Source organism: Haloferax elongans ATCC BAA-1513 (assembly GCF_000336755.1).
Lineage (GTDB): Archaea > Halobacteriota > Halobacteria > Halobacteriales > Haloferacaceae > Haloferax > Haloferax elongans.
The window spans coordinates 1-55,909 of record NZ_AOLK01000008.1 but is presented as its reverse complement, the minus strand read 5'-3'; the positions used below and the strand labels follow the sequence as shown (position 1 = coordinate 55,909).

The following is a 55,909-nucleotide window of genomic DNA, read 5'->3' as shown; positions in this document are numbered from 1 at the left end:
CGGCACCGAAAAGACCTACGGCGACCCGGTCGAGGCCGCCCAGCGGTGGGTCGACGCTGGCGCGCGAACGCTTCACCTCGTCGACCTCGACGGTGCGTTCGAGGGCGAGCGCGCGAACGCCCCGGCGGTCGATGCAGTCCTCGACGCCGTGGACGTGCCGGTCCAACTCGGCGGCGGGATTCGAACTGCCGACGACGCCCGAGCGCTCTTCGACCGCGGCGTCGACCGCGTCATTCTCGGGACTGCGGCCGTCGAGAACCCGGACATCGTCGCCGAACTCGCCGAAGACTACCCCGACGGCGTGATGGTCAGCCTCGACGCCAAAGACGGCGAAGTCGTCGTCTCCGGGTGGACCGAAGGGACTGGCCTCGACCCCGCGGAAGCGGCCACACGGTACGAAGACCTCGGTGCCGCGGCTATCCTGTTCACCGACGTTGACGTCGAGGGGCAACTCGAAGGCGTCCACCTCGATACTACCGCCCGCGTCGTCGACGCGGTCGATATCCCGGTCGTCGCGTCCGGCGGGGTTGCGTCGCTGGACGACATTCGCGAACTTCGCGACGTGGGCGCGGCAGCGACTGTCGTCGGGACCGCGCTCTACGAAGGCCAGTTCACGCTCGAAGAAGCGATGGACGCCTAAGTTCGGGTGGGCGGCGCGGCGAGAGCGACTGAGTTTTTAGAGTCGGATGTGGCGCGTGACGACCGCGGCGAGGCTATCGACCGTCCCGTAGACGCCCACAGCCACGAAGAGAATCCCGATGAGAACGGTCTCTAGGCGGGACGTGTGGAGGAACGGCCCGCCGAGTGCGAGCATGCTGAGCGTCACGACGTCACGCTTCGGGTTCACAGTCGGTATTGGTGCCGCCATCCGTATTGAACCCACGCCCATATACTGCTGTGATTCATCGTTAGCTACTGTCGGCCCCAGCCCCCACCACTGTCGCACCCACGGCCAGCACGACGAGCGTGATGCCGAGTGCGACTGCGACGTCGGTTCCGACGGTGAGCAAGAGTCCTCCCACACAGATGGTGTACCCAGTCACCAGTGCCCCCTTTCGATGCATGAACCACAGTATCCGTCGGAGAGTATGAATTTCCGGCAGACAGGCGTCATACTGTCATTAAATGCTTGACACATTCATCGTTTAGTGGGTGCGGACGCTCGTGAACGCCGGTGCAGCACCTGCAACGACGCGAACCCATTTACGTTCCCCCACCCTCGAACGCGACATGAGCGACGCGGACAGAACTGCGGCCGTCTCCCGTGAAACCTCGGAGACGACTATCGACGTGACGCTGGCTATCGACGGCGATGGCGATGCAGCCGTCGATACCGGTATCGGCTTTTTCGACCACATGCTGGAAGCATTCGCCAAACACGGCCTGTTCGACCTGACGGTCCAGTGCGACGGCGACCTCCACATCGACGACCACCACACGGTCGAAGACGTGGCAATCGTCCTCGGCGAAGCGTTCGTCGAGGCGCTCGGCGACAAGCGCGGTATCGTCCGCTACGCCGACCGAAAGGTCCCACTCGACGAGGCCGTCGCCTCGGTCGTCGTGGACGTGTCCGGGCGACCCTACTTCGAGTTCTCGGGTGACTTCTCGCAACCGTACGTCGGCGAATTCACGAGCCACATGGCCGAACACTTCGCCATGTCGCTGGCGATGAACGCGGGTCTCACACTCCACGTCGGCGTCGAGGGCGACAACGCTCACCACGAGGTCGAAGCGATGTTCAAAGCACTGGCGCGCTCGCTCGACGATGCGACCCGCGTCGACCCCCGCCGGTCCGACACGCCGAGTACGAAAGGAAAACTGTAACGCCGCGTCAGGCTTTCCGAAGCATCCGACCGTCTTCTTCCAACAGTCCGCGTTTGATTGCGTAGTCGAAGATGTCCGCGACCTCCTCGTCGTCGAGGTCGTAAGCACCCGACGCGAGGGCTTCGACTTCCGTCCGTTCGACAGGGAACTCGCGGTTCTGCAGGATTCGGATGACCTTTCGGAAGTTCGGTGGCTCGGGGCCGATATCCTCGGCGTCAGTTTCGCCCGGGTCTTCGGCCAGCACGTCTTCGTCAGTCGAGTCAGCAGGGTCGGCCTCAGTTGTCTCGCCGTCAGTCGAGTCCTCGGTCTCTGTGGCCTCGTCTTCGTCTCCGTTCCCGTCCCCATCTCCGTTTCTGTCTCCGTCTTCGCTCGCGTCGACGGCATCGTAGTCGTCAGGTGTCGACGGCGATGGCTCGGGTTCCGCTCCGACTGCCTCGGTTGCACTGGCGTCGCCAACCGACCCCTCTGGCCCGGTGTCGGTGGTCACGTTGGCCCCAGTTTCGGCCGGTGCATCGTCGGCGACATCGACGCTGGCGTCGGCGTCGAGGCGGTCCAAGAGCGGTTTGACGGCGTCCGTGAGCGTCTCGCGGCAGCTCTCGCAGAGGACGATTCGCCGCTGGTCGTCGGCCGGTGTGAACGCTGGCGGCAGCATCTCGAATACGCCGACAGCGTCGGCACCGCAGAAGTCGCACGTGCGTAGTTCGTGCATGGTCGAGTCGTCTTCGTGCCGACGGTTAAAGCCTCGTCTGACGCCCGTGGCGACGCGTCTCGAAGCCACACACCAAACCGCAAGCCCCCGACGTATCACTTAATGTGGCCGCCTACAAACGCACCCGGTAACGAATGTTTGACGAGATTATGGAGAAGTTCGAAGGCAGTCCGAGCCAGCAGGCGGTCATTCGCCTGCTCTTGGAACGAGGCTTCTCTGTCAACGACGAAGGCCGTGTCGTCTCGGGCGGCATCGAGATTCCGAACACCGGAATCGCACGCGAGGCCGGTGTCGACCGTCGCGTCGTCGATTCGACCACTGATGCTATCCTCGCGGACGAAGAGTTGCGGCGTATCTTCCAGAACATCTCCGCGATTCCGAGTCTGATGGACCTCGCGCCCGTGCTCGACCTCTCCGTGCTGACAGTCGAAGTCGGCAACGCCGACGCACCCGGCATCGTCGCAACCATCACGTCGGAACTCGCCGACGCGGGCATCTCCATTCGGCAGACGATAAGCGAGGACCCGGAGTTCACCGACGACCCGAAACTCTACATCATCACCGACGAGGCGATTCCCGGCGACTTACTCAACGACCTCTCGAACCTCGATTTCGTCCGGCGAATCTCCATCGCATAGTTTCGACTGCGCCCAAACTGCACATTCGTACGGGAAGACCCGATTCTGGACAAAGTTCATGTGTCAAATCGTGCTATAATGGCACATGGGTGAGTTGCGCACTTGCCTGTGTTGTGGGGCACCGGTGTCGAAGACGCGCCACCTCTGTGGCGTCTGCGTTCAGAACGGCTGTACGTCCTACGCCAACGCCTGCGGCCAGTAGTCGGTGGTGGCGACCTGCTGGTCTCTCTTCTTGTGCGAATGCTTTTGAGTCCTGCACTGCCAACACCGAGTCATGACTGACGCCTATCGTACCGTCGGCGGCCGGGCCGAAGCGCGATTCGAGGTACAGGGCTCGGAGTTCATCGGGTACATCTCGCCCGCCGAGACGGTCGAAGAGGCGGAGGCGTTCATCGAAGAAATCAACGAGCGCCACCCGGATGCGACCCACAACGTCCCGGCGTACCGCGTTCCGGCAGGCGGCGCATCGTCGTCGGTTCCGGGTGGTGGGACCGTCATGCTTCGCGAGTACCAGAGCGACGACGGCGAACCGACCGGGTCGTCTGGCAAACCGGCGCTCAACGTCCTCGTCCAGCAAGAGGTTCGCAACGTCGTTGCGGTCGTCACGCGCTACTACGGCGGGACCAACCTCGGTGTCGGCGGCCTCGCCCGCGCCTACTCGCGGGCCGTCAAAGAGGCGCTCGACGAAGCCGGTATCGTCGAAGAGATTCCGCACGAGCGCTTCACCGCGACGGTCGATTACGACGACTCAGGGAGTGTCCGGGGCATCATCGAATCGTCGGGCGTCGAGTTCGACGCCGACTACGACCAGCGTGTCTCCTTTTCGGTTCGCGTCCCAGTCGACGAGGCGGACGGCCTCCGAGATAGACTCCGAAGTGCGACGAGTGGCCGGGTCGAACTCGAATGAAAAATAGGTGGCCGGGAGTTCCGGCCGTGAGAGAGTTAGTGACCCCCGAGAGGGTCGCCGAGCCGAGAGAGACTTAGTCGGTCGGTTCGGGCGTACCGGACGGCGTCGCCCGCTTTCCTTCGTCTGCCTCGCGGCGGTTCTTCAGTGCGAGTGCACCGAAGAGCAGGCCGCCAGCCGCGCGCATCGTGAGGTCGACGATGACCGTCTCGGGTGCTGCGCCGACGAGACCGAGCGCGCCACCGAGGTCAAACACGGCGTTCAGAAGCAGGCCGGGTGCCATGAGCAGGAACGCCGAGATGGCGTACAGGCCGCGCTCGACGCGCGTCACGCGGCTGTAGAGGTACCCAATGACAGTCACTCCCAGTCCGATGACGCCGATGAAGACGCCAAGGACGGGGATGACGATTTCGGGAACGAAGTACGAGAGCTCAGCGACGTCCGCCCCGGTGATAACCCGGGCAGCCTCCCCGCGACCGCGGAGGAGTAGGATGCCCGGCGTGAGTGCGAACGCGAACGGGACGATTGCCTTGTTGAGCGACAGCGAGAACGCTTTCGTCCCGGTTCGGAACGGATTCGACCGGGCGATACCACTCGCGGCGTACGCCGCTACCGCGACCGGCGGTGTGATGTCCGCAATCACCCCGAAGTAGAGGATGAACAGGTGGGCCGCGAGCAGCGGGATGTCTGAGGACTGCGCGATAGCCGGGCCGAGCAGTGAGACGAGGATAATGTACGTCACCGTCGTCGGCATCCCCATGCCGAGGATGATAGAGGCGATAGCGGTGAACAGGAGGAGCAGGACGATAGACCCGCCTGCGACCGCCTTGATGAGCGCCGTGAGGTTCGGTCCGAGTCCCGTCGCGCTGACGACGCCGGGGATGATACCCGCGGCGGCGACGGCGACGACGACTTCGGTCGAGGTTCGTGCGCCCGAGTCCATCGACTTGCCGATGAACGTCACGTAGCGGAACGCTTTGACGTCTGCAAGCGAGGGTCGGGAGACTGCCTCGGCGATTCGCTCGGATGCCTCGTCGGCTGCGTCGTCAAGCTGGAGCAGCGGTGTTTCGAGGTGCGGACGGAGGAGCATCGTCACGAGACTGACGAAGATGACGATGATTCCAAGGCTTCCTGCGGCCGAGAGCATCGCCTCGACGAAGCCGAGGGCCTCACCGCTTTCGCCCATGATGGCGCCGAAGATGCCGACGCCGGTCGTGAAGTACGCGCCGAACTGTGCGAGGAAGATGACTGCGATGCTTCCCACAAGCGGGACGCGGGTCCGCTCGTTGTACGCCGACACCACGGACAGAAGGGCCATGATGGCGATAAGCGTGAACCACGCCGAGCGAGCGACGGTCAGACGCTCGACGAGGAGGTAGTACATCAGGAGGATAAGCGGGATGAGGTAGAACCACCCGCGAGTGAGGTGCGTGCGGATATCGATGACGTCGGAGGGGTCGAGACCACCGATACCGGCCCGCGTCGCTTCGAGGTGGACCATCACCCAGACGCCGAAGAAGAACACGACCGCGGGGATGGCCGCCGCGATGATGATGTCGGCGAAGGGGACGCCGATGAATTCAATCATCAGGAAGGCGGCCGCGCCCATGACGGGCGGGAGAATCTGCCCCCCGGAGGACGCGGAGGCCTCGACAGCCCCAGCGAACTCAGAGCGGTACCCAGAGCGCTTCATCAGCGGGATGGTGAACGCACCGGTCGTCACCGTGTTCGCGATGGACGACCCGGAGATGGTTCCCATGAAGCCGGACGCGAGAATCGACGCTTTCGCCGGGCCACCCTTTCGGGTTCCCGTCGAGGCGTACGCGAGGTCGATGAACCACTGCCCTGCGCCGGACATCTCCAAGAACGCCCCGAACAGGATGAAGATGTAGATGAACTGCACCGACACCGTGACCGGAATGCCGAACACCCCGTTTTCGGTGTTGTACCAGAGGTTCTGGACGATGTTTGGCCACGTTCCCTTGGGAATCGAGAGAACGCCGATGAGTGGCATGTCCGGCGAGATGAGAAAGCCCCAGCGTGCGTAGACGATGAACGACGCAACGATGACCATCAGGTAGAACCCGAGGGAGCGCCGGGTTGCTTCGAGGACGAGCAGCACGCCCACGACACCGAGGAAGAACGGGTAGGAGACGTCCGCGAGCGGAATCCCGACCGCGCTAATCGCTTCAGCAAGGATTCCGAGCGGGCCGAGGTATTCGGCCACAGAGCGGCCAGCTTCCAGCCCAAAGATACGGAGTTGCTGAATCTCCTGCCACTCCATCACCATGTACGCCGCCGTCGCGGCAGCGAGGATGGCGAAGAAGATATCCAGTGGTGTCACACGGTCGCGGTCGGGGTCGACTGCCAGCCAGCGAACGAACCGGCGGAGGCCCGCCGCGCCGCGCGTGATGGGATGGCTCTCACCGAACTGCGAGGCGAGCGTCGGCACGATGCGACCGAGCCGGGACGCAAACCTGCCGTGGCCCGTCGTCGGCGGGAAGAGGATAAACGCCAAGATAAGCGCGAAGGCGACGTGAACCGCGTTCACTTGCAGCAGTTGTAGCGCACCCAGCGACACCTCGCCCACGACGGGGAAGGTCGCCGAGAAGTCGAAGCCGCGGGCCGCCAGCCACGACTGGAAGGCCGAAAAGGAGATGGCGATAATCGAGGTGACGATGGCTGCCCAGCCGGTCAGTGACCGCTTTCGCTCGATGCCTTCGAGCATCTCCTGGGCTTCTTCCTCGGATATCTCCTCGTCTCCGGCTTCTCTCTCCTCTTCGGACACCGGTTCGTCTTCGGATGTCGAGTCATCCTCGAACGTCTCTTCGTCTGTACTGTCGTCGCGGTCTTCCGGTGGCTCGCCACCGTCTGTTCGGACCGGTGGTGAGTCGTCGTGACGGACCGACTGGTCAGACCGGACGTCGCCGCTATCGTCGTCGGGGTCGTCGGTTCGACCCTCGTCATGTGTTCTCTTCGTCATTGATTGGTCAGTGGAGGGCGGCGTCGAGCACTGATTGCTCTGTCACGTGGAGACGAACAGAGCGGGCATCAGACAGTGCAACGAGGTCGTACGTACGTTCACCCACGTGGAGCTTGTGGCCGGCGATGTGGCCGGGCTTGACGTACAGCTCTCTGTAACTCCCCTGCGGGTCGAAGACGAACGACCCGTTTTCGGTCGTCACGTTCGCTCGCGCGGGGAGACCAGCGCCGTACGATTTGAACTCCATCCTCGTCATCACGAGTGCTCCGTCCTGCACCGCGTAGGCGTCGAGGACACGCGTCTTTTCGACACTGTGCGTGTATTCGAGCGCGACAGTGGTGTTTTCTTCGACGGGGACGGTCTTGAGGTGCTCGCCCGTCTCGGCGTCTTCGACGACGAGGGCCTGCCCGGCTGGAACGGCTGCGCTCGCACCGACTGCGAGCGCGAGTACCGCGACTACGACGAGGATACGTGTGTGAATCGAATCGAGCATCGAAAGGATGGGTTGGTATGTGGCGGCTCGCTCAGGTTAGTTGGCGATTAGCCGAAGTACGCCTGTGCACCGGGGTGCAGGTCGATGGACATGCCGTCCTGAGCCGTCTCCTTCGAGATGAAGTCCGTCTTGATGGTCAGGTCGTCGACGTTCTCGAAGATGGCCTCGCTGACTGCTTCGACCGTTGCCTCGGGCTGTTCGGCGTTGGTCGCAATCATCGCCTGGACCGAGACGGTCGGGGCGGGGTTTTCGAGACCGTAGGTGCCGGACGGGATTTCGTCGTCCGCGTAGAACGGTGCGGCGTCCTTGACGGCCTGCCGGTTGTCGCCCTCGACGGGGACGATGTGGACGTCTTCGGTCGCGGCGAGTTCCTCGATAGCACCGACTGGCCAGCCGCCGACGACGAACGCGGCGTCGATGTCGCCGTTCTTCAGCTGGTCGGATGCCTGTGAGAAACCGGTGTTCTGCTCGGAGAAGTCTTCGATACCGAGGGCTTCGAGAATCTGATTCGCGTTGACCTGCGTCCCGGAGCCGAGGTCACCGGTGTTGATGGTCGCGCCTTCGAGGTCCGACGGTTGCTCGATGCCCGTGTCGGCGAGCGTGACGATGTGGATGGTCTCCGGGTACAGCGTGGCGACGCCGCTGAGGTTCTCGACGGGGTTTCCGTCGAAGGCGTCGATACCGGTGCCGTTCTTTGCGAAGAACGCAACGTCGTTTTGAATCAGTGCGAAGTCGGCGTTCCCGCGGGCGAGACTGCCGACGTTCTCGACGGACGCGCCGGTCGACTGGACCTGAAGCGTGAAGTCCGTGTTCGCCTCGACGACGGACTTGAATTCGTTCGAGAGTGGGAAGTACGTCCCACCGGTTCCGCCGGCGTGCCACGACAGACGGGTCTCGGTGCCGTCTCCGTTTCCTCCCGTATCTTCGGTCGTCGTCTCCTCGCCGTCCATGCCGTCGTCCGCGGTCGTGGTGGTCTCTTCGCCACCGTCTCCGCCACCAGCACAACCGGCGAGACCCGCGATACCAATTGCCCCTGTCGCTGCGATGAACTCACGACGATCAAGTTTCCGTGCCATACACTACTATTGGTCTCAATAGATATATAGTGTTGTTCATGTTAATTACTGTAATGTGTATATTTTCACATTATTGTTGATAAATTATTGCTGTAGAACACTCTTTAAACTCTGAGAATAACGTACATAGTACGATTAGACAGCTTTACCTGTCAAACCGAGCCAAACCGACCTTTGTCGCATAATTTTCACAATTCGCTGATATAGTATGTATGCGTGTTGTATGATTTCTTCACTACTGTTGTCTGATATCACCGATTCAATAGCCTGTCTCTCGGACTCACAAGACGTCGGTTGCTCGCCGAGGGTCACGAGTTCGACTCGAAGTGAAGGGGTTGCCGCGTCGGGGGAATTCCCCTGACCCATCTCCGTGCGAACGTCTCTCACAATATCCCTCTTGGGGTCCGTTTCGTCACGCCCGAGCCGAGTCGAAGGTCGACACTGTCGTGTGTTTTCGACTCGAAGGAAGGGGGTTGAAAATCAGTCGACGATGATGTCGGCGTCCGACGAGGTCGTACTCGACTCGGTTTGCGGTGACATCTGCTCTTCGTATCGAGTAATCCAGTCGGCAAAACAGGTCGGACAGAGTCGCTGGTCGTCGACGGCCGACCCGTCGACTTGCAGGCGAACCCGTCGCGCGAGTGGGTCTTCGACCGCTCGGCCGCACCCGTCACACGAGTCGCTCACTGCCCGTCACCTCTCACGCCGCGAGTGTCGTCCATGCTTCGGAGGTGCGCGGGCGACGACTTATGGATTGCCCACGTGGAATCTCGACCAGTCTGCGCTCGCCCGTTACGTCGTTCGGAACGCGCGGTCGCCGGCGTCGCCGAGACCGGGGATGATGTAGCCGTCGTCGTCGAGGTAGTCGTCGATAGAGACCGTCAGCAGGTCGACCTCGGGGAACTCGCCGTCGACGCGGAGGAGTCCGTCCGGCGCGGAGACGGCTGAGAGGACGAACAGTTTCTCGGGGTCGACACCGGCGTTTTCGAGAACGTGGTCGAGGACGGCACACATCGTCGACCCGGTGGCGAGCATTGGGTCGGCCACGATGACGGTGTCGTCTTCGGTAATCTCGGGGAGTTTGACGTAGTCGATAGTGATGGGGAAGCCACCTTCGTCGTCCATTCCGGCGTCTTCGTCGCGGCCCGCAGAGATGACGCCCTGCTTCGCTCGGGGGAACGCCTTGAGGAGTCCTTCGACGAACGGTGTCGCCGCGCGGAGGACGTTGATGATGACGACGTCGTCGAGGCCTTTGACGCGCTCGCCGGTCGTCTCTTCCAGCGGCGTCTGAATGGAGACGTACTCGGTCTCCATCGCGCCGTCGATGATTTCGTAGCCGCAGATACGGCCGAGTTTGACGAGGCCCTTCCGGAAGGCCACCTGCGTCGTCTCCACGTCTCGGAGGCGCGAGAGCGTGTCCTTGGCCAGCGCGTGCGTGATGAGGTACGCGTTGTCTCGGTCTTCGATGGGCATCTTACCGAAAATCGGACTCCCGAAGGACATAAATGCGGCTATCGGCCGCCAGCGGCTCCCTGCGGGTGGTTCACGAATCGAACGATATCGCGCTCCTCCGGGCTTCGGCGCTCACTTAGTCACGAGATACGTCAGCGCCACGAGGACGAGCGCCGCCGAGGCGACGTTGACGAGCGTGAACGCCGCGAGGTCGGCGTACGACAGACCGAACACGACGACCGTCGCGAAGACTGACGAGAGGACGACGTTCATCACGAGCAGCACGCGCGGGTCGCCTTCGCCCCACTCGATTTCACCGACCTCGTCGCTCATTGGCCCGCCTCCGGCTCTACGTTCCTCTCTTCGGCCGTTGGCTCTGCCAAGACGAGTTCGTCCCCCGGCTCGGTCGGGTAGCGAGTGTCGGTCACTTCTGCCCCCAGTTCGAGGACGTGGTCGTCCAGTGTTGCTGTCAACGCTTCTTCGTCCACGTCGCGGCCGATGAACACGAGTTCGGTGCGCTTGTCGCCGAACTCGTCGTGCCAGTCGAGTTCAGGGTGGTTTCGCCGGTAGGTTTCCTGTTCGAACTCCGGCAGCGACGCAATCCACGGCCCGCTGGCGGTGACGTACGCCGATGGGCCAGCCTGACTGTAGGTGTAGTGAACGTCCTCCACGCCCGCGACCCACAGCGACCCTTTCGCGCGGACGACCGACTCTGGGAGGTCGCCGAGGATCTTGGCAGCCCCCTCCGGGTCGAGGGGTGCCCGTCGGCGATAGACGAACGAGGTGACGCCGTAGGTCGCCTCTGCGTGGGAGGTGTCGTCGTGGGCGTGTTCGTGGTCGTCGTGGGTGTGTTCGTGCTCGTTCTCGTCTTCACTCGCGCCGTCTTCCTCGTCGAGAACCGCCCGCCACCCGACCGGTGCGTCTGGGTCGTGAACATCGGACAGGAGCAGGTCTACGTCCACGGTGCTGTGGGTCGTCTCCACGACATCGGCTCCGGGACGAAGTGTCTCGACCACGTTGCGGACGCGCGCCAACTCGGCGTCGGTGACGAGGTCGCGCTTGTTCAGGACGACGAGGTCCGCGCTCTCGACCTGTTCGACGAGGAGGTCCGAAAGCGGTCGGACGGTTCCGTCGGCATCCTCTGCGACAGTTCGTTCGGGGTCGCTGCCGACGAAGGTGTCTGCGAAGAGCCGCGAGTCCACGACGGTCACGAGGCCGGACACGTCGTACATCGCGGCCGCCCGGGAGGTGACGAACAGCCGGGCGACCGGTCCCGGTTCGGAGACACCGGAGGCCTCGACGACGAGGTGGTCGAACGAGCGGTTCTGCGCCAGTCGGACGACGGCCGTCTCCAAGTCGTCCTGTAACTCACAGCAGATACACCCGTTCGACAGCTCCGTCACGCCGCCGCCGACGTCGAGTTCCGACTCGTCTGCGACCAGTTCGGCGTCGACGTTCACCTCGCCCATGTCGTTGACGAGGACGGCGATATCACGGCCACCGGCGTTCGTCAATAGGTGATTGAGGAGCGTCGTCTTGCCAGCCCCGAGGCTTCCGCCGAGCACTGTCACGGGGGTGACGTCCCGGGAAGTCATGGACGGGCCTTCCTCGCCATCGTATATCAAGCCGCGGGTATCCCACACGGTCAGTCATGAACGATACGTTTTTGTTTGATAACCAGTGTGTTGTTAACTAATGACGCTCGCCGCGCGCATCGAATCTTTTCTGGAACTCGCAGAAGAGTGGGCCCGCGGCCTCTACCACGGGATGATTACGCATCCCGCCTACGAGAAGATAGAACAGCAAGCAGAAGACTACGAAGACGCCTTTATGCTGGCGTGTTTCCCCGACGCGTTCGGGATTCCGTCGCCGGTTTCGTACTACACCGCCGAACTGCTCCCGTTCCTCGAAGATGAGTTCGAGGCGTGGGAACGGCGGATGTGGGACCGCGGGTCGCTTCTCGAACGCAAGGGCCACCAATATCACTTCTAACATGCGCAAGTTCGTCTTTTTCGGCGGGAAAGGCGGCGTCGGGAAGACGACGATGTCGAGCGCCTACGCGGTCAAGAGCGCCCGTGCAGGGGTTCGGACGCTCCTCGTCTCGACTGACCCGGCACACAGCACCCGCGACGTGTTCGACCAGGTCTTTTCGGACTCACCGTCGTCGGTCGAAGGCGAACCGAACCTCGACGCGATGGAAATCGACCCCGAGACCGAGGTTCGCGAACACCTGATGGAGACGAAACGCGCGTTGAGCGACCAAGTGAGCCCCGCGATGGTCAACGAAATCGACCGGCAGATAGAGATGGCACACCAGACGCCGGGTGCCCACGAGTCGGCCCTGTTCGACCGCTTTATCGACGTGATGCGGAGTTCAGACGAGTACGACCGCGTCGTCTTCGACACCTCACCGACTGGTGGAACGCTCCGACTGCTCTCCCTGCCGGAGTACCTCGACGGGTGGATTCGGCGCCTCATCCACAAACGCACGCAGTCTATCGAACTGTTCGAACGCGCCGCCATCGGGAACAACGAACCGCGGCGGATGATGGACGGCGACCCGATTATCGCGCGGTTGGAGAAGCGCCGCGACGACTTCTCGTTCGCGGCCGAGACGCTCCGGGAGGACGCGGCGTTCTACCTCGTCGTCAACCCCGACGAACTGTCGATTCGGGAGACAGAACGGGCCGCCGAGCAACTCGACTCCTACGGCCTCGACGTGCAGGGCCTCGCAGTCAATCGGCTCACCCCCGAACCCGACCCTGACGAAGACGGCCGTGGCGCTCGGTTCCTCCGTGATAGAGTCGAGACCGAACGGAACCGACTCGCACAACTCCGTGAGGACTTCGACGCGCCGCTCGTGGCCGAAATCGAGACGCGCGTCTCGGAAGTGAAAGGCAACTTCCTCGGCGAGGTCGCGGACGAACTCGATATCGAAGTCGAAGTGAGTTCGATACCGGCCGACTGAGACGAGCCTGCGGTCGGCCGTGTCACCATCGACTACCTGCAGGTTTCTATTTTCTTTTTCAAATTACCTTATGTTAATCGTTAACATTAAGGTTATATTATACGTGCCTGCCAGTGGGTCACACTATCATGGTTCAAGTCATCTGGCTGGTCGTCGCAGTACTTGCGATGTTTACGGCCGGGTATTTCGGCTATTCGCGCTACCTCGCGCAGTTCGTCGAACTCGACGATAGTCGAGACACACCCGCCCACAAGTACGAAGACGGACAGGAGTACGTCCCGGCGAAAAAGCCGGTCTTACTGGGGCATCACTATTCGAGTATCGCGGGCGGCGCGCCGATTGTCGGCCCGATTACAGCGGGCGTGGTGTGGGGGTGGCTTCCCGCGCTGGCGTGGATTGCTATCGGGAACCCACTGCTCGGTAGTGTCCACGACTTCGTGTCGCTGTCGAGTAGCCTGCGACACGAGGGCAAGTCTATCGGCTACATCATCGGCGAGTACGTCGGCGAGCGCGGCAAGAACATGCTGCTTTGGTTCGCGTTCCTGACCATCATCCTCGTCGTCGCGGTGTTCGCCCTCGTGGTGGCTATCGTCTTCAACGCCTATCCAGAGGCGGCGACGGCGAGTCTGGTGTACATCGCCCTCGCGGTGCTGTTCGGGATGTACCTCTATCAGCTGAATCTGCCGTTCCTCCCGGGGACGGTTGGATTCGTCGCAGCCATGTTCGCTGGCGTCTACGCGGGTATTCAGTTCCCCGTCGCGCTGTTCGAACCCGCGGCCCGCGCACCGGCATCGACGTTCGTCCTGTTCGGCGAGATGAGTGGCTCGTGGCTTCCGGTCGCGGGGTCGTTCGGAGCCAACACTGCAGCGTGGATTCCGATTATCCTCATTTACGGGGCGTTCGCGAGCGCCCTTCCGGTCTGGGTCCTCCTGCAACCGCGTGACTACCTCTCGTCGTTCCTCCTCTACACGGGCGTCGGAGGGGCGCTCCTCGCGGTCATCGTCGGCACGCTGCTCGGTTCGTCCTCGCAACCGCTCGTGACGAACCTCGAACCGTTCTACGGCTTCATGGGCCGGACCGGGACACCGTTGTTCCCGCTCTTGTTCATTACCATCGCCTGCGGGACCATCAGCGGGTTCCACTCGCTCGTCTCGTCGGGGACGACCTCGAAGCAACTGAACAAAGAGTCCGACGCTCGGGCGATTGGCTACGGCGGCATGCTTGGAGAAGGCCTGCTCGCGACTGTCGCGCTCGCGACGGTCGCTATCGTCGCCCCCGACGTGGGTAACGGTATCGGGCTCGCACTGCCGACGTTCGCCCAAGGTGGCGGCATCATCCTCACGAGCTTCGGCATTCCGGCGTCCTTCGGCGGGCCGTTCATGGCGCTCGTCCTCGTGAGCTTCCTGCTCACTTCGACCGACACGGCCGTCAGACTCGGGCGCTACATGATGGAAGAAATCGTGGGCACGCCCGAGACGCAGGCACAAGAGCTGGCGACGAACCGCTGGGGCAACGCTGCGATACAGACGCTCCCGGCGTACGTCCTCATCGCCAGCGGGTCGTGGCTCACGCTCTGGCAGCTTTTCGGCGGTGCGAACCAGTTGCTCGCCGCACTGGCGCTCCTGACGGTAACCGTGTGGCTGGCTAATTGGGACGACTCGAAGCAACTCCTCAGCACCGGCGCGCCGATGGCGCTCATGGTGACTATCACGAGCCTCGGTCTGCTGTGGCTCGCCATCCACGACAACATCTACATGAAGTTCATGAATCCGACGTGGATGGAATCGGCTGACCCGGTCTCGATGGCGTCGGCTGTCGTGCAGGTCGTCCTCGCGTTCGTACTCATCTACTTGGCGCTCTCGCTCGCCAAGATGGGCTACGAGAATATCCAAGCCGTGCGGGGGTCGACAGGCGGTCGGCCAACACCAAGCGACGACTGACGAACCTCCCGACTGTCTTTTTTATCGCCGAAGTCGCTCGACGAGTCGCTGCACTACGCCTTTCGAACTCGTCGGTGACGTGTCCGTCCAGAGAGTGAACGCAGCCACCGAGTCCGCGTTTCGGCTTGCGATGGCTGTCTCGTTTTCGGGGGCGACCACGGCAACGTTCATCTCGTAGTGGCCGTGGTAGCCGAATTTGATGAGCGTCCGGTCCGAGAAGTCGGCGACGAAGTCGTGAACGTCGGCGGGGATGTCGGGCGCGACGAGGACGAACGTGAAGTCGGTCCCGAAGTGCTCGGGACTCGGGTCGACCCACTCGTCGGCGAGGACGTGGCCCAGTTCGACGAGGCGTTCCAGTTCGGCGACGGTCGCACTGTCGACGCGGCGGGTGAAGAGGTACTCCTTCGCGTGGTGGTTGGCGTAGTTGATAGACGGGTGGACGAACTGCTTTCGCGACTCCATTCGCATCGACCCGAAGAGGTCGAATTGCTCCCCGCGAACCGCGTAATCTTTCTCCAAGTCGTAGTTGAAAAGCAGGCGGTCGGAGACGCGGTCGAGGTACTCGTCGTCCCAGTCGGGTGCGTCGGGGAGTGCGTCGGCCTCGGAGTTGGAGTCCGTGCCAGTCTCCGAATCGGAGTCGCGCTCGCGCACCCCTGCGTGGTCTACGTCGCTCATTCGTCGTCGGGGTCGTAGCGCGCTGCATCGCCAGTCACCGCGGGCGCGCCCACGGCGAGCAGTTCGACTGGGTCGGCCGCGTCCGATGGGTTGTAGGCGCGGTGTGGACTCTCGGGGTCAGCGACGAAGAGACCGCCGGACGGCACCTCGAACGTCTCCTCGGGTGTCTCGACGAACAGTGTCCCTGAGAGGACGTAGAACGCCTCTTCCTGTTCTGTGTGGTAGTGGTACATCAGTGGTATCTGCTCACCGGGTGCCGCCCGAAAGTGGTTGAGCGCGACGTTCTCTGCTCCGGCCTCGACGCCGATGCGTCGGAGTTCGCTCGACCGGTCGGCGACCGGTTCGACGTCGTCCGTTTCTACGACTCGGTATCCCATGCCACGGACCACCACGCTCGACCCTATAAGCCCGTCGCGACTCCCGGAAAACCAACATTTATTCCAGATTGTCACAAATGTCACCGTATGACAGGGTCGAAACGGGAGGCGTGCGGTCGGTGTTCGATGACCACCGTCGCCGATGCGGCCGGAAGCGAGGGTCACGACCCCTTCGGCGACGAGCGAATCGAACTCGACGAGTCCGAACTCCGGGCTGTGTCGCCGTCAGCGTGGTTCGAAGGCATTTTGAAGCGCCTCGACGCACTCGCCGAGCGGATTATCTACAGGTGAGGAACGCGACTCTCGGAACACGATAGCACGCCAACACGACAAGTCCCCTCGGAGAGTTTTTATTGTGGGGCACCTACCTCCGACAACGACATGGAAGAGAGCATCTCCGGGTTCAAGCGCCGCGGTTCCTGGGGCGAAGTCGTGGAACACGGGGAGCGAATCACCCGCGCACTCCACGATGCCGGCGTCGAGGGAGACGCCTTCAGCGACTGGAACGAGTGGCGACCCAAGTCTCACGAGCGACTTGGCGAGGACGTCAACGAGAAGACGGCCCAGCAAGCCAGCGTCGCCGAAGGCGAGGGAGAAAAGGCGGGGAAGACACCGAACGACGACCTCAAATCGGCGGGCGAGAAGCTGTCTCGCTCGTACGAGAAGGTCGAGGAGGGAGACAACGAGGCTGCCGTCGAGTCGTGGCAAGACTCCATCAACTACGTCGCCCGCGCGGCCGACTCGGTCGGGCGGAAGGCGCTTCGGAAGGTCGAAGACACCGTCTACCGGAAGGTGATGACGCAACTCGCGCCGTACTACTTCGACAACGAACTCGTCAGCGCCAACATCCAGCAGGTCGGTCGCGGGACGGGCGACGAGGAGTTCGTCTTCGAGGTGAACGTCAACGACGACCACCTGAAAGAACAGGTCTCAGAGACGCTCAAGCAGTTCGAAGACGAGGTCGACCGCTGGCACATCGACACCGAAAAAGAGACTGAGGTCGCGGAGGCCGTCGAGGGCGTCGAGACGCCGGTGACAGACCAAAACAAGGACTCGAAGTCGACGACGAACTGACGGCTCGCCCAGCCCGGTGGGACGACGGTCCGCGGGTGGCTCCACAGGGTTGTGTCGCCCGGCCGCGGTCTGGTTTTTCTCGCGCACTGGTGTTTTGGTTCGACAATACTGATACCGCTCGGCCGTGATGGATGTGGTATGCCCGAACCGCTTCGAATCGAATCCGGGGAACTGACGGCTGACGAGATTCTCGATGCGCTCCGTGAGGGTCACCGCGTCGTCGTCAAAACCGAGATGCTCGGCGGTGTCCACGAGGTGACGCTCCGTCACGACGGGTCTGTCTTCTACTGCGACACGCCGACGACACTCCACAAACACGAAGACGAAGACGGGATGCGGACGTGCGTGATGAACATGGGGTACGCCAAAGACGAGTAGTCGGGAGCGTTGGTCGGAGGCGAGTGTGAGGGTGCAGTCGATTCGCCTCTAGGTGAGGCTTTAATCCGCCGCACCCCGTACAGCTGTGCATGGCCGATGCACCGGATATGGACGACCTCATGGACACTGATGACCCGAACTTCGGGCACGTCCTCGCGTGCGTCTTCGGAATCCAGAGCCACGAGAGTCGGACGTATCTTGCACTCCTCGACAATCCCGGAAGCACTGTCGCGGAACTGTCGGAGGTTCTCGACCGCGACCGCAGCAACGTCAACCGCTCGCTGACGACGCTTCTGGACAAGGGACTCGCCGAACGGAAACGCCGACTTCTCGACCCCGGTGGATACGTCTACCAGTACACGGCGACGCCGCTCCCGGAGGCGAAAGAGATGATGCACGCCGCCCTCGACGACTGGGCAGAGGACGTTCACGCCCGCATCGAGGCGTTCGGCGAGTCGTAGCCGCGCGTAGTTTCGAAAAGCGGCTCGGCAGGTGCCGCCCGAACCCACCCGCTTTTATCCTTCTGGTGCCACCGCCCGAGCAATGAGCCTCGAACTCACGGCACCCACCCCCGAGGAGCCATCCGTCGCCGACGATGGCACCTGGCTCGAATGTATCGAGTGCGGCGCACAGTTCGCGCCGTTCGAGGACGTCCGCTACACCTGCGACGACTGCGACGGACTCCTCGAAGTTCGCTACGCGACCCCCCCGACTTGGGACGACTTCGAAGGCCGCGGCGTCTGGCGCTACAACGCCGCGCTCCCGTTCGAGGAGGGCGTCTCCCTCCCCGAGGGCGCGACCCCGCTGCACGAAGTCCCGCGCCTCGAAGCGGCTGTCGGCGTCGAGACGCTCCGCATCAAACACGAGGGAATGAACCCGACCGGGTCGTTCAAGGACCGCGGGATGACAGTCGGCGTGCGCGTCGCCAAGGAACTCGGCGTCGGCCGCCTCGCCTGTGCATCGACCGGGAACACCTCGGCGGCGCTCGCAGCCTATGGCGCTCGCGGCGGGATGGAGACGCTCGTGCTCCTCCCGTCCGGGAAGGTCGCGGCCGGGAAAATCGCGCAGGCCGCGCTTCACGACGCGCGCATCCTCGAAGTCGACGGTAACTTCGACTCCTGTCTCGACATCGTCCAGGACCTCGCGGCGCGCGGCGAGGTGTACCTCCTCAACTCGCTGAACCCCTTCCGTCTCGAAGGCCAGAAGACAATCGGCCTCGAAATCCTCGAAGAGTTCCACGAGGACTACGGCACCTACCCGGACCGAATCGTCCTCCCTGTCGGCAACGCGGGCAACACCTCGGCGCTCTACAAGGCGTTCCGCGAACTCGTCCAGTCGGGCGCGCTCGACGCCGACGAGGTGCCGAAACTGACTGGCGTGCAGGCAGAGGGTGCTGCGCCGATGGTCGAGGCCGTCGAAAACGGGTGGGACGACACGCAGCGCTGGGACGACGTCGAGACGAAAGCCACCGCGATTCGCATCGGCAACCCGGTCAACGCGCCGAAGGCGCTGCCCGGCATCCGCGAGACCGGCGGCACGGCCGTGTCGGTCTCCGACGAGGAAATCACCGAGGCCCAGCGCGACCTCGCGGCGGAGGGCGTCGGCGTCGAACCCGCCTCTGCCGCCTCGGTCGCGGGCCTGCGAAAGCTCCGAAACGAGGGTGTCGTCGGGGAAGACGAGCAGGTCGTCTGTCTCACGACCGGCCACCTGCTGAAGGACCCAGATGCGGCGTTCGAGGCGGGCGACGACCCCGAACCTGTTCCGAACGACACTGACGCGGTGCTCGACCACCTCGCCGAGTAGTCGGCACGGACTGACGGGAGACCTCAGCGGACGCACGTCAGTTGTGCGTCTGACATATCCTTTTGATTCTGTGGTACGTTGTGCCACACGATGTCGCTCACCAGCATGCCGACCGGAACCGTGAGTCGGGACGGGACCGGGTCGCGAACGTACCCACTGGACGGGTCGGAATCCAGTGACACCACGGCCGAGTCCACCGTGACGCACCGTCGAGAACCAGCTTCCAGCACCGCACCCGCCGACGCCGGTTCGTCCGTCGGAGCAGCCCACACCGCGTCGCAGCCGTCTGGGTCGTCCAAAACTGCGCCAGCCACCACGGATGCGAGGTCACTCCGCCGCGAGAACGAGGCGCTCCGTGAGACCAACGCTCAACTCAAGGCGCAACTCGAAGCGGCCTACGAGGACAAGCAGGACGTCATCGACCGCTACGAACGAATCGTCAGCGAACTCCAATCGAGGGCGTCATCGAGCAATGCGTCTCTGAAGCGGCCGTCGAAGCAGTCTCCAAAGAAGGAGTCACGGACGCGTCGGCAGACCTCCCCGCAGTCGCTTCCTGAACGCGTGATGGCCCACGTGCTGTCGGCTGTGGGACTCTACTGACCGCTCAGAGCGTGATGACGTCCACGTCGATGATGCGGTCATCGCCGAGGAGCTTTTCGCGGACGTCGTCTGGAATCTCATCGTCGAGGTTGTAGACGGTCAGTGCCTCGCCGCCGGCCTTCGCGCGACGAGCGTTGAACATCCCGGCGATGTTGACGTCGTTTTCGCCGAGGACGGTGCCGATGAAGCCGATGACGCCCGGCTTGTCGTAGTTGCGTGCGACCAGCATGTAGCCGTGCGGAATCGCGTCGAGGCGGTAGCCGTCGATGCGGACGATACGCGGGTCCTCGCCCGCGAAGAGCGTTCCGGCGATGGTCATCTCTTCGTCACCGTTGCGGACGGTGACCTCGACGAGACTCTGGAAGTCCTCCGACTGGCGGGACTTCGACTCGGTCACGTCGATGCCGCGTTCCTTCGCAATCTGCGGAGCGTTGACGGCGTTGACCTGCCATTCGAGCGGCGTGAAGACGCCCTTCAGCGCGGATGCCGTGACGAGTTCGACGTCTTCGGCGGCGATGTCGCCCTGATAGCTGACTTCGACTTCGCCGATACGGCCATCGAGAAGTTGGGCGGCAATCTTGCCGGCGGTCTCTGCGATGTCGATGTACGGGCGAATGCGCGGGAAGGCGCTCTCGTCGACCGAGGGCGCGTTGAGCGCGTTCATCACCGGCTCCTCGCGGAGCGCGGCGACGACTTGGTCGGCCGTCGAGACGGCGACGTTCTCCTGTGCTGCCGAGGTGGACGCACCGAGGTGCGGCGTGACGACGACGTCGTCCACAGAGAGAAGCGGGTTGTCGGCCGAGACGGGTTCGTCGGCGAACACGTCGACCGCCGCGCCGTCGAGGACGCCGTCTTCGACTGCCTGCGCGAGGGCCGCCTCGTCGACGACGCCACCGCGGGCGCAGTTGATGAGGTAGCCGCTTCCCATCGTCTCCAGTTCGTCGGTGGAGATGAGGCCCTCAGTCTCGGGCGTCAGCGGCGTGTGGACGGTGAGGAAGTCGGCGCGGGAGAGACAGTCGTCGAAGTCGACGAGTTCTGCACCGAGTTGCTCGGCGCGCTCTTGGCCGATGTAGGGGTCGTAGGCGACGATGTCCATCCCGAGCGACGCGAACTTCTTGGCGACTTCCTGGCCGACGCGGCCGAGGCCGACGACGCCGAGGGTCTTGCCGTTGACCTCGTTGCCGAGGTAGTCGGACTTGGCCCACTCGCCGTCTTTCAGGCGGACGTGTGCCTGCGGAATCGAGCGAGCGGCGGCGAAGCCCATCGCGACGGTGTGTTCGGCGGCCGCGCGGACGTTCCCCTCGGGCGCGTTGGCGACGATGACGCCGTGTTCGGTCGCCGCGTCGATGTCGATGTTGTCGACGCCGATTCCGGCACGACCGACGATGACGAGGTCAGGTGCCGCCTCGAGTACTTCGGACGTGACCTGCGTTCCAGAGCGGACGATGAGTCCGTTCGCGTCGGAGACGGCTTCGAGCAGTGCGTCACCTTCGACATCGTAGGCGGTCTCTACCTCGTAACCGGCCTCTCGTAACCGGTCCAGACCCGCGTCGGCAATCGGGTCTGTGACGAGTACCTTCATGCGCGTACGGAGTTACTCATGTAGGTTAAGAGTTGTCACAACGGCCGTTTTCGTGACAGTGTGAGTGTCTAACACGATTTTTGGTGTAGCTTCCGAACCTCCTCACAAGTCTGGGGTGCGCGGCTCGGTATTTTCACTCAGTAGTATTATGCACGTTTCCGTAGTAGTGTACCTAAATGAGCTTACGTCCCGAGGACTCATCGTCGGCTGAGTTGCCCGACGGGCCGTCACTTCCCGACTCTGGCTCGGTCCTCATCGTCGGCCCGACGATGACGAAAAAGCGCCGACTGATGCTCTCGATGCTCGCCGAGAAGGAGCAAACAGATTCGGGGACAGTCGTCGTAACGACGAAAAAACCCGCACCGAACATCACTCGTGAACTCGAACACCTCCGCGGTGAGGCACCCGAGCGATACGAGGTCATCGACACGACAAGCGTCGCGGACCTGCTCGAACAGCGGTCTGCTCCCGGCAGCCTCCGGTACGTTTCCAGTCCCGGCGACTTGACCGGTATCGGTATCCACCTGACTGAGGCGCTTCGAGAGCACTACGAGGACAGTCGTTCGGCCTCTGTTGGACTGCACGTGCTTTCGACGCTCGTCATGTACACCGACCTGAAGCGCCTGTTTCAGTTCCTTCACGTGGTTACCGGCCGCATCGCAGCAGCCGGGTTCTCCGGAGTCTTCACGCTCGATACTGGATTTATCGACGACCAGGACCTGGCACTGTTGAAACAGCCGTTCGATGCGTTCGTCGAGACTCGTGAGACTGACGGCGACCCGGAGTACAAAGTCCGCGGTCTCGACGAGGGACCGAAGTCGTGGACGCCGCTTCGAATCTAGGTTCGCGTCCGGTCGCCATGCCGCAGCGATATCGTGCTATTCGAGGTGCTCTAACGCGAGGTTGACGAGCGGCGAATTCGCCCGGTCGAACGTCGCAATCACGCCGGACCACTCGTCGTAGGGATAGATGGCGACCACTGCCTCGTCGTACCACCGGATGGCAGCGTTCAGTTTGCCGTAATCCTCGAAGACTGGGTCGGAGATGGGTTCGCCGAGCGCTTTCATTACGAGGCTCTTCACCCGGGCCACCCGGGCCTCGTCGTCGAGTTGCGCGTCGACGTCGGGTCGCAAGTAGAGCAACTCGTAGTCTTCGCCGTCGTACTGACCGACTGCCCGCACGTCTGCGTCATCTGCCTCTCGGAGTCCGCGAATGAACTCCTGTAGCGGATAGGTAGACCCGTCGTCGGCCTCGCCGTCGGCCTCGTCGTCGAGGTCCTCGAAGTCCTCGGTCAGGTCGGCTTCGACCTCGCGGAGTGTCTCGTGCTCTGCATCGTGAGAGTCGCCCATAGTGTCTGTCAAGAAGACGACCGGTAAATAGATTCGCCGTCGTTCCAGCCCGCCGATTCTGCCGACGCGGAAGCTTTGAAACCCCACGCGTCCGACGGACAGATATGCGAATCATCGCCTTCGACTTCGACGGCACGCTCTCGGACTCGGAGATGACCGTGTTGCTCGGCCGACGAAACGGCACCGCCGACGAGATGGCCGATATCACCGAACGCGCCATGAACGACGAGATTAGCTACGCGGAGAGTCTTCGCTCGCGCGCTCGCCTGCTCGAAGGGCTCGAAGAGGAACTCGCCGAGGAGGCCTACGGCGAGGTCGAACTCCGCCCGGGCGCGGCCGACCTCATCCAGCGTCTCCGCGACTACGGCCACCACGTCGCCATCTTCACCGGTGGGTTCGAACGCGGCGTCCAGCGCGCACTCGAAAAAGAGGGGGTCGAAGTCGACGATATCGTCTCGAACCGCCTGCCCGTGAAGGGTGGTCGTCTCACCGGCGACGTCGAAGGCTCGCTCATCGAGGGAACGAAAGACACCGCGCTCGAAAATTACGCCGCCGACCACGACGTCCCACTCGACCGCACCGTCGCGGTCGGCGACGGCGCGAACGACCTGCCCATGCTCGAAATCGCCGGACTCTCGGTCGGATTCGTCCCGAAAGATGCCGTTCGCCCGGCCTGTGACGTAGTCGTCTCCTCGATGGACCGACTCGGAAAGGTGTTCGAGGGCTACAACATCCTCGACGCCGACGACGCCTGATTGGCTGAACTCTGCTAACATTTATCACACTCCGAATCGTATCGGATTTCATGTCAATTAGCGACGTGAATACACCCGAGCTATGGGTGGCGGGGTTCGTCTTCGTAGCCCTCGCACTCGCCGCCCAGTTCGAGGGGGTCGTCCTCTTCGACTTCCGAACGCTGGGCATCGATAAATCGATTCCCGCCACCGTGGCAGTGGTGGGGACGATGTTAGGACTGTGGTGGTTAGAAAACGAGTGAAGAGCGACGACTGAACGGAGGCGAGGGCGGTCCGTAGAGACGGCTGGGTGACTGCAGTGCTGTTTTCGACAGTGTAGACACGCGAGCGATGCGTCTCTCTTTCTGCCTCTCTTTTCGAACCTGTCGGGGAAACGACTAAGTGGGTGTGTAAAGCATCCTTTACTGTAAAGCACCCTTTACACATGGTGCTTTACGCACAGCCATGACGCAGGTCCAACAGACTTCGACACCTCGGCTCTCCAAGCAGCGACGGTATCGGTACCTGATGTACGTGTTCCTCGGCGGCGGCGTCGCCGTGGGTCTCGGGCTTCGATTCCTCGACTATCACGTCCTCAGCGAAGCAATTTACTGGGTCGGCATCGTCGCCGCACTCGTCGTCTGGAAGGGTACCTCGGTTACGCTCTTCGACGAGCGAGACAAAGCAATCGACCGGCGGGCGAGTCAACTCACGATGACGCTCACCGGGGCGCTCCTCGTCGTCGGCGCGTCGACCGCCCGGCTCGGAACGCACCTCGGTCTGGTCGAGGTTCCGCCGATGGTCTCCGGCGCGCTGTACGGCTACATTTCGGTGTTCGTCATCTTCGGTCTGAGCCTCTTTTGGGTTCGATACCGGCCATGAACAATTCCGTGAGGTCGCACCGCGAGGACGGGAATCTGAGTCAGGGAGAACTCGCGGAAGCGGTCGGCGTCACGAGACAGACTATCAACGCCATCGAACGCGAGCGGTACGACCCCTCGCTGGAACTGGCGTTCAAACTCGCCGCGTACTTCGAGTGTCGCGTCGAGGACCTCTTCGACCCGGAACTCGACGCTGATTCGACCGCGTAAAAAAAGACGCTTTTTGCTGACTCTATCGGTTCAGCGTGTGAATCGCCTGTCCGAGCGCGTTCTCGGCGGCCTCCATGACCGCTTCGGCGAGCGTCGGGTGGGTGTGGATGGTCGAGGCGATGTCTTCGAGCGTCGCACCCATCTCGATGGCGAGTGCGACTTCGGCGACGAGTTCGGACGCCTCGGGGCCGACGATTTGGGCACCGAGGACGAAGCCGGAGTTCTCGTCGGCGACGATGCGCACGAAGCCGTCTGCGTGGCCCGTGGTGAGCGCGCGGCCGGATGCGCGGAAGGGCATCTGGCCGACGACGGGCGTGAAGCCAGCCTCTTCTGCCTCGTCTTCGGTCATGCCGACCGTGCCGATTTCGGGGTCGGTGAAGACGGCGGCCGGGACGGCCTGACTGTCGAAGGCGACCGGTTCGCCGGCGATGTGCTCGGCGGCGACGATGCCTTCTTTGGAGGCGACGTGGGCGAGCATCGGCGTGTCGGCGACGACGTCACCGACCGCGTAGATGTTCTCGGTGTCGGTCCGGCGGAAGTCGTCGACTTCGATGAAGCCGCGTTCGTTGGTCTCGATGCCGGCGTTTTCGAGTTCCATCGTGTCGGCGACCGGTTCGCGGCCGACGGCGACGAGCACCTTGTCGGCGCGGTACTCGTTTTCGTCGCCGCCTTCCAGTTCGGTCGTGACGATGATGCCATCGTCTTCTTCGCGCCAGCTACTCGCGCCTTCGCCGAAGTGCATGTCGATGCCGAGGTCTTCGGCGCGTTGGCGGACGACGCGGGCGACGTCGGACTCGTAGCCCGGCAGGATGTCGTCGAGCATCTCGACGACGGTCACGTCGGAGCCGAGTTTGGCGAACGTCGTGGACAGTTCCATGCCGATGTAGCCGCCGCCGACGACGACGAGGCGGTCCGGGATGGAGTCGGCCGCGAGGGCGTCGCGGGAGGACCACACGTGTTCGTCTTCGAACTCGAAGCCGGGAATCTGGATGACGCGCGACCCGGTGGCGATGATACAGTGTTCGAACTCGATGGTCTCCGAACCCTGTCCTTCGCCGCCGTGGGCGATGCGGACGGCGTTTTCGTCTTTGAACCGAGCGGTTCCTTCGACGAGGTTGACGCCGTTTGCCTTACAGAGCTTTTCGACGCCGCCGGTGAGTTGGTCCACGACGCCGTCTTTCCAGTCGCGCAGTTGCGACATGTCGACGACGGGGTCGGCGTGGATACCCATCTCCTCGGCGTGGCCCGCCTCGTGGGCGAGGTCGGAGCCCGTGATGAGCGCCTTCGAGGGGATACACCCGTAGTTCAGGCAGGTCCCACCGTAGGCGTCGCGCTCGACGAGCGTGGTGTCGAGGCCCTGCTGTGCGGCGCGGATGGCGGCCACGTAGCCGCCCGGTCCGGCACCGATGACCAGTACGTCGGTTCCAGTCGCGATGTCTCCGACGACCATTATTCGAGCACCAACAGCTTGGGGTCTTCGAGCAGTTCCTTGATACGGTTCGTGAAGCGAGCACCCTGTGCACCGTCGACGATGCGGTGGTCGAACGACAGCGAGAGCGTGAGAACCTTGCGTGGCACGATTTCACCGTCAATCACCCGTGGCTTATCCTTGATGGCTCCGACGGCGAGGATTGCCACTTCTGGGTAGTTGATGATGGGCGTGGCGTACTCGCCGCCGATGCCGCCGATGTTGGTGATGGTGAAGGTACCGCCGCGCATCTCACTGGGCGAAATCTTGCGGTTGCGGGCCTTGTCGACGAGTTCGTTCATCTCGTCGGCGATTTCGAGCATGCCCTTGCGGTCGGCTTCGTCGACGACCGGGACCATGAGACCGGCGTCCGTCGCGGCCGCGACGCCGATATTGTACTCGTCGCGGAGGACGATTTCCTCGTTCTCCTCGTCGAGTTGCGAGTTCATGTACGGGAAGTCCTTCAGCGCCGCGATGACCGCCTTCATCACGAACGGCATGTAGGTGAGCTTCGTGTCCTGCTCGGCGGCGACGGGCTTGAGCTGCTCGCGCAGTTCGACGAGTTCCGTCACGTCCACTTCGTCGTGGTGCGTGACGTGCGGCGCGGTGTACTTCGACTGCTGCATCTGGTCGGCGATGGCCTTGCGGACGCCCTTGAACGGGATGCGCTCGCCAGCGACGGGACCGGTGTCGGCCGTCTCGGCGCTCGCGGTGCCAGCCTCGGGCTCGGCGGAGACGGCCTGTGCGTCTGCTGCCTGCGCCTGTTGCTGTGCTTCGGCGTACTCTTGGACGGCTTCGGGAGAGACGAACGCCTGTCCGTCGCGGGTCTCGGACGGGGGAACGGCGTTGATGTCGACGCCTTTCTCCTCTGCCATCGCTCGGGTCGCAGGCGCGGCGAGCGTCTTGTCGCGGTCGGCGCTCTCGGTCGTCACGGCGGCGCTTTCGGTGGACTGGACCGCTGTCTGTCCGTTGCTCTCGATGGAGCGCGGACTCTCGTCGGTCGTCTCCGCCGCTGCCTCGGATTCGGACTCGGCGGCTGCACGAACGTCACCTTCAGTCACGCGGCCACTCGGGCCGGAACCGTCGACAGTCGAGAGGTCGACGCCGAGTTCGCGGGCGAGACGTCGGACGCTCGGCGGTGCGAACACGCGACCGCCGGATTCGCCGTCGTCTTCTGCATCTTCTGGTTCGGACTCGGCTTCTGGCTCGGGTTCGGCCGTCTCTTCGACGTCGGCGTCGTCACCGACCTGAATGGTGATGATGACGTTGCCGACGGGAACCATCTCGCCTTCCTCGGCGAGCAGTTCTTTGACCGTCCCGTTGAACGGGGACGGCACGTCGACGAGTGCCTTGTCGGTCTCGACCTCGGCGAGCACTTGGTCTTCGGTTACTTCGTCGCCGGGGGAGACGTGCCACGTTACGAGTTCGCCTTCTGCGACGCCTTCGCCAACGTCGGGGAGTTTGAATTCTTCGAGGGGCATTGGTTAGAAGTTCACAGTTTCGCGGATTCCTTCTTCGACGCGGGCCACGGACGGGAGGTAGTAGTCCTCTAGTGCGTACAGCGGGTACGGAACGTCGTAGCCTGCGACGCGCTTTACGGGTGCTTCCTGGTAGAGAAGCGCTTCTTCCTGAACCGTCGCCGTAATCTCGGCTCCGAGGCCACCGTTCTTCGGTGCCTCGTGGACGGCGACCGCACGGCCGGTCTTCTTGAACGATTCGACGATGGCCTCGCGGTCGAGCGGCGAGATGGTTCGCATGTCGATGACCTCGGCGTCGATGCCCTCCTCTGCGAGGTTCTCGGCCGCTTCGAGCGTCGGCCGAGTCATCGCGCCGTAGGTGAACACCGACACGTCAGTCCCTTCTCTGCGGACGGCCGCCTCGCCGATGGGGACCGTGTAGTCGTCTTCGGGAACGTCACCGCGGAAGGCGCGGTAGATGAGTTTGGGTTCGAGGAAGATGACTGGGTCGGGGTCGCGAATCGCGGAGATAAGAAGCCCCTTCGTGTCGTACGGGGTCGAGGGGATGACAACCTTCAGACCGGCCTCGTGCGCGTAGAACATCTCCTTGGACTCGGAGTGCGACTCCGGCGCGCGGATGCCACCGCCGTAAGGGGCGCGCAGCACCATCGGGAGCGTGTAACGCCCGCGGGTCCGGGTGCGGAACCGCGACATGTGGCTGATAATCTGGTCGTATCCGGGGTACATGAAGCCGGAGAACTGAACCTCCGGAATGGGCTTGAGGCCCATCGCGGCCATCCCGACGGCTGTCCCGATGATACCGGATTCGGCGAGCGGCGTGTCGATGACGCGGTTGTCACCGAACTCGTCCCAGAGGCCTTCGGTCGCGCGGAAGACGCCGCCGTTCTTGCCGACGTCTTCGCCCATGACCAACACGTCGTCGTCGCGCTGCATTTCGGTGTAGAGACCGTCCCGTACTGCCTGTACGATAGTAAGGTTCTGTTCCGTCATTCTCGGAGGAATCCTTCGTCGCCGAACTTCTCGTGGAGTGCCTGGAACTCCTCGTACTGTGCCTCGACCTCGGGGGTCATCTCGGCGTAGGCGTACTCGAACATCTCACTCGGGTCCGGACGCGGCTCGGACTCGGCCGCGTCGATGGCGTCTGCGACCTGCTCTTTGACGCTGGCCTCGATGGCGTCGACAGACTCGTCGTCGAGTCGGCCTGTCTCGCGGAGGAACGTTTCGAGTCGCGGAATCGGGTCCTTCGCCTTCCACTTCTCGACTTCCTCGTCGTCGCGGTAGACCGTCGGGTCGTCCGCGGTGGTGTGTGCGCCGAAGCGGTACTGGACCGCCTCGATGAGCGTCGGCCGGCACTCGTCTTCCTGCGGGTTCTTGGCCTTGTCGAGGGCCGCCTGCGTCACGGCGTAGACCGCGAGTGGGTCCATGCCGTCGACCTGAATCCCGTCGATGCCGTAGGCGACTGCCTTCTCTGCGAGGGTCTCGGATGCCGTCTGGCGCTCACGCGGAACGGAGATTGCCCACTGGTTGTTGTTACAGAAGAAGACGTTCGGCGTGTCGAAGACGCCTGCAAAGTTCAGCCCTTCGTGGAAGTCACCTTCGGAGGTCGCACCGTCACCGAAGTAACACATGACCGCCTTGTCGGCTTCCTCACGGAGTTTGAGCGCCCAGCCAGCGCCCGTCGCGTGGGGAATCTGCGACGCGATGGGGACCGCGGGCGGGAAGATGTTCGCGCCCTCGGGCATCTTGTTCCCCTTCTCGTGGCCCATCCAGTAGAGCAGCGTCTGCTTCAGTGGAAGGCCCCGAACGAGTGCCGCACCGTGTTCGCGGTAACTCGGGACCATCCAGTCGTCTTCGGCGAGTGCGACGGCACTGCCGATTTGGGCACCTTCCTGTCCCGACAGCGGTGGATACGTTCCCATCCGCCCCTGTCGCTGGAGGCTCACCGCCCGCGTGTCGAAGTGGCGGGCGAGTCGCATGTAGCGATACATCTCGACCATGGTCTCGTCGTCGATGTCGGGTACATCGCCGACGACAGAGCCGTCCTCGTCGAGGACTCGTACTTGGTCCTGTGGGTCACGTTGAAGCACGCTCACGGGAGAACCCTCCTGTTCATAGCAAAATCGACACCCGCCGCCGTTATATTGTTTTCGTATATAATTTACTTTAACTCGGATTATCGCGCTCGCGGTCGTGCTATGTAAACCCACACGCGAGAAAATTGGACATCTTGACTTCTAAACGATTCTTCCTGATGGTCGTTAGCGTGAACCCGCACATCTCCGAGGAATAATCGGAAATATCCAGAAAATAGCACAAGTCATGTGACCTGCGGAGAGCGATTGGTATCGCTGACAGTCAGGTTTCGTGATAGTTACTGACCAGCGGCCGCACGCGCCGCCTGCCGGGCCTCTTCGACAGACGACCCCTCACGGAGGAGTGCGTCCACGAACAGTTCGCCCGCCTTGTACGACGACCGGACCATCGGGCCGGACGCACAGTACAGGAAGTCGAGTTCGTCTTCGGCGACTCGTCGCCACGTCTCGAACACGTCGGGATGGACGTACTCGAACACGTCGAGGTGCGTGCGCGACGGTTGGAGATACTGCCCGAACGTGACGATGTCCACGTCGGCCTCGCGGAGGTCAGACAGGGTTTGGTACACCTCGTGGTGGTACTCGCCGAGACCGAGCATGATGGACGTTTTCGTGTGGATATCGGATTCGTCAGTGACCTGCTGGAGGACCGACAGCGATTGCTCGTACCCGGCGCGGCGGTCACGAACCGGCCACTGGAGCCGTTCGACCGTCTCGATGTTGTGGGCGATAACGTCCGGTTCGGCGTCGATAATCTTCCGAACGTGTTCCGGTTCACCCTGGAAGTCGGGAATCAACACTTCGACGAGAATCCCGGGGTCGCGGCGTTTTATCTCCCGAATCGTCTCCGCGAAGTGGCTCGCACCCTGGTCGGGGAGGTCGTCGCGGTCGACGGAGGTCAACACGACGTAGTCGAGACCGATTTCGGCGACCGCCTCGGCGACGTTGGCCGGTTCGTCGGGGTCGAGGGCTTCCATCCCGCCGGTCTGGACGTCACAGAAGTTGCAGCCGCGGGAGCACCGGTCGCCCATGAGCATGAACGTCGCCGTGCCCGGCCCGTCGCGGCCGCTCCAACATTCACCGAGGTTCGGACAGTTCGCTTCCTCGCAGACCGTGTTGAGGTTTCGGTCGCGGAGCGTGGACTTGATGTCGGTGAAGCGCTGGCCCGAGGGAGGCCGCATCTTCAACCAATCGGGCTTCCGCCTCGTGCGCATGCCCAGTTCTTTCGCCCGCCCCGGCAAAAACGTGAGGGATTACCCCGTCGCCCCGATGCTGGCGGGGAATCTGTCGCCGTGTTCGATGCTACCACACCAACCGAATAAGCGTTCAAATGAATACTACAGTCACGGAAAAGTAAACGTTCGACTCAAATTCATCACAACTTTCGACCATAGTCCATGTAAAACCGTGCTAGATGTATCACTTGACTGAAAAACTTATATTCGAGTAAATATTTTGGAGTAGTATGAACTGGAAACACCGCCGCGACCTGTCGAAGGCCGAATCGAAGAAGCACGAGGCCACCGCGGGTACGAAGTGGTCGTTCATCGCCGCTCTCACCGTCGCTGCGTAAGCGACTGTCGGCCCCGACGACCCTGAACTGTCCCCGTATCGCCACTCGACTACTCCGCCCCCGGAGCCCAACCCCACTGTGCAGCGCTGTCCCGCTGGCTGTTCTTTTTCGTACCAGTCGCCGAGCGTCGCCGAGCGTCGCCGCTAGATGGAGAAACGCCTTTCCCCCCGGACGACTCGGCTTCCAGTATGACTCTCGTCTCCGTCTCGCCCTCACCGCCGACACGACTGTGGAGGTGCATCTCGTGAAGGTCGTCGAAGCCATCCCCGAGTTCGCCGACGCCTTCGGGTTCGACGAGTTCAACCAGATGCAACGCGAGGCGCTTCCGGCCATTTTGGAGACCGACCACAACGTCGTCGCGTCCGCGCCCACGGCAAGCGGGAAGACGGCGCTCGCCGAACTCGCCATCTGTCGCACGCTCCGCGACGAGGGGACCGCGCTCTTCATCGCGCCCCTCCGCGCGCTGACGACCGAAAAGGAGTCCGAGTGGGAACGCTTCGAGGAACTGGGCTACTCCGTCTACGTCGTCACCGGCGAGCGTGATTTGAACCCGCGGCGCGCGGCGCGCGCGGACATCCTCGTCATGACGCCCGAGAAGACCGACTCGGCGACGCGAAAACACGACTCGGCGCGCTACTCGTTCATCACGGACGTGGACTGCGTCGTCATCGACGAGGTCCACCTCTTGGACTCCGAGACTCGCGGTGGCGTCCTCGAAGTCACCGTCTCGCGCATGCGTCGCATCTGCGACCCGCGCATCGTGGCGCTCTCGGCGACCATGCCGAACATCGACGACGTGGCGGCGTGGTTGGACGCGCCCGACGAGACCACCTTCGAGTTCGGCGACGACTACCGTCCCGTCGACCTCCACGCGGGCGTCAAGACCTACACCCACGGCGAGAACTCCTTCGCCGACAAGTATCGCCGTCTCTACCGGGCGTTCGACCTCGCCGAGCCACATATCCGCGACGACGGACAGGCCCTCGTGTTCGTCTCCTCGCGGCAGGACGCGGTCCGTGCGGCCGGGAAAGCCCGCGACGAACTCGCCAAACGCGACGTGCCAATCGGCGCGCGCGGCGATTACGACTTCCACAACGAGGCAAAGGAACTCGGAAACGACTCCCTCCGAAAAGGCGTCTTAGACGGCGTCGGCTTCCACCACGCTGGACTGTCGCGGGAGGACCGCGAGGCCGTCGAAGAGTGGTTCAAGGAGGGGAAGATTCAGCTCCTCTTCTCTACGTCGACGCTCGCGTGGGGCGTGAACCTCCCCGCCCGGTGTGTCGTTATCCGCGACACGAAACACCACGACCCGCTGGAGGGCGAGGTCGATATCTCGCCGCTCGACATCCTCCAGATGCTCGGGCGCGCCGGTCGCCCCGGCTACGACGATGTCGGCTACGGGTGGGTCGTCTGCGACCACGCCGACCAGAACAAGTACCGCCGTCTCCTCCGCGAAGGCAAGGAAATCGAGTCCCGACTCGCCGAAGACCTCGATTCGCACCTCAACGCCGAAATCGCGATGGGGACCATCCGCGACCTCGACGACGTGCTGTCGTGGTTGGAGACGACGTTCTACTACCGCCGGGCGCAGTCGAACCCGAGCGCCTACGACTTCGAAGACCTTCGCTCGCGCGTCCGCGACGTTCTCGACCGATTGGTGTCTCGCGGCTTCGTCGAGATGAACGACGACCTCGCAATCGACGCGACCCAACTCGGCCGACTCACCTCGAAGTACTACCTCCGGCTCGGGACCGCGACCAGATTCGCCGAGGTGGCGAACCGCGACCGAATCACGGCGGACGACATCCTCGAAGCCGTGGCCGGTGCCGCCGACTTCCGACAAGTCTCTGCTCGCCAATCCGAGGTAGACGCTATCGACTCGGTTCTCACCGGTGTCTCCACGTCACTCGACGGCGGGCCGCAGAAGGTCCTCGCCATCCTCCACGCCGGGATGGCCAACTCGACGCCGAGCGAACTCAGAAGCGACGCGTGGGTCATCCGCCAGAACGCGCTGCGACTCCTCTCGGCGCTCCGCGAGTTCCTCGACACGTTCGCCGACGCCCGCGCCGCCAACCTCGCCCGCCGCGTCGAAGCCCGGGTCGACCACGGCGTCAGCGGCGAGGCCGCAGCCCTCACTGCCGTCGACGGAATCGGCCCTCGACGCGCCAGAAAACTCGCAACCGGTGGTCTCGCCTCGCCGACCGACGTGGTCGATGCCGGTGTGAAGGAACTCACCCGCGCGGGCCTCTCGCAGGGAGTCGCAGAACGCGTCGTCAAGAGTGCGAAGGACCTCCCTGCGCCGGAAATCGACTGGGGTGCGTTCCCCGATTCGGTTGCCCGCGGCGAGAGCGATATGCACGAGATTTGGGTCACGAACACCGCTGGCGGCGGGAAAGTCGGTATCCGCGTCACGGTCAACGGCGTCGAGATGTCGGACAAAGAGTGCTATCTCACCGACGAGGTGGCCGTCCCGGTGGGCGTCTTCGGCGCGACTGACGACGAACTGGAGTTCGCCGTCGAAGTCACCTTCCCCGACCTGCCGTTGCTCCCGGTTCGGGAGACGCGGACGGTTCAGGTGGAGTAGGCGTCGGCCACTCCACTGTCTTGCTTGGGTTTTCTGAATGGCTCGCGAGCCGCGGTGAACGCCACGTGTACCAGATGGTGTCTACGTGTACCAGACGGTGTCTTCCGACTGGACGTGTCTCATCACTCCCAGTTCGAGAGATATATTTTAAGACTTCATTCAAGCAACAAACAATATATAGGATGGCTATCAAGTCGGTGGTAAGATGGGATTTCGCTCTGCGAAAGAGAAGACGAGCGAGGGCCAACAGTCCTCGGTCGTCCCGTCGATTCAAGAGCTAACGGGTGGTTCCGACCGCAGTCAGCGCGGTGGTGGGTCGCCGACCGCACAGGACGCTGCCGGACGGTTCGGCTTGGAGATGTATCGCCCCGGAATGGACGTTCAGATTCAGCGCCTCGTCCAGAGTCACGGCGCGAGCCAGGTTCGGCAGTGGGCCGACGAAGGCATGACTGTGGACACGATGGGCAAGCCGCGGGACATGCGACAGTTCCGCGAGCGTCAGGAAGAACGCCCAGCCGAGGTACCGAAAGATATCGAGCGCCGGAACGCCAAGTCTGTCCAGCGTAGTCGCAACGCGCATCACGAGGCGTCCAAAGCCGGTGACGCGCAAGTCCCCGATAGCGTTCGGGACGTGATTTCGTCGCCCGGCCAACAGCTCGACGCGAGCATCCAGCGCGCGATGGAAGAGCGTATGGGTGACAACCTGGGCGACGTGCGGATTCACACCGGTCCGAGTGCTGCGAAAGCGTGTGACGACATCAACGCCCGGGCGTTCACGGTCGGCAACCACATCGCGTTCAACCACGGCGAGTACGACCCGTCGTCGCCGGAGGGACAGCACGTACTGGCCCACGAGTTGGCGCACGTGCGCCAGCAGACTGGTGGGGCGGTGTCGATGCTCCCGCAGCAAGGTGAATTAGAGATTGACCCTGACCCGCGCTTAGAGCGTGAAGCCGAGGAAACCGCCGAGCGCGTGATGCGTGGCGGTAAAATCGGTGTTCATCGGATGCAGCAGTCCGACGTACACGTTCAGCGGGCGGCGAAAGGGTACCACGGGTCTCGGCGCGCTACCAAAGATGACTGGCAGACGCCGGGGACGAGTGAGCCCACACACGAGACGCTGTCGGCTGACGAACTCTCGAAGCGGGTCGTCGAACTCGAACAGCAGGTGCAAGCCAACGAAAAACGCACCAAACAGAACAACGAGGGACTGTCCAACGTCCAGCAGAACCTCAATACGAAAATTGAGGAGAACGCTTCCACGTTGGAAGCCCACGAAACACAGCTTGACGATGCCACCGATCATCTGAGCAGTCTCCACGACGAAGTACATACAGGGCTCGGCGAGAAGGCACAGACGATGGCAGCCGGGTTGATTGGAACTGGCGTTGGATCCACAGGACGGGCCGCAACGCAAGAGACGATGACACAGGGCATCCAAGAGGGGCACACAGCTGTCGATATGCTGGGGCCGCTCGGAGATGTGATGATGTCGAACCCAGAAGTTGCCGCCGCTGGACTCAGTGCGCTGGTATTCAGTGGTGCTGTGGGTATGGCCACTGAAACAGGTGTCAAAGGGCTGCTCAGTGGTGGGAAGTCCCTCTTCGACAAGGGAATTGATTCTCTCCTTGGTCGTGATGATGAGACAGATGAACAGCGTGAGGAAGACGCCGCTAAAGAGGACGAATCTGGTATCTTGAGTTGGTAATATGAACGCAGAAATAAAAAAAGAAAATGACCAGGGGTTTGGTCTCCGTGTTGTAGACCAAGATGGAGTAGTGCATCGAATAGGTGTTGGGTTTGATGGTGAAATCCTTGCTCACCAGTGTAAGGACTATCCAGACAATCCAAAAAAGCGCACAAACAAGGAGGATGATCGGTTCTCCCAAGCCCGCCGATTCGCCCGCTATCACGTCTACCGCGAGAAGGGCTACGACACGGTTCCAGCCTCGGAAAACCCGGACCGTATCGCGGGTGTTCTGTTAGCTCTCCTCGACCTCGACCAAGCGGAGTTTGAGGAGTACTTCGAGACCCTGTGTCGACAAGTCGGCAGCCGTGACCTTGCTGACGTTGAACCGGCGTTGGACCTTCCAGAGGAAGTCTACAACGAGCAGTTCATCGTCTATCATCAGCACGTGTATCTGAACCAAGACCTCGAAACGATCCAACAAGAGGTCCGGCAGGCTGGATCAGAGGTACTCACCGAGCAGACCATCCAAGAACTGGTCACGACTGACAGCCAGAACTTCTTCTCGAAGGCGTCTTCGCTGCTTGATGATCGGTCGCTGACCGACCTCACTATCGAGGGCGTCTCGGGGGTTCACACTCGGTACTTCGAGGACACAAACGAAGACCGAATCATCGAAAGTGACGACCCGTTCGAACGGGACCCCGACGCCTGTATCGAACTGTTCCCGACGGAATTGACGCCGGAGTTCTATGGCCTCTACATCGTAAACAACCTCATCTGCCAGATTCGAGATTGTTACATCGGGATGGGTGTCGAACCACCGGCACAGTACCGTATTCTCGGACCGGGCAAAGACAAGTACACTGGTAAATACTACCACTTCGACTTCTATCCAGAGTACTTCAACCACGAAGCAGATATCCCCGGCTACACGCCACCGATACCAATGCAACTCGACCAGTATCTGTGAGCATCCACCCTCGTTCGACTGGTGCGAAAGCGTGTGAGGATATCAACGCCTAGGCGTTTACCGTCGGCAACCACATCGCGTTCAACCACGGCGAGTACGACCCGCCGTCACCCGTTCAATTCACGCCTCGCCGAGTAACGCCGTCCGCAACTCTTCTGGCCCGTCTACGATTTCGTCCGCCCGAGAGAGGTCCAAGTCTGCGTTTTGATCGCCGCGGTAGGCGATGGTGTACGCGCCCGACCGTACGGCCGCCTCGATGCCGTTGACCGAGTCTTCGACGACGATGCAGTCTTCGGGTGCGACGCCGAGTTCTTCGGCGGCTGCTTCGTAGATGTGTGGCTCCGGTTTTCCGGGCTCGTCGATGTCGTCGGCAGAGAGCACGAGGTCGAGAGGGTCGAGGTCGAAGCGCTCGCGGACGGTCGAAATCCAGTCCTGCGGGGCCGACGAGACGATAGCGACCTTCGTACCCGCCGCGCGGAGGTCCGAAAAGAGTTCTTCCGCGCCGTCCATCAGGACGACCTTCTCGCCGTAGAGGTCGACCGCGTTCTCGTTGTACGCCTCGATGAACTCTTCTTTGGTGACGGTCGTTCCGTACTCCGCGTCGAGATAGTCGTAGATTTCGCGGAAGCTCATCCCCGTGATTTCCTCGTGGGCCGGGTCGCCGGATTCGATGGCCTCGGCGAACACCCAGTCGTCCTCGAAGGCGTGCCAGTACTGCTCGGAGTCGACCAACACGCCGTCCATGTCGAACAGCACTACGTTCGCGTCCATACCTCGCCCTGTGGCGCGGCCGACCAAAGGCCTTCGTGCCGCGGCATGGCTCAGCCCGCTCGCTTTCGTACATCAACCTTCGCGCGAAGGTTCAAACCCGAATTCGGGACCACCCCCGCCCATGGAATCTATCCGGGTATTTGCCGGTGACTGTACCGTCCACTTCGAAGGGTCACGCGAGCGAACCCAGCGCGGCCGCGTCGTCGTCGTGGCCAAACCGGACCGAACCGTCCTCGTGCATGACGCTTCCGGGTACCAGCCAGTCGCGTGGCTGACTCGCGCCGACTCGCTCACGGTCGAATCTGGGCCGGGGTCGTTCGGTCTCGTCGCCCGCGCGGGCGAACAGGTCCTCACAGTCGAGTCCCACGACGTTATCGGCCGACCTGAGTACCCCGCAAGTGAAGCGGGCGTGCCGGTCGGAAACCATCCAGAGACGGGTGAGCCGCTCGTCCGAACCAGCGGGGCGGTCACGGCCCTCGATTCGGGCGTCGAATTCTCGCTGCCCGCGGGTGCGACCGTCCGCGACGAGACGTGCGACGACTGCGGCCTCCCGCTGATGCGCGTCGAGCGCGGGGCCGCTTTTGACATCTGCATCGACCGCCAGTGCGACCCGCTCGACGACCACGTAAAAGCCCGATTCGACGGCGGGTGGACCTGTCCAGACTGTGAGTCGCCGCTGCGAATCATCCGTCGCGGCGGGCGACTGCTCACCGGGTGCGACGCCTACCCGGAATGTGAGACGGCATTCTCGCTCCCAGCGGGTATCGTCGTGGACGACTGCGAGTGTGGCCTGCCGATATTCGAGACCGCCCGCGGGCGTCGGTGTCTCGATTCCACCTGCGGGGTCGCATGACTGGGAATCCGCGTCGCCGCCCGTGGTCCCGGCGATGGCGACATGGTCTTCCGCCGGTCTCGGCCGCTCGCATCGCAGGCCCTTTGTCGTCGCCCGCCCCCGAATCGGGTATGCAAGGACGCCTCGAAGACGGTGTCGTCCACCTCCCGGGCGACGCCCGACAGCGGTTCTACGACTCACGGGGGTACGGCCGACCAACAGGTGGCAACGACCTCGACGTCGCGCCCGTCGAAGCCGCACATCTCCTGTCTCGCGGCGACATCGACAGCGTGGACGGAATGGGCCTGCGCGACCTCCTCGCCCACACTGGCACCACGCTCGACTTCGTCGTGTACAAAGACCTCCGCGACCGGGGATTCTATCTCTCGCCTGCGCGCGAGGACTGGCCGGGCGTTGACGACCCGGCGGGAGCGGACTTCCTCGTCTACCCCCGCGGGAAAGGCCCGTGGGATGGCGACGTGGAGTATCGCGTTCGCGTCGTCGGCGAGCGCCAGCCGATTCCCGTCAATTCGCTCGGTGATGTGGTCCTCGCCATCGTCGACGAGGACGGCGACTTGACGTACTTCGACACCGAGGGCGATTCGCCCGAGGGAACGGCCGCGGAGGACCTCCCGGCCGACCTCGACGCCGACCTGCTCTCTGACCGTGCGCTGGTCTCGACCGGCGTGGACCGCCTCTATCAGGGCGGCTTCTTCGGCCAGCGACTCTACGGCCGCAACGCCGACAGTGGCCCGCTTCAACTCTCACTTCTCGAAGCGGCCTACCTCGCGCGACAGGGTGCACTCGACATCGACGCCGACGAAGTCGTCGAACGTGGCCGGGAAGTCGAAGGCGACCGATTCGACCGTCGTCTGGCGGTCTACACCGTGCTTCGGGAGGTCGGAACGGTCCCCAAAAGCGGGTTCAAGTTCGGTTCCGACTTCCGTGTCTACACGGACTTCGAGACGGTCGACGACCTCTCGCACTCCGAGTTCCTCGTGCGCGTGGTCACGCCCGACCACACGTTCGTCCCGCGGAACCTCTCGCTGGACGTGCGACTCGCCGGCGGTGTCCGCAAGCGAATGGTTTTTGCGCTGACCGACGCCAAGGGAGAGATAGACTGGCTTTCGGTCAGTCGGCTCACGCCATGACACGAGACGAACCCGCGGAGCGAATCCGCACCGACGGCGGTACAGCACAGGGAGCAGACGAAGTCGCTCTCGATCCGTGGGGCTCGTCGACCATCGCCGACTACCGGAAGTTGTTCGAGGAGTTCGGCATCGAGGAGTTCGACGAAGTCCTCGACGAGGTTCCGAACCCCCACTATCTGATGCGTCGCGGCGTCATCTTCGGCCACCGCGACTACCGGCCGGTCCTCGAAGCCATGCGCGACGGCGACGACTTCGCCGTCCTCTCGGGCTTCATGCCGACCGGCGACCCCCACATCGGCCACAAACTCGTCTTCGACGAGATAATCTGGCATCAACAGCAGGGTGGCGACGCCTACGGCCTCATCGCCGACATGGAGGCTCACTCTGCCCGCGGCATCGACTGGGAGGAAATCAACGAACACAGCCGCGACTACCTGCTGTCGCTCATCGCGCTCGGCTTCGACGTCGAGGAGGGCGAACTCTACCGGCAGTCGGACAACGACCGCCTCCAGCGACTCGCCTTCGAACTCGGCGGGAAGGCCAACTTCTCCGAGTTCCAGTCCATCTACGGCTTCGACGGCGAGACCAACATCTCGCACATGCAGTCGGTCGTCACGCAGATGGCCGACATCCTCTACCCGCAGTTGGACGAGCCACAACCGACGGTCATCCCGGTCGGCCCCGACCAGGACCCCCACGTTCGGTTCGCTCGCGACCTGACGACTCGGATGCGATTCTTCAAGGTGACCGAGGCGTTCGCGAGTTTCGAACTCGACGACACGGAACGACTGGTCGTCGCGGCCGCCTACGACGCCCGCGAGGAGTACGCCGAAGACTCCGACATGCCGCGGTGCGGCGAAGCGGCTGACTGGGTCGCCGACGCCGACCTCGACGAGCACGGCGTTCTCGTGGCTGAGTCGGTTCGTGACTCGGCGGTCGAGAAGCTCGAAAACGCCGGGATGGAACCACTGCGCCGGCGCATCCGATTTTTCGCCCGACAGGCGACCGACGAGGCGTTCGAGGCGCTCATCGAGGATGTCGAGGGCGAAAAGCGCCGCTACGACCAGCACATCGATGCCTTCGACCTCGACGTTGCGGAGGCCGAGGAACTCGCCCGCGAGGTCGAAGCCAACCACGGCGGCTACGGTTTCATCCCGCCGTCGTCCATCTACCACCGCTTCATGACCGGCCTGACGGGCGGCAAGATGTCCTCGTCGATTCCGGCGAGTCACATCTCGCTGCTCGATGACCCCGAAGACGGCTACAACAAGGTCAAATCCGCCACGACCGGCGGCCGCGACACTGCCGAAGAGCAGCGCGAACTCGGCGGTGAGGCCGACAAATGTCCCGTCTACGAACTCTACGCGTACCTCCTGACCGGCGACGACGACGAATTCGCCAAGGAGGTCTACGACGAATGTGTCGGTGGAGAGCGTCTCTGCGGCGGGTGCAAGGAGCAGGCCGCGACGCTGATGCGCGAATTCCTCGAAGACCATCAGGAAAAGCGCGAAGAGGCGAAAGAAGTCCTCGATTCGCTCGATATCGACTTAGAGACGGAGCGACGAGGGGTAGCCGCCGAGCATTAGCGAGGCGGCTGCTCGCAAGCACCCACTCGGTTACAACCCGATGTCCTCACCGACGTCTCGTTCCTGCGCTTTGTTGTAGAGATACTCTGCGGCCGCCGCATCCAGAACCGCCGAGCCGACGCTCTCGACGACCAGAATCTCGTCGGCGGCGTCGCGGCCAGCAACACCCTCGAACACGTCTGAGAGTGGGACGAGGTCGGACTCAGAGAGCCCCGCTTCGCGGATATCCCCAATTTCGGCGACTTCCTCGGGGACGTCGGCGAAGACCTGGGCTGCTCGGTCGAACACCACCGGGCCGAGTTCCTGCATCTCGCCGGTGTAGGCTCCGATGGCGACGACGAGCGTTCCGGGGTCGAGCCACTCACCGGTGAAGACGGGTTCGACGCTGGTCGTTGCGGTGACGACGACGGTCGCATCCGAGACGGCTTTTTTCGGCGTCAACACCGCCTCGGCGGGCAGTCCTTCGTCGCGGAGGTCGGCCGCGCACGCCTCGCGACTCTCTTTCGTCGGCGAGAAGATGCTAATCGACTCGACTTCGGAGGCCGCGGCGATGGCGCGTGTCTGCCACCGGGCTTGCGTGCCCGCGCCGATAACACCGAGTCGAATCGGGTCCGAAGCGAGGTACTGTACGGCTAACCCGCCGATACAGCCAGTTCGGGCGTTCGTGAGCGTCGTTCCGTCGAGGAGCGAGAGTGGTAAGCCAGTCGTCGCGTCGGTCAGCATCACCTGTGCGTTCAGGGTGGGAAGTCCGTGTTCGTCGTTCCCCGAGTGGAGTGAGACGAGTTTCGTCGCGTACACGTCGCGGCCGTGGATGTACGCGGGCATGGTCAGCGCAGTTCCGAGTGGTGGACGCGAACTGGCCCCACCGTCAGGGAGGTTCGGCCCGCTTCCGTCTCTCACCCGGTCGACGTCGATACCGACCGGAAAGTGTGGTCGAGGCGGTCGTTCCACCTCGCCCCGGCCTTGTTTCACGAACGCGTCTTCGACCACGGGAAACAACTCCGTGAGCGAGAGCAGGTCGCGAACGGCGTCGGTCGAGAGAATTCGGACCATACGTTCAGTACTCGTGGCACTGAGGTGAAGTTTTTGCAGGATGGTGACTTCCCCCGTGGTCTATGCTGCTGTGTGACAGACACACTCATATTGGTGCACCAAATCAGAAACCACCATGCACGTTCTCATCGTCGGCGGCGGCGTTACCGGACTCGCTTGCGCGCACGCCATCGCCGAACGCGGTGGCGAGGTCACCGTCTGCGAGGCGGGGACACTCGGCGGCGGAAGTACCGGGCGGGCAGCAGGCGGGATTCGAACACAGTTCTCGACGCGGGTGAACGTAGAGCTCTCGTTGGCGAGTATCCCCGTCTGGGAGTCGTTCGACGACGAATTCGGGGTCAGTATCGACTACCGGCGACCGGGCTATCTCTTTCTCGCCCGGACCGACGAGACGGCGGCGGCCTTCCACGATAACGTCGAAATGCAGAACGACGCGGGCGCGCCGAGTCGTCTCATCGACCCCGAAGAAGCACGCGAGTACGTCCCCGAACTCCGGGCGGACGAGTTCGTCGCGGCGACCTACTCGCCCGCCGACGGCATCGCCGATCCGCACTCGGCGGTACAGGGATTCGCAGACGCGGTTCGCTCCGAGGGTGGTGACATTCGGACGAAGACGCCAGTGGCCGACCTCACACGAGACGGCGACCGCTGGCTGGTCGAGACGCCCGACGAGACACTCGAAGCCGACGCGGTAGTGAATGCGGCGGGCGCGTGGGCGAACCAGATTGCTGCGCTTGCAGATATCGACCTGCCAATCGCACCGCGCCGCCGACAGATTGCGGTCGTCGAACCTGAGGGGGACCTCCCCGAGGACGCGCCGCTAACAATCGACCTCGATACGGGGTCGTACTTCCGCCCCGAGCGTGAGGAAACGGCCATCGTCGGCGGGCACTTCTCGGAGTCCGACCCGGACGTCGACCCCGACCGATTCGACGAGTCGATGGACGTCGACTGGGCGGTCGAAGCGACCGAGCGGGCCGACGACTGCGCGGCCTACTTCGGGCCGGAGACGCGGATTCGAAACGGATGGGCCGGTCTGTACGCCGTCACGCCCGACCATCACGCGATTCTGGACGAGGTCGAACCGGGGTTCGTCGTCGCGGCCGGTTTTTCCGGCCACGGGTTCCAGCACGCACCTGCGACGGGCGAGGCAGTGGCCGACATGTGCCTCGACGAGGACGCCTGCGAGGTGGACGTGTCGGCGCTGTCGCTCGACCGGTTCGAATCAGGCGAGACGCTCACCGAACAGAACGTGGCGTAGAGGACCGAAGACTCGCCGCAAGAACGCGAAAACGCCTCACCCGCTCATGTTGACAACGGCGCGGAGTTCGCCGAGTTCGCGAACGGGGTCGGCGACGTCGCGCGATGCGAGAACGCGAAACCGACCGCTCTCTTCGACGACTCGATAGGTCAACTCGCCGTCGTCGAACTCGTAGGCTGGGTTCGACTGAACGAGCACGGCCTCGACGTCGTCCCTGTCGTCGGGGCGGTTCGGCGGTTTGACGATGAGCGACGCTTCTTCTCCGAGTCGAATCGTCTGCAGGTCAGCAGCCAAGTCTCGCATTCGTCTTCGTCGTCCGTGGGAGTGCTGCTGATATGAAGGTACCCTATCAACTCTGAGGAGTGAGGGGGAACGCCAACGGGAACCCTGTTCGTGGCTGGTGGCAGCAGTGCAAGTCATGGCACCATACCCCACAATTCCGCAATTGTTTTGAATGAACGCGGCATCCTCGAAGATAATGACCTCCGAGCCTGTCAGTGATGGTGTCTGCGTCACTCGCGAACCGACCACCGACGGGTTCGGCTTCTTCTTTCTGACCGCCTGAGGTCGGCGGACTTCGCTCGGGTGTGACCGCGCCCGGCGGACGAAACCGACTCATTCGGTCAAACTCACCAGACCGGCGAGGCTTCGAAACTGCTAACCGACTCCCAGACGGCTAACGCCACAACGAACCAGATGCGACTTCCGGAATCACAGGTCGCGGTGTTGAACGCCGCGAGCGCCACAGACGAACGGACGATAGCACAGCTAGCGGAGGCGACGGACCTGAAACCCGAGACGGTGACGGGTGCGGTCTTCGACCTCCGCGACGACGGCCTCGTCACGGTCACAGAGACCGTCGAAGAGGACGTCGAACTGACCGACGAAGGCGTCGAATACGCCGACGACGGCCTGCCAGAGATTCGGCTCTACCGCGCCGCCATGGACGTCGGCGGCGGCGACGCGGTCCAGATGGGCCAAGTCATCGGTGCCTCCTCGCTCGGCGGCCCGCAGGTGGACATCGCGCTTTCGAACTTCGCGCGAAAGGGCTACGGCCACATCGACTCGGGCGAACTCGTGCCCGACGCGGACGCCGACCCCGACGCTGACGGGGAAGCGGCTGCCCTCTCGGCTCTCGCCGCGGGCGAGACAGTCGATACCGACGTTCTCGACCAACTCGAATCGCGGAAGCTCGTCGTTCGCCACGAGCGAACCATCCGCGCTGTCACCCTCACCGACGAGGGTGTGACGGCGCTGATGGAGGGCGTCGAGACGGCCGAGACGGTCGACCGACTCACTCCCGAGATGCTCACCTCCGGTGAGTGGGAAGACGTCGAGTTCACTGAGTACAACGTCGAAGCCGACGCACCCGAAGTGCGCGGTGGCAAGAAACACATCCTCCGGCAGACTGCAGACCGCGTGAAGGACGTGCTCGTCGGCATGGGCTTCTCCGAGATGGAAGGCCCCCACGCCGACGCGGACTTCTGGATTAACGACTGTCTGTTCATGCCGCAGGACCACCCGGCGCGCACCCACTGGGACCGTTTCGCCCTCGACGTGCCGCCGATGGAGGACATCCCCGAAGACCTCATCGACCGCGTTCGCTCGTCGCATCTGAACGGTGTCGGCGACGACGGTGACGGCTATCACTCGCCGTGGAGCGAGGACTTCGCCCGCGCCGTCGCGCTTCGCGGCCACACCACGTCGCTGTCGATGCGCTACCTCTCCGGCCACGAAGTCGGCGAGTTAGAGCCGCCGCAGCGGTACTTCTCGGTCGAGAAGGTCTACCGCAACGACACGCTCGACCCGACGCACCTGCTCGAATTCTATCAAATCGAGGGCTGGGTGATGGCCGAAGACCTCTCGGTGCGCGACCTGATGGGCACCTTCGAGGAGTTCTACTCTCATTTCGGCATCACGGACATCCAGTTCAAGCCGCACTACAACCCCTACACGGAACCGTCGTTCGAGCTGTTCGGCCGACACCCGGAGACGAACGAACTCATCGAAATCGGGAACTCCGGTATGTTCCGCGAGGAAGTGCTTCGCCCGCTCGGCGTCGAGTGCGACGTCATGGCGTGGGGCCTCGCGCTGGAGCGCCTGCTGATGCTCATGTACGGGTTCGACGACATCCGCGACGTTCACGGAACGCTGTGTGACCTCGACTTACTCCGCGAGACGGAGGTGCTCCGATAATGCCTGTCGTAGACGTTCAACCAGACGAACTGCGCCGTTTGACCGGCCACGAAGAGAAGTCCGACGAGGAGTTCAAAGACGACCTGTTCGCGCTCGGCCTCGAATTCGAGGGCGTGACCGAAGACGGGGCGTTCCAACTCGAATTCGGCCCGGACCGACTGGACCGCCTCTCGGTCGAAGGCGTCGCACGGTCGCTTCGCTACCAGTACGGCGACGCTCGCGGCGTCACCGTTCCGAAGACGAACGACCCCGACTGGACCATCGTCGTAGATGAGTCGGTCCCCGAAGAGCGCCCGTACGTCACGGGTGCGGTCGTCCGCGGTGTCGACTTAGACGAGGCCGCGCTCGACTCGCTCATCCAGTTGCAGGAGAAACTCCACGCGACGATGGGCCGCAAGCGCGCCAAGGGTGCCATCGGCATCCACGACCTGACGATGCTGAAAGGCGACGTGCTCTCCGAGCAGTCCACCGGAAACGCCATCACGTACACGGGAATCGAACCCGACGGCGACACCTTCGTCGCGCTCGACTCCAACGAGGAACTCACGCCCGCAGAAGTGCTCGAACAGCACGACACGGGTCGGAAGTACGCCGACCTCGTCTCTGAGTACGAGCGCTACCCGGCCATCTACGACGAAATCGGCCTGTTCTCGTTCCCGCCGGTCATCAACGGCCGCCGGACCGAGGTGACGACCGACTCGCGAGAACTCTTCGTCGAACTCACCGGGACCGACCAGTGGACTATCGACCGGATGTGCAACATCATCTGCTACGCGCTGGCCGCCCGCGGGGCGACCATCGAGGAAGTCGAAGTCGAGTACGAGGGCGGAACTGTCGTCCGACCCGACTTCGAAGTCGAGACAAAACACGTCAGCCACGACCGCATCGAGACGGTCCTCGGCGTCGACTTGGAGATGGATGGGGTCATCGACCTCTTCGAGCGCTCCGGTCTTGACGCGGATGCGGAACTGGGAGATGAGACCGTCTACGAGGTCTCCATCCCGCCGTACCGCGTAGACGTGCTCCACCCGCTCGACCTCGTCGACGACGTGGGCCGCGCCTACGGGTTCAACGAACTCGAACCGCGCTACCCCGACGTTGGCACGGTTGGCCAGCGCCACGAGCGCTCCCGTCTCGAAGACGCCGCGCGGACCGCGCTCGTCGGCCTCGGATTCGAGGACCTGCTCAACTTCCACATGATTTCTGAGGAAGAGAACTACGAGCGGATGGACATCGAACCCGGTTCCGACGTCCTCGGCGGCGGCGAACCCACCTCCATCACCGAACCCTACAGCGAGGACTACACCATGCTCCGCTCGTGGGTGCTGCCCTCGCTGACGATGGTGCTGGAGAACAACACCCACCGCGCGTACCCGCAGGACCTCGCCGAAATCGGCCACGTGGCCCACCGCGACGACGACGAGAACACCCGGGTCTCCGAGGCCCGCCACGTCGCGGCCGTCCTTGCCCGCCACGACGCGACCTACGAGGACGCGAAGGCCCGCCTGGCGACGCTCTGCAACGACTTCGGTGTCGAACTAGAGACGCCCGCGACCGAACACCCGTCGTTCATCCCCGGCCGCACCGCGTCGGTCGTCATCGACGGCGAGGAAGTCGGTATCGTCGGCGAACTCTACCCGAAGGTCATCGTCGAACACGACCTCGAACTCCCCGTCGCGGCGTTCGAGTTCGACCTGGCAGCGCTGCAGTAACGACCTTCGTCCCGTTTCGTCCTGTTGCGACCTGTTTCGTCTCGCTTTTCGACCCGCGTTCTCGTATCAGCCGTCTTTCTCTTCGACGCGCTCTTCAGCGAGGTTATCTGCGCTCGCGCACTTCGGCGGAGTAATGAAAGTCCTCGTTACCGGCGCTCTCGGCCATCAGGGCCGCGCCGTCATCGAACACCTCCGCTCTGGCGAGTTCGGACGACACGAAGTGTACGGCCTCGCCAGTGACCTCTCGTCGCCCCGCGCCCGCAACCTCCTCGAGCGCGGTGTCCACGTCGTCGAGGGCGAACTACACGACCGAACCCGAATGCGCGCACTCCTCGAAGGTGTCGACGGCGTGTTCTGCGTGACGACCTCCGCGTTCGACCCCGGGACGGAGACCGAACAGGCTCGCTCAGTCGTCGATGCCGCAGTCGATGCGGGCGTCTCGCACATCGTCTACTCGTCTGTCTCGCAGGCGAAGGGCAACCTTCCCACGTCCACCCAGTCGAAGTTCGCGGTCGAAGAACACATCCGAGACGCGGGTCTCCCGGCGACAATCGTCCGGTCGCCGCTTTTCATGCAGCACTTTCGGCGACTCTCTGACGACACCGCCGCTGGGTCCCTCGAACTGCCGTTGTCACCCGAGACGACGCTTCCACTGGTCGATGCGAACGACATCGGACGGGCTGCTGCGGCGGCATTCGCCGACCCAGGCCAGTTCGTCGGTGCGACTATCGACCTCGTCGGCGACGCCCTGACGCCGCCCGAGATTGCCGAAACGTTCTCTGACGCGCTCGGAGTCCCTGTCGAATTCACACCCATCACGCTCAGCGAGTACCGAGAACAGCACGGCGACGAACCCGCCACCGTGTACGAGTGGTTCGAAGACAGCGTGCCAGAAGACGTAACCCCGGACTTGTCCGCATTCGGCCTCGTTCCGCAGACACTCGCACAGTATCTGGCCGACGTCGACACCGACACCTGGCGGTCCACACCGCCGACAGCAAATAACGAGCAGTAATTTTAAACCTCTCTCAATTCCTTTTGTGCATTTGGTCAGCTACCGATAGAAACATTTAGGATGTATCCAGTTCCGGGTTACTCCATGAACAATTATGAATTACACCCAGAGACGTTGGCGGTGACTCATGGCGAACGCGGGCAGGCCCCGGCTCCCGGCGTCGAGGATGTCGTCGTTCCGCTGCATCTGTCGTCGACGTATTCTATCCCCGATGTGGACCCGGACGCAGATTTGGAGACGCTCGACCCCGACGCGGGCGAGTATCTGTATTCTCGCCTGTCGAACCCGACGCGCAACGCGCTCGAACACCGGCTTGCGGCACTCGAAGGTGGCGAACACGCGCTCGCGTTCGTCTCCGGGACAGCGGCTATCGCCGCGACGATGACGGCGACGGTCAGCCCCGGTGACCACATCGTCGCGTTCGAGGACCTCTACGGCGGGACGAAGACGATGCTGACTCGGCTGTTCGACGAGCGCCTCGACGTCGAGGTGACTTTCGTCGATGCGACCGACACGTCGGAAGTCGAAGCCGCGATGCGCGACGACACGCGTCTCATCTGGATGGAGACGCCGTCGAACCCGCTTATGCACCTCTGTGACATCGAGGCGATTGCGGCCATCGCCGACGAGTGGGACGCCGTTTTCGGCGTCGACAACACCTTCCTCAGCCCGTACTTCCAGAACCCGCTTGCACTCGGTGCCGACGTGGTCGTCCACAGCACGACGAAGTTCCTCAACGGCCATTCGGACTCTATCGGTGGTGCCGTCATCACCGACCGCGACGACATCGTCGAGGAGATTACCTTCCTCCAGCGCGTCGGCATGGGGTCGATGCTCTCGCCGTTCGACTCGTATCTGAACCTCCGCGGCATCAAGACGCTCCCGCTGCGGATGCGCCAACACGAGGAGAACGCGATGCAGATTGCAGAGTTCCTCGAATCCCACGACGCCGTCACGCGCGTCCTCTATCCCGGTCTCGAATCGCACCCGCAACACGACCTCGCGGCCCGCCAGCAGTCCGGCTTCGGCGGCGTGCTCTCGTTCGAACTCGACACCGACCTCGATGGGACTGCTGAGTTCCTCGGCCACCTCGACGAGTTCCCGCTCGCTGTCAGTCTCGGCGGCGTCGAGAGTCTCATCGAGCACCCAGCGACGATGACGCACTCCCCGCTGTCGCAGACCGAACGCGACCGCCTCGGTATCTCCGATTCGTTCCTCCGCATGTCCGTCGGCGTCGAGCACGTCGACGACCTCCTCTCCGACCTCGAATCGGCGCTTTCGACCGTCTGAGGTCGGTTCGGCTGTCTCTCCATCTCTTTTTGGTCCCGGTTCACCCGCTGGCGCTCTCTCGGTTACATTCCGTCTCCTCGGCGCTCTAACCGAGTTGTTTAACAGGCCGCCCGGTGGTAGGTACGCCAACGCAATGCCGAGCGGAGAATACGACCCGGAAACCGTCGAGGCGAACTGGCAAGAGAGGTGGGTCGACGAAGACCTGTACGCGTTCCCGGAGAGCGCGGTAGACCCCGACACTGTCTTCTCTATCGACACGCCGCCGCCGACGGTATCTGGAAGTCTGCACTGGGGCCACGTCTACGGCTCTATCCTCCAGGACTTCGTCGCGCGATTCAAGCGGATGCGCGGCAAGGAAGTCTACTACCCGTTCGGATACGACGACAACGGCATCGCGTCGGAACTCCTGACCGAGGACGAACTCGGTATCAAACACCAGGACTACGAGCGACGCGAGTTCCAGAAGCTCTGCCGCGAAGTCACCTCGAAGTACGAGGCGGAGTTCACTGAGAAGATGCAGCGTATCGGGACGTCCATCGACTGGAACCAGACGTACCAGACCATCTCACCGGAGGTCCAGCGCGTCTCGCAACTGTCGTTCGTCGACCTGTACGAACAGGACCGACAGTACCGCCAGCGCGCCCCAGCTATCTGGTGTCCCGAGTGTGAGACCGCGATTTCGCAGGTCGAGACCGAAGACGACGAACAGGGCTCGCACTTCCACGACATCGAGTTCGACGTTGTCGATTCCGAGGAGTCCTTTGTCATCTCGACGACGCGGCCCGAACTCCTCCCCGCGTGTGTCTCGGTGTTCGTCCACCCCGACGACGACGAGAACCAGCACCTCGTCGGCCAAGAAGCCGAAATCCCGATTTTCGGCCAGCAGGTTCCCATCCTCGAAGACGAGCGCGTCGACTTAGAGACGGGAACGGGCCTCGTCATGTGCTGTACCTTCGGCGACCAGACCGACATCGAGTGGTATCAGGCCCACGACCTGCCGCTCCGTATCGCCATCGACGAGTCCGGCACGATGACCGACGTCGCTGGCGAGTACTCCGGCCTGTCGTCCGACGAGGCACGCGAGGAAATCGTCGCCGACCTCGAAGACGAGGGTGCGCTGCTCGACAAGCGCGCTATCACGCACACGGTCAACGTCCACGAACGCTGTGGCACGAGCGTCGAATTCCTCGTCAAAGACCAGTGGTACATCAAACTGCTCGACAAGCGTGAGGAGTACCTCGAAGCGGGCGAGGAGATGGATTGGTACCCCGAGAAGATGTTCACGCGGTACAAAAACTGGATTGAAGGTCTCCAGTGGGACTGGGCCATCTCCCGGCAGCGCTCTTCGGGGATTCCGTTCCCGGTCTGGTACTGCGGCGAGTGCGAACACGTCGTCGTCGCCGACCGCGAGGACCTGCCGGTCGACCCGCTTTCGGACGACCCGCCGGTCGATACCTGTCCCGAGTGCGGCCACGACGAATTCGTCGCCGAAGACGACGTCTTCGACACGTGGGCGACTTCGTCGCTGACGCCGCTCATCAACGCCGGATGGGACTGGAACCCCGAGACGGAGGAGATGGAACTCGAACGCGACGAACTCTACCCGTTCGACATGCGCCCGCAGGGTCACGACATCATCTCCTTCTGGCTGTTCCACACGGTCGTCAAGTGCTACGAGCACACCGGCGAGGTCCCGTTCGACAGCGTGATGATAAACGGGATGGTCCTCGACGAGAACCGCGAAAAGATGTCGAAGTCGGTCGGCAACATCGTCTCACCCGACGAAGTCCTCGACAAATTCCCGGTCGACGCCGCCCGCTACTGGGCCGCCGGAAGCGCCGTCGGCGACGACCTCCCGTACCAAGAAAAGGGCCTCGTCGCAGGCGAGAAGCTCATTCGAAAGCTCTGGAACGCGTCAAAGCTCGTCGAGAGTCTCACCGAGGACGCGCCCGACGAGTTCGACCACGACGACCTGAAGGCCATCGACCGCTGGCTCCTCGCGTCGCTCGACCGCGAAATCGAGTTCGTCACGGAGAAGCTCGACAACCGCGAGTTCTCGAAGGCTCGCGACCGACTCCGGAGCTTCTTCTGGCACACGTTCTGTGACGACTACCTCGAAATCGCCAAACAGCGACTCCGCGAGGCCGACGACCCCTCGGCCGCCTACACGCTCCAGACCGTCCACCGGCGGTTCGTCCGTCTGTTCGCGCCGATTCTCGCACACGTCACCGAGGAACTCTGGCACGACATGTACGACGGCGAGAGCGTCCACGCCCAGTCGTGGCCCGAACCGCTCGGACTCGACGCCGACGTCGAGGCCGGTGAGACCGCCATGGCCGTCGTCGGCGCGCTGCGCAAGTACAAAAGCGACGCTCAGCTTTCGATGAACGCCAGCATCGACGAAGTCGAAGTCTACGGCACCATCGACGGCTTCGAAGGCGACATCAGCGGCGTGATGCACGTCGATTCGCTCACCTCGACCGACGAGGAACCGCCTATCGAGTCTGTCACCTCTGGCATCGACCTCGACTACTCCATCGTCGGTCCCGAGTACGGAAGCAAAGTGCCTGACATCGAGGCGGCGCTCGCACAGGACGACTACGAACTCGTCGGCGACGAACTCCACGTCGCGGGCGTCGAACTCGGCCCCGACGCGTTCGAGGTCAACGAAGAGCGCACCTACTCTGGCGAGGGAGAATTCGTCGAGACCGAGGGCGCGCTCGTCATCGTGAAGAACGAGAACTAAGCGAAGCGTTCGCTTCTTTTTTCGACTGTTCAGTCCGGCTGTCGTCGTCAGTCGTCTCCGTTTGACGTGAGTCGTTGCTCCCGTCCAACACCGAGTGTCTCGATTATCGTCTCGGCATCGTCGACGTGAGGGACGACCTGCGGATGGTTCGCGTTCGCGTCGTCTTCGTTGACTTCCTCAGGTTCTGGCACTGTGAGTTGCACGTCTGGCCCCGTCTCTACGTCCGTGTCGAACTCCACCGTCTCGGTGCCGAACAATCGGTCGACGGCGTCCGAATGCACGGTGACATCGGTGATTGCATCGCGTTCGAGTCGCGCTTGCGGTTCGTCTAACACTTCGTCGTAGACGACGAGCACGTCATCGTAACAGCGGTACTCGACCGTACCGTACGTGAGATACCGCGTGGTCGCCCTGACCGCGGCAAACACTCCGACGAGTGCCAGACACGCGAGTGTGAGTGACCCCGCTCCGAAGACGGCCATCGCCACAGCACCAGCGTAGCACCAGAGTACGCCGCTCGAAAGCGTGTACCGAATGCTTCGGTAGCCCGCGTCGGCGATTGCTGACACGCGCCCGAGCCGGACGCGATGTGCTGGCTCTCCCTCGGGGACTGCGACCGGGACCGGTTCGATTTCGGTCTCCTTGCTTCCGTACAAGCGATAGAACGCACCCCGTTTGTTCTCGTCGCGTTCGACCTGCAGCGACCGAAGGTCGTACAGGAGTTTTCCGGCAGCGACGACAGTGACGGCGAGAATTCCACTCTCGACCGACCCAAGTAACGGCCCAGCGACGGCCAGAAGCGCGGCGATTGCGATGAGCAACTTGAACGGAGACAGCAACACTGACCGCGCCGAGTGGTTTCGGTAGCCCGCGTTCACGAAGTACTGGGTTCCGGTTTCGACGCCCCGCCCGACGAACACACCGACCCCGCCCAAGAGAATTCGACCGGCTGTCTCGTCGGTGACGACGGGGTCTATCAACCCGAATACCATGAACGCAACCACCAGTTCGAGTGGTACGAGGAAGAAGATGGTCACGAGCAAGACCGGGACATTTCGGGGGTAAAACGGCGGAAACGGCCCCGGAACCGAGAGGCCGCCTCGCTTTGCCTGTAGTGGTCCGAGTAATCGGTTGTCCTCGCCCATGGCGTTGTTCGGGCGTTTGGCGGCGAACGGGATTTTCACGCACGTCCAGAACAGGACGGCGGCGACTTCGGCGACGAACACGCCGAAGAGCACCGACGGGGACCAGCCGAGCAACAGGACACCGACTGGAGCGACCGCGTTGGATGCGAGGACCGCGAGCGCCCCGGAATCGTGAGGGGAGGGAAGACGCACAATGGGTCAACCGAGTGGGGAGAAAAACAGACTTCGGTTCGCCCGCGGCGGGCTTGCCGCGGCCGACTTACAGGTCGACGCCGACCGCGTCGTCGATGGAGTCGAAGCCGTCGCGTTCGAGGTGGTCGAGGAGTCCACGGTTGATGTCGCGCGCGAGAGACGGCCCTTCGTAGACGAGGCCTGTGTAGAGTTGGACCATCGAGGCACCCGCGCGAATCTTCTGGTATGCCCCGTCTGCATCGGAGACGCCGCCGACGCCGACGATTGGCACGTCGGTGCGCTCGGCGATGAATCGAATGAGGTCGGTGGCGCGGCCTTCGATTGGCTTCCCGGAGAGACCGCCGCGTTCGGCCTGATTGGGGTTCTGCAGCGAGTCAGGTCGGGAGGTCGTCGTGTTGCTCGCGATGATACCGTCGAGCGAGAGGTCGTCGACGACTTCGAGGGCGTCTTCGATGGCGGGGTCCGGAAGGTCGGGCGAGAGTTTGACCAGAAGCGGGTCGGCACCCGCGTCCGTGAGCGTTCCGAGAATCGCTTCGAGGGAGTCGCGGTTCTGGAGGTCGCGGAAGCCCTCACTGTTGGGACACGAGACGTTGACGACGACGTAGTCAGAGCCGTCGGCGACGCGCTCGTAGGTGTACAGATAGTCTTCGGGTGCGTCCTCGGCCGCGGTAACTTCGGAGAGCGCGAGGTTGACACCGACCGGGATGTCGGGTCGGGGACCGGCTTGAAGTCGACGGCCGACCACGTCCGCGCCGTCGTTGTTGAGGCCCATTCGATTGATGATGGCCTCGTCTTCGGGGAGACGGAACATCCGCGGCCGCGGATTCCCGGACTGCGCTTTCGCGGTGACGCCGCCGACTTCGACGTGGCCGAAGCCGAGTGCGGCGAGGACAGTTGGAACTTCGGCGTTCTTGTCGAATCCGGCGGCGACGCCGACTGGATTCGGGAACTCGAGGCCGAACGCAGTCGTCTCGAGACGTGGGTCCTCGACGCGGTACTGTCGTTCGAGGAGTGATTCGACGGGCGTTCCGCGGACTGCGCGCAGGAGTCCGTGGATAGTGCCGTGTGCCGTTTCTGGTGGGAGCGAAAAGAGGAACGGTTTGGCGAGGTGGTAAGGATTCATGCCTGTGGTGCGGGCGAGTCGCTAGGAACACTACTTCGCAGAACGGTCACGGCTGTCCGTCCTCAGAAGTCGTGTTCGACCTGCTCTGGGTCTGCTTTCTGGATGATGATTTTCCCGTCTCGGACACGAACGAATACCTCGTCGCCGATTTCCATGCCAGCGACCGCGAGTTCATCCTCGTGGAGGTTGACGTGGACGTTGTGGTACTCGCCGTTTTCGTCTTTGGCTCCACTCGGACTGAGCTTCTTTTTCCGGACCATCTGGGGGTCTATCCGTTGGTTCGCCGCAGGGAATACATAAGTGTTGTCTCCGCCCCTCAGATTGAGGGGGAAATCCCGGTTGTGGTGCCGTCTCGTTTCTAGATTCCAGACCAAGTCGATACCGCTCTTCGAGCTCGGCTCGACGGTGGAGTATATAAGTATGGCCCCGTCGTCGGTCGAAAATCGGCGATATATTTATCTTGTGCCATGTGGTTGATTGCCATAGAGGTGGAAAATCATGGTACGCGAGGACGGTAAGCGGAACTTTGTGCTCCGAGAGGAGAACGGGACAGAGACGAGTGTGTTTTCCGGAAGTATGCCCCGACAGGCAGCGCTCAAAGCAGCGCGGCGCCTTGATCCGGCAGGCTCTGAAGACAATGCACAGGCGAACGCAACGGAGATTCGCCTTCGTGAGAAGGGAACCGACAAGGTTCACATCTTCGACGCCTGGGCGTGGACAAGTGACGCTCCCGGTGACAAACCGGAGTGGATGGAAGGCGAGATTACGAAAGGGAACGTCTCGAAGAAGGGTATCGAGCACCTCGACGAGTAGGCGGCCGAGTAGTCGGTCTGGTTTTCTTTACGTCGTCCGCGTACGCGTGCGTGTAGAGAATCAATCCGACACACACGAATCTGGTACTGCCGAGTAGTCCCACTCTGTAGTCGATACGTCTTTGAGTGCGGCCCTGTCAGTTTCGCCTACGCGACCAACACCCGGTCAGACCGCACGTGCGATGCGAGGGATGAACGGCCGGCCTCCAGTCGCGTGATATCTACGCTCCCCGAGCGACTGCTGTATCGTTTATCATTGCTCACGGCATGAAACCGCATGACGATGCGCCATCTGTTCGACGGCCTTTTATGTACCCGTGCCATTCGGAATAATGCGAAGAAGCGCACGGGGGCACTCCCCCCGACGGCTTCACTTTCGAACGCCTCTCGACCCAAGGCCGTCTGGCGCTCACCGGGATGATACACTCTCCCGGGCCCGCCGACGATACGACGGCCTTAAGTGGTCCAAGGCATTTCGGAAGAATGCGTACGACACACCGCGATTGCAGGGCGATTCA

General features: G+C 62.9%; 56 protein-coding genes and 1 pseudogene (1 of these 57 cut by a window edge). 32 read left to right on the top strand and 25 right to left on the bottom strand.

Annotated features, from left to right (window positions below; all coding sequences use genetic code 11):
* Window positions 1-640, top strand: partial view of a 1-(5-phosphoribosyl)-5-[(5-phosphoribosylamino)methylideneamino]imidazole-4-carboxamide isomerase gene (gene hisA, locus C453_RS02010; protein WP_008322365.1) — the 3' portion only. 77 nt of this gene lie to the left of the window's left edge; the window shows 640 of its 717 coding nt (coding positions 78-717); its start codon lies off the left edge, out of view; it ends in the stop codon at window positions 638-640.
* Window positions 641-676: 36 nt separating this feature from the next.
* Here hisA and C453_RS02005 read toward each other — a convergent pair whose 3' ends face one another.
* Together C453_RS02005 and C453_RS20130 are read right to left on the bottom strand one after the other, a co-directional pair.
* Window positions 677-868, bottom strand: coding sequence for a hypothetical protein (locus C453_RS02005; RefSeq protein WP_008322364.1), 192 nt, complete (start codon window positions 866-868; stop codon window positions 677-679).
* A 40-nt stretch (window positions 869-908) separates the two neighbouring features.
* On the bottom strand, window positions 909-1,064 hold the full coding sequence (locus tag C453_RS20130; protein ID WP_160163383.1) for a hypothetical protein: 156 nt from the start codon (window positions 1,062-1,064) through the stop codon (window positions 909-911).
* A 166-nt stretch (window positions 1,065-1,230) separates the two neighbouring features.
* Here C453_RS20130 and hisB point away from each other — a divergent pair, with 166 nt between their 5' ends.
* Window positions 1,231-1,824, top strand: coding sequence for an imidazoleglycerol-phosphate dehydratase HisB (gene hisB / locus C453_RS01995; protein ID WP_049907464.1), 594 nt, complete (start codon window positions 1,231-1,233; stop codon window positions 1,822-1,824).
* A gap of 7 nt (window positions 1,825-1,831) precedes the next feature.
* Here the strand turns inward: hisB and C453_RS01990 are convergent, their stop codons facing one another.
* Complete coding sequence (locus C453_RS01990) at window positions 1,832-2,533, bottom strand: hypothetical protein (protein ID WP_008322362.1); 702 nt, start codon at window positions 2,531-2,533, stop codon at window positions 1,832-1,834.
* Between the two features lie 134 nt (window positions 2,534-2,667).
* Here C453_RS01990 and C453_RS01985 point away from each other — a divergent pair, with 134 nt between their 5' ends.
* Window positions 2,668-3,171, top strand: a complete 504-nt coding sequence (locus tag C453_RS01985; RefSeq protein WP_007543904.1) for an ACT domain-containing protein — start codon at window positions 2,668-2,670, stop codon at window positions 3,169-3,171.
* 274 nt (window positions 3,172-3,445) lie between these two features.
* Complete coding sequence (locus tag C453_RS01980; RefSeq protein ID WP_008322361.1) at window positions 3,446-4,078, top strand: IMPACT family protein; 633 nt, start codon at window positions 3,446-3,448, stop codon at window positions 4,076-4,078.
* A gap of 73 nt (window positions 4,079-4,151) precedes the next feature.
* Here the strand turns inward: C453_RS01980 and C453_RS01975 are convergent, their stop codons facing one another.
* From C453_RS01975 to C453_RS01945, 7 genes are all read right to left on the bottom strand, one after another.
* A complete protein-coding gene (locus tag C453_RS01975) occupies window positions 4,152-7,058 on the bottom strand; it encodes a TRAP transporter permease (RefSeq protein ID WP_008322360.1) in 2,907 nt (968 codons plus the stop codon).
* Between the two features lie 7 nt (window positions 7,059-7,065).
* On the bottom strand, window positions 7,066-7,551 hold the full coding sequence (locus C453_RS01970) for a DUF1850 domain-containing protein (protein ID WP_008322359.1): 486 nt from the start codon (window positions 7,549-7,551) through the stop codon (window positions 7,066-7,068).
* Window positions 7,552-7,598: 47 nt separating this feature from the next.
* The gene (locus C453_RS01965; RefSeq protein ID WP_008322358.1) at window positions 7,599-8,627 is read right to left on the bottom strand and encodes a TAXI family TRAP transporter solute-binding subunit; all 1,029 of its coding nucleotides are present in this window, start codon (window positions 8,625-8,627) and stop codon (window positions 7,599-7,601) included.
* A gap of 480 nt (window positions 8,628-9,107) precedes the next feature.
* Window positions 9,108-9,314: a DUF7569 family protein gene (locus tag C453_RS01960; protein ID WP_008322357.1), complete on the bottom strand. Its 207-nt coding sequence runs from the start codon at window positions 9,312-9,314 to the stop codon at window positions 9,108-9,110.
* 105 nt (window positions 9,315-9,419) lie between these two features.
* Entirely contained in the window at window positions 9,420-10,100 is a 681-nt protein-coding gene (upp, locus tag C453_RS01955; RefSeq protein ID WP_008322356.1) for a uracil phosphoribosyltransferase, read from the bottom strand.
* Between the two features lie 111 nt (window positions 10,101-10,211).
* Window positions 10,212-10,412: a hypothetical protein gene (locus tag C453_RS01950; protein ID WP_008322355.1), complete on the bottom strand. Its 201-nt coding sequence runs from the start codon at window positions 10,410-10,412 to the stop codon at window positions 10,212-10,214.
* The gene (locus C453_RS01945) at window positions 10,409-11,674 is read right to left on the bottom strand and encodes a CobW family GTP-binding protein (protein WP_049907463.1); all 1,266 of its coding nucleotides are present in this window, start codon (window positions 11,672-11,674) and stop codon (window positions 10,409-10,411) included. The genes C453_RS01950 and C453_RS01945 overlap by 4 nt, the downstream gene beginning before the upstream one ends.
* A gap of 100 nt (window positions 11,675-11,774) precedes the next feature.
* Between C453_RS01945 and C453_RS01940 the strand changes: the two genes are divergently transcribed.
* The 3 genes from C453_RS01940 to C453_RS01930 all read left to right on the top strand — a co-directional run bounded on the left by C453_RS01940 (window position 11,775) and on the right by C453_RS01930 (window position 14,987).
* The gene (locus C453_RS01940) at window positions 11,775-12,071 is read left to right on the top strand and encodes a hypothetical protein (RefSeq protein ID WP_008322353.1); all 297 of its coding nucleotides are present in this window, start codon (window positions 11,775-11,777) and stop codon (window positions 12,069-12,071) included.
* A 1-nt stretch (window position 12,072) separates the two neighbouring features.
* Entirely contained in the window at window positions 12,073-13,047 is a 975-nt protein-coding gene (locus tag C453_RS01935; protein ID WP_008322351.1) for an ArsA family ATPase, read from the top strand.
* 128 nt (window positions 13,048-13,175) lie between these two features.
* Window positions 13,176-14,987, top strand: a complete 1,812-nt coding sequence (locus tag C453_RS01930; RefSeq protein WP_008322350.1) for a carbon starvation CstA family protein — start codon at window positions 13,176-13,178, stop codon at window positions 14,985-14,987.
* A 21-nt stretch (window positions 14,988-15,008) separates the two neighbouring features.
* Here the strand turns inward: C453_RS01930 and C453_RS01925 are convergent, their stop codons facing one another.
* Both C453_RS01925 and C453_RS01920 read right to left on the bottom strand, forming a co-directional pair.
* Window positions 15,009-15,662, bottom strand: a complete 654-nt coding sequence (locus C453_RS01925; protein WP_008322349.1) for a hypothetical protein — start codon at window positions 15,660-15,662, stop codon at window positions 15,009-15,011.
* A complete protein-coding gene (locus C453_RS01920; RefSeq protein WP_008322348.1) occupies window positions 15,659-16,039 on the bottom strand; it encodes a cupin domain-containing protein in 381 nt (126 codons plus the stop codon). Before C453_RS01920 ends, C453_RS01925 begins: the two co-directional genes overlap by 4 nt.
* A gap of 87 nt (window positions 16,040-16,126) precedes the next feature.
* Here C453_RS01920 and C453_RS01915 point away from each other — a divergent pair, with 87 nt between their 5' ends.
* The 6 genes from C453_RS01915 (at window position 16,127) to C453_RS01890 (ending at window position 19,894) form a co-directional block, all read left to right on the top strand.
* On the top strand, window positions 16,127-16,330 hold the full coding sequence (locus C453_RS01915; RefSeq protein ID WP_008322347.1) for a hypothetical protein: 204 nt from the start codon (window positions 16,127-16,129) through the stop codon (window positions 16,328-16,330).
* Window positions 16,331-16,420: 90 nt separating this feature from the next.
* Window positions 16,421-17,113, top strand: coding sequence for a DUF5828 family protein (locus C453_RS01910; protein WP_008322346.1), 693 nt, complete (start codon window positions 16,421-16,423; stop codon window positions 17,111-17,113).
* 138 nt (window positions 17,114-17,251) lie between these two features.
* Complete coding sequence (locus tag C453_RS01905; protein WP_008322345.1) at window positions 17,252-17,491, top strand: hypothetical protein; 240 nt, start codon at window positions 17,252-17,254, stop codon at window positions 17,489-17,491.
* An 89-nt stretch (window positions 17,492-17,580) separates the two neighbouring features.
* Window positions 17,581-17,952 (top strand): helix-turn-helix domain-containing protein, encoded by a 372-nt coding sequence (locus C453_RS01900; protein WP_007543876.1) that lies wholly within the window; start codon window positions 17,581-17,583, stop codon window positions 17,950-17,952.
* A gap of 82 nt (window positions 17,953-18,034) precedes the next feature.
* Complete coding sequence (gene thrC / locus C453_RS01895) at window positions 18,035-19,294, top strand: threonine synthase (RefSeq protein ID WP_008322344.1); 1,260 nt, start codon at window positions 18,035-18,037, stop codon at window positions 19,292-19,294.
* Window positions 19,295-19,384: 90 nt separating this feature from the next.
* Window positions 19,385-19,894 (top strand): hypothetical protein, encoded by a 510-nt coding sequence (locus tag C453_RS01890; RefSeq protein ID WP_008322342.1) that lies wholly within the window; start codon window positions 19,385-19,387, stop codon window positions 19,892-19,894.
* 4 nt (window positions 19,895-19,898) lie between these two features.
* Here the strand turns inward: C453_RS01890 and serA are convergent, their stop codons facing one another.
* Window positions 19,899-21,476: a phosphoglycerate dehydrogenase gene (serA, locus tag C453_RS01885; protein ID WP_008322341.1), complete on the bottom strand. Its 1,578-nt coding sequence runs from the start codon at window positions 21,474-21,476 to the stop codon at window positions 19,899-19,901.
* Window positions 21,477-21,652: 176 nt separating this feature from the next.
* On the opposite strand from serA, the gene C453_RS01880 reads away from it, so the two are divergent.
* On the top strand, window positions 21,653-22,318 hold the full coding sequence (locus C453_RS01880) for a DUF7504 family protein (protein WP_008322340.1): 666 nt from the start codon (window positions 21,653-21,655) through the stop codon (window positions 22,316-22,318).
* 36 nt (window positions 22,319-22,354) lie between these two features.
* On the opposite strand, the gene C453_RS01875 is transcribed toward C453_RS01880, so the two are convergent.
* Window positions 22,355-22,825, bottom strand: a complete 471-nt coding sequence (locus tag C453_RS01875) for a hypothetical protein (protein WP_049907462.1) — start codon at window positions 22,823-22,825, stop codon at window positions 22,355-22,357.
* Between the two features lie 104 nt (window positions 22,826-22,929).
* Here C453_RS01875 and serB point away from each other — a divergent pair, with 104 nt between their 5' ends.
* The 4 genes from serB (at window position 22,930) to C453_RS01855 (ending at window position 24,650) form a co-directional block, all read left to right on the top strand.
* Window positions 22,930-23,580, top strand: coding sequence for a phosphoserine phosphatase SerB (serB, locus tag C453_RS01870; RefSeq protein WP_008322338.1), 651 nt, complete (start codon window positions 22,930-22,932; stop codon window positions 23,578-23,580).
* A 50-nt stretch (window positions 23,581-23,630) separates the two neighbouring features.
* Window positions 23,631-23,822 (top strand): hypothetical protein, encoded by a 192-nt coding sequence (locus C453_RS01865; protein WP_007543866.1) that lies wholly within the window; start codon window positions 23,631-23,633, stop codon window positions 23,820-23,822.
* A gap of 202 nt (window positions 23,823-24,024) precedes the next feature.
* A complete protein-coding gene (locus tag C453_RS01860; protein WP_049907461.1) occupies window positions 24,025-24,441 on the top strand; it encodes a DUF2178 domain-containing protein in 417 nt (138 codons plus the stop codon).
* Window positions 24,438-24,650: a helix-turn-helix transcriptional regulator gene (locus C453_RS01855; RefSeq protein ID WP_008322335.1), complete on the top strand. Its 213-nt coding sequence runs from the start codon at window positions 24,438-24,440 to the stop codon at window positions 24,648-24,650. Before C453_RS01860 ends, C453_RS01855 begins: the two co-directional genes overlap by 4 nt.
* Before the next feature lie 22 nt (window positions 24,651-24,672).
* On the opposite strand, the gene lpdA is transcribed toward C453_RS01855, so the two are convergent.
* From lpdA to lipA, 5 genes are all read right to left on the bottom strand, one after another.
* The gene (gene lpdA, locus C453_RS01850) at window positions 24,673-26,100 is read right to left on the bottom strand and encodes a dihydrolipoyl dehydrogenase (RefSeq protein ID WP_008322334.1); all 1,428 of its coding nucleotides are present in this window, start codon (window positions 26,098-26,100) and stop codon (window positions 24,673-24,675) included.
* Entirely contained in the window at window positions 26,100-27,599 is a 1,500-nt protein-coding gene (locus C453_RS01845) for a dihydrolipoamide acetyltransferase family protein (protein ID WP_008322333.1), read from the bottom strand. The genes lpdA and C453_RS01845 overlap by 1 nt, the downstream gene beginning before the upstream one ends.
* 3 nt (window positions 27,600-27,602) lie before the next feature.
* Window positions 27,603-28,586 (bottom strand): alpha-ketoacid dehydrogenase subunit beta, encoded by a 984-nt coding sequence (locus C453_RS01840; RefSeq protein WP_008322332.1) that lies wholly within the window; start codon window positions 28,584-28,586, stop codon window positions 27,603-27,605.
* A complete protein-coding gene (pdhA, locus tag C453_RS01835; protein ID WP_008322330.1) occupies window positions 28,583-29,689 on the bottom strand; it encodes a pyruvate dehydrogenase (acetyl-transferring) E1 component subunit alpha in 1,107 nt (368 codons plus the stop codon). The genes C453_RS01840 and pdhA overlap by 4 nt, the downstream gene beginning before the upstream one ends.
* Window positions 29,690-29,967: 278 nt before the next feature.
* Window positions 29,968-30,903: a lipoyl synthase gene (gene lipA, locus C453_RS01830; RefSeq protein ID WP_049907460.1), complete on the bottom strand. Its 936-nt coding sequence runs from the start codon at window positions 30,901-30,903 to the stop codon at window positions 29,968-29,970.
* A 603-nt stretch (window positions 30,904-31,506) separates the two neighbouring features.
* Here lipA and C453_RS01825 point away from each other — a divergent pair.
* The 4 genes and pseudogenes from C453_RS01825 to C453_RS20645 form a co-directional block, all read left to right on the top strand.
* Window positions 31,507-33,846, top strand: coding sequence for a DEAD/DEAH box helicase (locus tag C453_RS01825; protein WP_008322327.1), 2,340 nt, complete (start codon window positions 31,507-31,509; stop codon window positions 33,844-33,846).
* A 205-nt stretch (window positions 33,847-34,051) separates the two neighbouring features.
* The gene (locus tag C453_RS01820) at window positions 34,052-35,554 is read left to right on the top strand and encodes an eCIS core domain-containing protein (protein ID WP_008322325.1); all 1,503 of its coding nucleotides are present in this window, start codon (window positions 34,052-34,054) and stop codon (window positions 35,552-35,554) included.
* Window positions 35,555-35,624: 70 nt separating this feature from the next.
* Window positions 35,625-36,506 (top strand): hypothetical protein, encoded by an 882-nt coding sequence (locus C453_RS01815; protein WP_008322324.1) that lies wholly within the window; start codon window positions 35,625-35,627, stop codon window positions 36,504-36,506.
* A pseudogene (locus C453_RS20645) lies at window positions 36,503-36,619 on the top strand (eCIS core domain-containing protein); the annotation flags it as partial. The gene C453_RS01815 and the pseudogene C453_RS20645, both read left to right, overlap by 4 nt.
* Window positions 36,620-36,626: 7 nt before the next feature.
* Here C453_RS20645 and C453_RS01810 read toward each other — a convergent pair.
* Complete coding sequence (locus C453_RS01810; RefSeq protein ID WP_008322323.1) at window positions 36,627-37,277, bottom strand: HAD family hydrolase; 651 nt, start codon at window positions 37,275-37,277, stop codon at window positions 36,627-36,629.
* 121 nt (window positions 37,278-37,398) lie between these two features.
* Between C453_RS01810 and C453_RS01805 the strand changes: the two genes are divergently transcribed.
* The 3 genes from C453_RS01805 to C453_RS01795 all read left to right on the top strand — a co-directional run bounded on the left by C453_RS01805 (window position 37,399) and on the right by C453_RS01795 (window position 40,846).
* Window positions 37,399-38,130, top strand: coding sequence for an endonuclease NucS domain-containing protein (locus tag C453_RS01805; protein ID WP_008322322.1), 732 nt, complete (start codon window positions 37,399-37,401; stop codon window positions 38,128-38,130).
* 110 nt (window positions 38,131-38,240) lie between these two features.
* Window positions 38,241-39,260 (top strand): tRNA-intron lyase, encoded by a 1,020-nt coding sequence (gene endA / locus C453_RS01800; protein ID WP_008322321.1) that lies wholly within the window; start codon window positions 38,241-38,243, stop codon window positions 39,258-39,260.
* Window positions 39,257-40,846, top strand: a complete 1,590-nt coding sequence (locus tag C453_RS01795; RefSeq protein WP_008322320.1) for a tryptophan--tRNA ligase — start codon at window positions 39,257-39,259, stop codon at window positions 40,844-40,846. The genes endA and C453_RS01795 overlap by 4 nt, the downstream gene beginning before the upstream one ends.
* A 30-nt stretch (window positions 40,847-40,876) precedes the next feature.
* Here the strand turns inward: C453_RS01795 and C453_RS01790 are convergent, their stop codons facing one another.
* Window positions 40,877-41,899, bottom strand: coding sequence for an ornithine cyclodeaminase family protein (locus tag C453_RS01790; protein WP_008322319.1), 1,023 nt, complete (start codon window positions 41,897-41,899; stop codon window positions 40,877-40,879).
* Between the two features lie 115 nt (window positions 41,900-42,014).
* On the opposite strand from C453_RS01790, the gene C453_RS01785 reads away from it, so the two are divergent.
* Window positions 42,015-43,160: an NAD(P)/FAD-dependent oxidoreductase gene (locus tag C453_RS01785; protein WP_008322318.1), complete on the top strand. Its 1,146-nt coding sequence runs from the start codon at window positions 42,015-42,017 to the stop codon at window positions 43,158-43,160.
* Between the two features lie 36 nt (window positions 43,161-43,196).
* On the opposite strand, the gene C453_RS01780 is transcribed toward C453_RS01785, so the two are convergent.
* Window positions 43,197-43,463, bottom strand: coding sequence for a hypothetical protein (locus C453_RS01780; RefSeq protein ID WP_008322317.1), 267 nt, complete (start codon window positions 43,461-43,463; stop codon window positions 43,197-43,199).
* A 393-nt stretch (window positions 43,464-43,856) separates the two neighbouring features.
* Between C453_RS01780 and pheS the strand changes: the two genes are divergently transcribed.
* The 5 genes from pheS to C453_RS01755 all read left to right on the top strand — a co-directional run bounded on the left by pheS (window position 43,857) and on the right by C453_RS01755 (window position 52,119).
* On the top strand, window positions 43,857-45,356 hold the full coding sequence (gene pheS, locus C453_RS01775; protein ID WP_008322316.1) for a phenylalanine--tRNA ligase subunit alpha: 1,500 nt from the start codon (window positions 43,857-43,859) through the stop codon (window positions 45,354-45,356).
* Window positions 45,356-47,068 carry a phenylalanine--tRNA ligase subunit beta gene (gene pheT, locus C453_RS01770; RefSeq protein ID WP_008322315.1) on the top strand — a complete coding sequence of 571 codons (1,713 nt, stop codon included), beginning with the start codon at window positions 45,356-45,358 and terminating at the stop codon, window positions 47,066-47,068. Before pheS ends, pheT begins: the two co-directional genes overlap by 1 nt.
* 133 nt (window positions 47,069-47,201) lie before the next feature.
* Window positions 47,202-48,083, top strand: coding sequence for an NmrA/HSCARG family protein (locus tag C453_RS01765; RefSeq protein WP_008322313.1), 882 nt, complete (start codon window positions 47,202-47,204; stop codon window positions 48,081-48,083).
* 84 nt (window positions 48,084-48,167) lie between these two features.
* Window positions 48,168-49,373: a trans-sulfuration enzyme family protein gene (locus tag C453_RS01760; protein ID WP_049907455.1), complete on the top strand. Its 1,206-nt coding sequence runs from the start codon at window positions 48,168-48,170 to the stop codon at window positions 49,371-49,373.
* Between the two features lie 133 nt (window positions 49,374-49,506).
* Window positions 49,507-52,119, top strand: coding sequence for a valine--tRNA ligase (locus tag C453_RS01755; RefSeq protein ID WP_008322311.1), 2,613 nt, complete (start codon window positions 49,507-49,509; stop codon window positions 52,117-52,119).
* A gap of 47 nt (window positions 52,120-52,166) precedes the next feature.
* Here the strand turns inward: C453_RS01755 and C453_RS01750 are convergent, their stop codons facing one another.
* The 3 genes from C453_RS01750 to C453_RS01740 form a co-directional block, all read right to left on the bottom strand.
* Window positions 52,167-53,456 carry a DUF6498-containing protein gene (locus C453_RS01750; RefSeq protein WP_008322310.1) on the bottom strand — a complete coding sequence of 430 codons (1,290 nt, stop codon included), beginning with the start codon at window positions 53,454-53,456 and terminating at the stop codon, window positions 52,167-52,169.
* A 67-nt stretch (window positions 53,457-53,523) separates the two neighbouring features.
* Window positions 53,524-54,579, bottom strand: a complete 1,056-nt coding sequence (locus C453_RS01745; RefSeq protein ID WP_008322309.1) for a quinone-dependent dihydroorotate dehydrogenase — start codon at window positions 54,577-54,579, stop codon at window positions 53,524-53,526.
* Between the two features lie 62 nt (window positions 54,580-54,641).
* On the bottom strand, window positions 54,642-54,839 hold the full coding sequence (locus tag C453_RS01740; protein WP_004059056.1) for a hypothetical protein: 198 nt from the start codon (window positions 54,837-54,839) through the stop codon (window positions 54,642-54,644).
* Between the two features lie 238 nt (window positions 54,840-55,077).
* Here C453_RS01740 and C453_RS01735 point away from each other — a divergent pair, with 238 nt between their 5' ends.
* Complete coding sequence (locus tag C453_RS01735; protein WP_008322307.1) at window positions 55,078-55,392, top strand: non-histone chromosomal MC1 family protein; 315 nt, start codon at window positions 55,078-55,080, stop codon at window positions 55,390-55,392.
* The last annotated feature ends 517 nt before the right edge of the window (window positions 55,393-55,909 follow it).

Bases quoted from the DNA above. Each gene is read 5' to 3' on its own strand.
- C453_RS02005 (WP_008322364.1), bottom strand. From the start codon at position 868: ATGGCGGCACCAATACCGACTGTGAACCCGAAGCGTGACGTCGTGACG.
- C453_RS20130 (WP_160163383.1), bottom strand. From the start codon at position 1,064: ATGCATCGAAAGGGGGCACTGGTGACTGGGTACACCATCTGTGTGGGA.
- hisB (WP_049907464.1), top strand. From the start codon at position 1,231: ATGAGCGACGCGGACAGAACTGCGGCCGTCTCCCGTGAAACCTCGGAG.
- C453_RS01990 (WP_008322362.1), bottom strand. From the start codon at position 2,533: ATGCACGAACTACGCACGTGCGACTTCTGCGGTGCCGACGCTGTCGGC.
- C453_RS01985 (WP_007543904.1), top strand. From the start codon at position 2,668: ATGTTTGACGAGATTATGGAGAAGTTCGAAGGCAGTCCGAGCCAGCAG.
- C453_RS01980 (WP_008322361.1), top strand. From the start codon at position 3,446: ATGACTGACGCCTATCGTACCGTCGGCGGCCGGGCCGAAGCGCGATTC.
- C453_RS01975 (WP_008322360.1), bottom strand. From the start codon at position 7,058: ATGACGAAGAGAACACATGACGAGGGTCGAACCGACGACCCCGACGAC.
- C453_RS01970 (WP_008322359.1), bottom strand. From the start codon at position 7,551: ATGCTCGATTCGATTCACACACGTATCCTCGTCGTAGTCGCGGTACTC.
- C453_RS01965 (WP_008322358.1), bottom strand. From the start codon at position 8,627: ATGGCACGGAAACTTGATCGTCGTGAGTTCATCGCAGCGACAGGGGCA.
- upp (WP_008322356.1), bottom strand. From the start codon at position 10,100: ATGCCCATCGAAGACCGAGACAACGCGTACCTCATCACGCACGCGCTG.
- C453_RS01950 (WP_008322355.1), bottom strand. From the start codon at position 10,412: ATGAGCGACGAGGTCGGTGAAATCGAGTGGGGCGAAGGCGACCCGCGC.
- C453_RS01945 (WP_049907463.1), bottom strand. From the start codon at position 11,674: ATGACTTCCCGGGACGTCACCCCCGTGACAGTGCTCGGCGGAAGCCTC.
- C453_RS01940 (WP_008322353.1), top strand. From the start codon at position 11,775: ATGACGCTCGCCGCGCGCATCGAATCTTTTCTGGAACTCGCAGAAGAG.
- C453_RS01935 (WP_008322351.1), top strand. From the start codon at position 12,073: ATGCGCAAGTTCGTCTTTTTCGGCGGGAAAGGCGGCGTCGGGAAGACG.
- C453_RS01930 (WP_008322350.1), top strand. From the start codon at position 13,176: ATGGTTCAAGTCATCTGGCTGGTCGTCGCAGTACTTGCGATGTTTACG.
- C453_RS01925 (WP_008322349.1), bottom strand. From the start codon at position 15,662: ATGAGCGACGTAGACCACGCAGGGGTGCGCGAGCGCGACTCCGATTCG.
- C453_RS01920 (WP_008322348.1), bottom strand. From the start codon at position 16,039: ATGGGATACCGAGTCGTAGAAACGGACGACGTCGAACCGGTCGCCGAC.
- C453_RS01915 (WP_008322347.1), top strand. From the start codon at position 16,127: ATGACAGGGTCGAAACGGGAGGCGTGCGGTCGGTGTTCGATGACCACC.
- C453_RS01910 (WP_008322346.1), top strand. From the start codon at position 16,421: ATGGAAGAGAGCATCTCCGGGTTCAAGCGCCGCGGTTCCTGGGGCGAA.
- C453_RS01905 (WP_008322345.1), top strand. From the start codon at position 17,252: ATGCCCGAACCGCTTCGAATCGAATCCGGGGAACTGACGGCTGACGAG.
- C453_RS01900 (WP_007543876.1), top strand. From the start codon at position 17,581: ATGGCCGATGCACCGGATATGGACGACCTCATGGACACTGATGACCCG.
- thrC (WP_008322344.1), top strand. From the start codon at position 18,035: ATGAGCCTCGAACTCACGGCACCCACCCCCGAGGAGCCATCCGTCGCC.
- C453_RS01890 (WP_008322342.1), top strand. From the start codon at position 19,385: ATGTCGCTCACCAGCATGCCGACCGGAACCGTGAGTCGGGACGGGACC.
- serA (WP_008322341.1), bottom strand. From the start codon at position 21,476: ATGAAGGTACTCGTCACAGACCCGATTGCCGACGCGGGTCTGGACCGG.
- C453_RS01880 (WP_008322340.1), top strand. From the start codon at position 21,653: ATGAGCTTACGTCCCGAGGACTCATCGTCGGCTGAGTTGCCCGACGGG.
- C453_RS01875 (WP_049907462.1), bottom strand. From the start codon at position 22,825: ATGGGCGACTCTCACGATGCAGAGCACGAGACACTCCGCGAGGTCGAA.
- serB (WP_008322338.1), top strand. From the start codon at position 22,930: ATGCGAATCATCGCCTTCGACTTCGACGGCACGCTCTCGGACTCGGAG.
- C453_RS01865 (WP_007543866.1), top strand. From the start codon at position 23,631: ATGTCAATTAGCGACGTGAATACACCCGAGCTATGGGTGGCGGGGTTC.
- C453_RS01860 (WP_049907461.1), top strand. From the start codon at position 24,025: ATGACGCAGGTCCAACAGACTTCGACACCTCGGCTCTCCAAGCAGCGA.
- C453_RS01855 (WP_008322335.1), top strand. From the start codon at position 24,438: ATGAACAATTCCGTGAGGTCGCACCGCGAGGACGGGAATCTGAGTCAG.
- lpdA (WP_008322334.1), bottom strand. From the start codon at position 26,100: ATGGTCGTCGGAGACATCGCGACTGGAACCGACGTACTGGTCATCGGT.
- C453_RS01845 (WP_008322333.1), bottom strand. From the start codon at position 27,599: ATGCCCCTCGAAGAATTCAAACTCCCCGACGTTGGCGAAGGCGTCGCA.
- C453_RS01840 (WP_008322332.1), bottom strand. From the start codon at position 28,586: ATGACGGAACAGAACCTTACTATCGTACAGGCAGTACGGGACGGTCTC.
- lipA (WP_049907460.1), bottom strand. From the start codon at position 30,903: ATGCGCACGAGGCGGAAGCCCGATTGGTTGAAGATGCGGCCTCCCTCG.
- C453_RS01820 (WP_008322325.1), top strand. From the start codon at position 34,052: ATGGGATTTCGCTCTGCGAAAGAGAAGACGAGCGAGGGCCAACAGTCC.
- C453_RS01810 (WP_008322323.1), bottom strand. From the start codon at position 37,277: ATGGACGCGAACGTAGTGCTGTTCGACATGGACGGCGTGTTGGTCGAC.
- C453_RS01805 (WP_008322322.1), top strand. From the start codon at position 37,399: ATGGAATCTATCCGGGTATTTGCCGGTGACTGTACCGTCCACTTCGAA.
- endA (WP_008322321.1), top strand. From the start codon at position 38,241: ATGCAAGGACGCCTCGAAGACGGTGTCGTCCACCTCCCGGGCGACGCC.
- C453_RS01795 (WP_008322320.1), top strand. From the start codon at position 39,257: ATGACACGAGACGAACCCGCGGAGCGAATCCGCACCGACGGCGGTACA.
- C453_RS01790 (WP_008322319.1), bottom strand. From the start codon at position 41,899: ATGGTCCGAATTCTCTCGACCGACGCCGTTCGCGACCTGCTCTCGCTC.
- C453_RS01785 (WP_008322318.1), top strand. From the start codon at position 42,015: ATGCACGTTCTCATCGTCGGCGGCGGCGTTACCGGACTCGCTTGCGCG.
- C453_RS01780 (WP_008322317.1), bottom strand. From the start codon at position 43,463: ATGCGAGACTTGGCTGCTGACCTGCAGACGATTCGACTCGGAGAAGAA.
- pheS (WP_008322316.1), top strand. From the start codon at position 43,857: ATGCGACTTCCGGAATCACAGGTCGCGGTGTTGAACGCCGCGAGCGCC.
- pheT (WP_008322315.1), top strand. From the start codon at position 45,356: ATGCCTGTCGTAGACGTTCAACCAGACGAACTGCGCCGTTTGACCGGC.
- C453_RS01765 (WP_008322313.1), top strand. From the start codon at position 47,202: ATGAAAGTCCTCGTTACCGGCGCTCTCGGCCATCAGGGCCGCGCCGTC.
- C453_RS01760 (WP_049907455.1), top strand. From the start codon at position 48,168: ATGAACAATTATGAATTACACCCAGAGACGTTGGCGGTGACTCATGGC.
- C453_RS01755 (WP_008322311.1), top strand. From the start codon at position 49,507: ATGCCGAGCGGAGAATACGACCCGGAAACCGTCGAGGCGAACTGGCAA.
- C453_RS01745 (WP_008322309.1), bottom strand. From the start codon at position 54,579: ATGAATCCTTACCACCTCGCCAAACCGTTCCTCTTTTCGCTCCCACCA.
- C453_RS01740 (WP_004059056.1), bottom strand. From the start codon at position 54,839: ATGGTCCGGAAAAAGAAGCTCAGTCCGAGTGGAGCCAAAGACGAAAAC.
- C453_RS01735 (WP_008322307.1), top strand. From the start codon at position 55,078: ATGGTACGCGAGGACGGTAAGCGGAACTTTGTGCTCCGAGAGGAGAAC.